This is a genomic window from Bradyrhizobium sp. KZN70725 (genome assembly GCF_055264925.1).
This window is the reverse complement of sequence record NZ_JBUYWT010000061.1, coordinates 1-43,733: the sequence shown is the minus strand read 5'-3', so window position 1 is coordinate 43,733 and position 43,733 is coordinate 1. Positions and strand designations below refer to the sequence as shown.

The window sequence follows — 43,733 nt, the reverse complement described above, 5'->3', positions numbered from 1 at the left end:
CGCTCTACTCTGCAGAGCCAGTCACGCTCTCCGGCGACATCTACGCGAGCCACCCAGACATAAGCGCCACTATCAGACTATGATCAAACTATTTTAGCGCCTATGGGCGAAGGCCGGGACCCATACGCCGCGGCGGATGTTGTGAACGGGACTCGTCGTACCAGCATCGCACCACAAATGACATCGGTGGTTATGGGTCCCGGCCTTCAACGCGACGACGCTGAATATGTGGCGCTCGGTTGAGTCATACATCCGCACCCTCGCGGCGCAGTTGCGTGACGTGGAATGACGGCCGGAGAGTGACGGATAGAACAACGCGCGACGCAGCGTCGCTTCCGTCGTGGCAAAACTGCTGCTAGCGTTTGGGCCGCAAGGGACGCAATGAGGCGGCTTTTAACAAGCAGGGAGGATATTTCAGATGTTTTCACACGTGATGGTTGGCACCAACGATCTCGACAAGGCCAAGGCATTTTATGATGCGCTGCTTGGCACGCTTGATGTCCGGCCGGCCCGGGTTGACGGTCACCGCATCATGTACCTCACCAAGGCCGGCATTTTCATGGTGTCCAAGCCGATCAACGGCGAACCGGCGACGCATGCCAATGGCGGCACGATCGGCTTTGCCTGCTCTTCGCCGAAGCAGGTCCATGCCTGGCACGCGGCCGGCGTCGCCAATGGCGGCAAGCCTTGCGAGGACCCGCCGGGCGTACGGGAAGGTTCTGGCGTGAAGCTCTATCTCGCCTATCTGCGCGACCTCGACGGCAACAAGATCTGCGCGATGCATCGGATGAGCTAACCGGCGTCCGCCGGACTCTTTTCACGCTGTACGCGGCGGCGTTCAAACAACGTTTGAAACGCCGTCGCGAAATTCCGCGATGCGGTAGAGGTGATCGGAAAATCGGTACTCGCGCTTCGCGTCGCACGCGTCTATTGTCCGCCGCGAAACGCGCCTTCGCGAGGGAGAAAAGACAGTGAAACATGCCTATGTGCCGCGCACCACGAACTACACGCTCAGTCCAGGCGACGAGCTCAATGACCTGCGCATGTCGGACAAGGTCCGCCCGCTCTACGACCATGTGAAGCAGTTCATCCGCGACACGGTCGACCCGATGTCGGTCGAGTTCTATCGCGCCGGCGAGAAGAAGACCAACCGCTGGAGCTTCACGGACGAGCAGCTCGCGATCCTGCAGAAGGCCAAGGACAAGGCCAAGGAAGTCGGCCTCTGGAACTTCTTCCTGCCCGATGCAGAAACCGGCGAAGGCCTCAACAACCTCGACTACGCCTACATCGCCGCCGAGCTCGGGAAGAGCCCGCTGGCCTCCGAGACCATGAACTGCTCGGCGCCCGACACCGGCAACATGGAGGTGCTGGAGCGCGTCGGCACCAAGGCGCAGAAGGAGAAGTGGCTGAAGCCGCTGCTCAATGGCGAGATCCGCTCGGCCTATGCGATGACCGAGCCGAACGTCGCCTCCTCCGACGCCAAGAACATCTCGACCACCGCAAAGCTCGTCGGCGACGAGTGGGTGATCAACGGCGAGAAGTATTACATCTCCGGCGCCGGCGATCCGCGCTGCAAGATCATGATCGTGATGGTGAAGACCAATCCCGACGCCGCGCCGAGCAAGCAACAGTCGCAGATCCTGGTGCCGATCGACACCCCCGGCGTCGAGATCCTCGGGCCCATGCACGTGTTCGGCCACGACCACGCGCCGCGCGGCCACATGCATCTGCGCTTCAACAATTGCAAGGTGCCGAAGGAAAACATGCTGCTCGGCGAAGGCCGCGGCTTCGAGATTTCGCAGGTCCGCCTCGGACCGGGCCGCATCCATCACTGCATGCGCACCATCGGCAAGGCCGAGAAGGCGCTCGACATGATGGTGCAGCGTGGCCTGACCCGCGAGGCCTTCGGCAAGAAGATCGCCCATCTCGGCGGCAACATGCAGATCATCGCCCAGGCGCGTTGCGAGATCGAAGCGATGCGGCTGATGGTGCTGAAGGCGGCCAAGGCGATGGACGTGCTCGGCAACAAGGAAGCCCGCGTCTGGGTCTCGATGGTCAAGGCCATGGTGCCCGAACGCGCCTGCAAGCTGATCGACCAGGCGATCCAGATGCACGGCGCCACCGGCATCTCGCAGTGGTCGCCGCTCGGCGAAATGTACCAGGACGTCCGCCATCTCCGCTTCGCCGACGGTCCGGACGAGGTGCACTGGATGGTGGTCGGCCGCCACGAACTGAGCATGCCGTAGTCGCTTCTTCTCCTTCTCCCCGCTCTTGCGGGGAGAAGGCCGGGATGAGGGGCTGCCTCCGCAAGCACGGTGAGAGATAGTCTCGCGGAGAATCCCCCTCACCCGGATCACATCTGACGATGCGATCCGACCTCTCCCCGCAGGCGGGGCGAGGTAAGGGAAGAGCGCTCCAAGGAACAAACAAGCAAGTCTGCAAGGCGGGTTCGCGCGAGCGTGTCCCGCCTTTTGCTTTGCGGTCCGCTCGCGGCGGGTTACCCTTCGCTAACCCGCCCTACGAACTTCCGGACATCCCATGGAATATTCCCCAAGCGACCTCACCCAGCGCGAACGCTACAAGGTGCTGACCTCCTTCGTGCTGCCGCGGCCGATCGCCTGGGTGACGAGCACGAGCGCGGACGGCGTGGTCAATGCGGCGCCGTTCTCGTTCTTCAATGTGTTCTGCGAGGATCCGCCGCTCTGCATGTTCGCGGTCAACCGCAGGCCCGACGGCCGCGAGAAGGACACGTTGGTCAACATCCAGCGTCTCGGCGAATTCGTGGTCAACCTGACCGACGAGCCCCTGGCGCAAGCGATGCATGAGACCTCCGGCGACTTCCCGCCCGAGATCGGCGAGCCCGATTATCTCGGCCTCAAGCTCGCGCCCTCAAGCAAGATCGCAGTCCCTCGCCTCGCCCAGGCGCCGTTCGCGATGGAGTGCAAGACCTGGAAGCTGATCGACGTCAATGGCGACCGCCAGCTGATCATGGGCGAAGGCATCCATTTCCACATCCGCGACGAATTGTGGGACCGCGAGGCGATGCGCGTCCACATGGAGCGCTACCACCCGATCGGCCGCATGTTCGCCGACCGCTACTGCCGCACCGACGACCGCGTGGTGTTTCCCGCGGCCGAGGGCACAAAGAAATAGAGGATCAGACAATGAGCGAAACATTCCGCGACAACGAAGCGCAGAGCCGGTTCGAGCTCGCCGTCGACGGCTCAACCGCTTTCGTGGTCTACCGAAAGACGCCGGACACGATCACGCTTGTGCACACCGAGGTGCCGCCGGAGCTTGGCGGCCGCGGGATCGGCTCCAAGCTCGCACGCGCCACGCTCGACGCCGTCCGCGCGCAGGGCATCAAGCTCGTCGTGAAATGCGAATTCATCCAGGGCTTCATGAAGAAGCATCCGGAGTATGACGATCTGTTGGGGTGATCGCAGGGCGGGTTGGCAAAGCTGTCATTTCGTCATGGCCGGGCTTGTCCCGGCCATGACGCGTTTCGTCACGACGCCACCGGCTCGCCGATCTTGTCCTGCGTCTTCGTTTCGAAATCGCTGGCGTCGTGGCGCTCATGGAGCTGGCTCGACGGCTCGCCCCAGGTGCGGTTGACCATGCGTCCGCGCTTCACCGCGGGCCGTGCCGCGATCGCATCGGTCCAGCGCTGCACGTTCTTGTAGTCCTGCACCGAGAGGAATTCGCCGCCGCCGTAAAGCAGACCCTTGGCGAGGCTGCCGTACCAGGGCCACACCGCCATGTCGGCGATGGTGTAGACATCGCCCGCGAGATACTCGTTGTCGGCGAGCCGGCGGTCGAGCACGTCGAGCTGGCGCTTCACCTCCATCGCGAAGCGGTCGATGGCGTATTCGATCTTGGTCGGCGCATAGGCGTAGAAATGGCCGAAGCCGCCGCCGAGATAGGGCGCGGCGCCCATCTGCCAGAACAGCCAGGAGAAGGTTTCGGCGCGGGTCTTGACGTCGGTCGGCAGGAACGCGCCGAACTTTTCCGCGAGGTACACCAGGATCGAGCCCGATTCGAACACCCTGATCGGCTCCTTTCCGCTGCGGTCCATCAGCGCCGGAATCTTCGAGTTCGGATTGACCGCGACGAAGCCGCTGCCGAACTGGTTGCCGTCGATCTTGATCAGCCAGGCGTCGTATTCCGCGCCCTTGTGACCCGCCGCCAGCAGCTCTTCCAGCATCACGGTGACCTTGACGCCGTTCGGCGTCGCCAGCGAGTAGAGTTGCAGCGGATGGCGGCCGACCGGCAGTTCCTTGTCGTGGGTGGGACCGGCGATCGGCCGGTTGATGCTGGCGAAGCGCCCACCGCTCTCCTTGTTCCAGGTCCAGACTTTCGGCGGCTCGTAGGCAGGAATGTCATTCACGTCGTTGGCTCCCGATTCATGTTCTTGCCAGGTGGCGCGGCGGCGCCGTGCCCATCCCCATGTCCGCACTAGATGGTGCGCGGGCTGCGCTTTGCCCACCCCGCGGATCGCATTTTCTATCCAGCGGAATGCGCTGCGAGGGATGCAGCCGGAGCAGCGCCTGCACGCAAGATCGCCGTGGCCGAAACCCGCTTGGCTTCGCGGACCGTGATGCGATAGCGTTGCAGCGGCTGACGCCAACAAGCACAAGAAGCAGCCGCCGGGAGAGAACCAGTCCATGAAATCACCGATCTGCGATATGCTGGGGATAGACTTCCCCCTGCTCGCTTTCAGCCATTGCCGCGACGTGGTGGCGGCGGTCAGCCGCGCCGGCGGCTTCGGCGTGCTCGGCGCGACCGCGCATTCGCCGGAGACGCTGGAGCAGGAGTTGAAGTGGATCGACGCGCATGTCGACGGCAAGCCTTATGGCATCGACGTGCTGATCCCGGAAAACATCTCGACCGCCGGCGAGAAGAACGTCACCTGGAAAAGCCTCGAGGCGCGGGTCTCGCAGGAGCATCGCGACTTCACCCGCAATCTCTTGAAGAAATACGACATCGAGCTGACCGGCCGCAACGTCGCCGACAACCAGCCGCAGCCGTTCGACGCCGAGACCGCGCTGCAACTGCTCGAAGTCTCGTTCCGGCATCCGATCCGGCTGATCGCGAATGCGCTCGGCGTGCCGCCGAAGGCGATGATCGAGATGGGGCGCAAGCACGGCGTGCCGGTGGCGGCGTTGGTCGGCTCCAAGGAGCACGCGCTGCGCCAGGTCGCGGCCGGTGTCGATATCCTGGTCGCGCAGGGCACCGAAGCCGGCGGCCATTGCGGCGAGGTCTCGACCATGGTGCTGGTGCCGGAGGTGATCAAGGCGGTCAAAAAGATCCGCGACGTGCCGGTGCTCGCCGCCGGCGGCATCATGACCGGCAGCCAGATGGCGGCCTGCATGGCGATGGGCGCGGCCGGCGCCTGGACCGGCTCGGTGTGGCTGGCCACGGTGGAATCGGAGACGTCGGAGATCTTCCGCGAGAAGATGATCGCGGCCTCCTCGCGCGACGCGGTGCGCTCCAAGGGCCGCACCGGCAAGCCGGCGCGGCAGCTCCGCTCGGTCTGGACCGATGCCTGGGACCGCTCGCCGGAAAGCCCCGGCGCGCTGCCGATGCCGCTGCAAAGCATCATCAGCCGCGACGCCTTCAACGCGATCGACCGCGCCGCAGCTGGTGGTAACGAGAAGGCCCGCGACCTCGTCAGCTATTTCGTCGGCCAAGGCGTCGGCCTGATCGACAGCGTCAAATCCGCCGGCGCCGTGGTGCAGGAGTTCAAGGAAGAGTTCGTCGAAGCTGTCGAGCACATGAACGCGCTGGTGGCGGAGTGACGATCCCTCCCCGCCGTCATTGCGAGGAGCGAAGCGACGAAGCAATCCACCTTTCCCCGTGTCGGAACATGGATTGCTTCGCTTCGCTCGCAATGACGCCCATAACAACCATCGAGCCCAAGACCGCAGAGTGAACCAACAAGAATGTCGAACAGCATCCCCGAAGACCGCATTCCCGTCATCGTCGGCGTCGGCGAAATTGTCGATCGTCCGAAGGACATCGCCGCCGGCCTCGAGCCGCTCACGCTGCTTGAGGAGGCGCTGAAGCGCGCCGAGGCGGACAGCGGCGCCAGGCTGCTGTCCGACGTGCAGTCGCTCGACGTCGTCAACTTCCTGAGCTGGCGCTACCGCGATCCCGAGAAGCAGCTCGCCGCACGGCTCGGCATTCAGCCTTCGCATCTCTATTACGGCCCGGTCGGCGGCGAGAGTCCGATCCGCTATCTGCACGAGGCTGCGCAACGCATTGCGCGCGGCGAATGCAGCGTCGCCGCGGTCTGTGGCGCGGAGGCGCAGTCGACGGCGACCAAGGCGCAGCGTGCCGGCGTGGAGCTGCCGTGGACGCCGTTCGCGCACGACGTGGAGGAGCCGAAGCGCGGCGCCGCGTTCCAGAAGCCGATGGCCGTGAGCCTCGGCGTGTTCAGGCCGATCACGGTCTATCCGCTCTATGAATCCGCAACATCGGCGCATTGGGGCCAGACGCCGCGCGACGCGCTGAAGGAATCGGGCGAGCTATGGTCGACCTATGCGCGCGTCGCGGCCGACAATCCGAACTCGTGGCTGAAGAAGACGTTCACCGGCGACGAGATCACCACGGCCACGCCCGACAACCGGATGATCGCCTGGCCGTATACAAAGCTGATGGTGGCGAACCCGACGGTGAACATGGGCGGCGCGCTGATCCTGACCAGCCTCGCGAAGGCGCGCGCGGCCGGCGTGCCGGAGGACAAGCTGATCTATCCGCTCGGCGGCGCCTCGGCGGAAGAGCCGCGCGACTATCTGATCCGCGATCAGTTCGTCGAAAGCCACGCGCAGACCGCGGTGCTGAAGGCGGTGATGGATCTCGTCGGCGGCGATGGCAAGAAGTTCGACGCGATCGAGCTCTATAGCTGCTTCCCCTGCGTACCCAAGATGGCACGCCGGACGCTCGGCCTCGGTGCCGACGTGCAGCCGACCGTGACGGGTGGTCTGACGTTCTTCGGCGCGCCGCTCAACACCTACATGACGCACTCGGCCTGCGCGATGGTGCGCAAGCTCCGAAGCGGCGGCACGCTCGGCCTGCTCTATGGCCAGGGCGGCTTCGTCACCAAGCATCATGGCCTCGTGCTGTCGCGCGCGGCGCCGAACGTCGCGCTCAAGCAGGACACGTCCGTGCAGGCGGAGGCCGACCGCAACAGGCGCAACGTGCCCGACTTCACCGCCGAGGCTGCGGGAAAGGGCAAGGTCGAGGCCTTCACCGTGATCTATCGCGCCAATGGCGAAGTCGAGCATGGCGTCACCATGCTGCGCACCGAGGACGGCCGGCGCACGCTCGGCCGCATCCCGGCGAGCGACACGGCGACGCTGGCCTATCTGCAGGACATGGACCGCACGCCGGTCGGTACCACGGGCAATATCGCCACCGCCGGCGATGGCATGCTGGAATGGCGAGTGGGCTGACCTACCGACGCTGTCATGGCCGGGCTTGTCGCGGCCATCCACGTCTTTGCCTCGTGAAAGAAAGTAATACGTGGATGCCCGGGCCAAGCCCGGGCATGACGAAGTAAAGGGGCGGCTTCTCCCCTACCCCTTCACGTCCTGCTTTTCGGATGCCGTGGTCGGCTTGCCCTTGGCGCCGGCACCGGTGACGCGGACATGGTCGCCGTCGGCGAGGCCGTCCGGCGGGGCGGTGATGATGCGATCGTCGGGCGCGAGGCCGGTGGCGATCTCGATCTCCTTGCCGAGGTCGCGGCCGATCTTCACGGTCTTGAACAGCACCTTGTCGTCAGGACCGACGGTTGCGACCCGCAGGCCACTGCTGTTGAAGATCAGCGCGCTGGCGGGAATGCTGAGCGGCGTGGATTCGCGCTGCAGATTGAGCTTCACGCTGGCATAGCTGCCCGGCATCAATTCGCCAGAGGAGTTGTCGAGCCCGAGTTGCATCCGCGTCGTGCCGGAGGCGACATCGACCGCCTGCGAGGAGGCTTCCACCGTCGCCTGGAAGGTGCGGTTCGGGTAATCCGGCAGCGCCAGCGTCGCCTTGGCGCCGATCTTGATCGCCGGGACGTAGTTCTGCGGCACGTTGACATAGACGCGCAGCTTGGTGATGTCCGAGATCGTGAACATCGCCGGGCCCGAGTTGCCGCCGGCGTTGATCAGCGCGCCGACGTCGGTGTCGCGCGAGGTCACCACGCCGTCGAACGGCGCCGTGATCTTCTTGTATCCGGCGAGCGCTTCCAGCCGCTCGACATTGGCCTGGCCGGCCTTGACCGCACCGTTCTTGTTGGAAAGGTCGGCGGTGCGCTCGTCGATCTCCTGGGCGGAGACGAAGTTCGAGGCCACCAGCGTCTTGCGCCGGTTCAACGTGGCCTCGGAGAGCTTGGCCGAGGCCTGGGCGCTGGCGAGATCGGCGCGCGCCTGCAGCAATTGCTGGTCGAGGTCGGGCGCCTCGATCTCGGCGATCACCTGGCCGGCCTTGACGCGGGCGCCGATGTCGGCGTCCCAGTTCTTGAGATAGCCGGACACCCGGGCATAGATCGGCGCGCGGGAATAGGCCTCGAGCCGGCCCGGCAGGTCGATCGTGGGGCTCAGCGCCTTGGCATTGGGCAGCGCCACCGCGACGGTCGGAATGGCCTGGTCGTCGGTCCATTCCTTCAGCCGCGTGTCCTGTTCCTCACGGGCGCGGATCCCGGTGCCGACGATCAGGCCCGCCCCGACCAGGGCCACCACGCCGAAGATGCCCAGCTTCCGGCGTGAGACCGGGGGGCGCTTTTCAGTGGGCGGCATGCGGAATCTCCGATGAGGCGGCGGCTTTGGCGCCTTGCTTCTTGTGTACCATACTGAATACCACGGGAACAAACATCAGCGTCGCGAAGGTGGCGAAGATCAGGCCGCCGATCACGGCCCGGCCCAACGGCGCGTTCTGCTCGCCGCCCTCGCCCAGCCCCAGCGCCATCGGCGCCATGCCGATGATCATGGCAAGCGCGGTCATCAGCACCGGGCGGAACCGGACGAAGCCGGCTTCCAGGGCGGCCGCGACGGGATCGCCGAGTTCCTCATAGCGCTCGCGGGCGAAGCTGATCACGAGCACGCTGTTGGCCGTCGCCACACCCATGCACATGATGGCGCCGGTGAGCGCCGGAACCGACAGCGTGGTCTCCGTCGTGAACAGCATCCAGACAATGCCGGCGAGCGCAGCGGGCAGCGCCGTGATGATCACGAACGGGTCCGACCAGGACTGGAAGTTCACGACGATCAGGAAGTAGATCAGCACGACGGCGCCGAGCAGGCCGAACAAGAGGCCGGTGAAGGCCGAGTTCATGGTCTGCACCTGGCCGAGCAGCACCACGGACGAGCCCTTCGGCACCTCCTTGGCGGTGTCGGCGATCAGCTTGCGCACGTCGGTCGCGACGCCGCCGAGATCGCGGCCTTGCGTCGTGGCGTAGATCTGCACCAGCGACTGGATGTCATATTGCGACACCACCGCACTCGAGGTCGCGCGCTTGATGTCGGCGATGCCGCCGAGGATCGGCGCCTGGGTGTTGCCGGTCGCGGTGATCGGCAGGGTCTGCAGCGCGCTCAGCGAGTCGATCTGGTATTGCGGCGTCTGCATCACGATCGAGTACGACACGCCGTTATCGGGATTGAGGTAATACGTCGGCGCCACCTGCGAGGAGCCGGCGAGGTTGACCACCAGCGAGTTGGTGACGTCGCGCTCGGTCAGGCCGACATATTGCGCGCGGGTGCGGTCGACATCGATGTTGAAGGTCGGGTTGTTCGGCGACTGCTGGATCCGCGCATCGGCGATGCCGGGGATGCGCTTGATCCCGGCCAGCAGCTTGTTGGCATAGGCGAAGTTGGCCTCGAGATTGGCGCCGCGGATCTGCAGGTCGATCGGCGCCGGCGCGCCGAAGTTCAGGATCTGGCTGACGATGTCGGCCGGCAGGAACGCGAAGTTGGTGCCCGGGAACAGCCGCGGCAATTGCTCACGCAGTGCGCGGACATGCTGTTCGGTCGGCTTGTGGCCTTCCTTGAGGCGTATCTGGATGTCGCCGTCCTGCGGACCGATCACGCCGGTGTTGTTGTAGGTCATGTTGATGCCGGAGATCGGCATGCCGATGTTGTCGGTCATGGTCTCGATCTCGCCGGGCACCAGCTTGCGGATCGCCTTCTGGATGTCGGCGAGCTGGTTGGCGGTCTCCTCGACGCGGGTGCCGACCTGGGTGCGGACATGCATCAGGATGTTGCCGGCGTCGACCGACGGGAAGAAGTTGCGCCCGAGGAACGGCACCAAGAGGAACGACGCGGCGACGACTGCGAGAAAGCAGCTCACGAACACCGTGCGATGACCGAGCGCCATCGCGAGCAGGCCACGATAGCCGCTGCGGATGCGCTCGAACCGCGCCTCGAAGCCGCGCTGGAACCAGACCAGGGGATTGCGCGACTTCGGCGGCGCGCCCTCATGATGCACATGCGCCTGCAGCAGATAGTTCGCCATGGTCGGCACCAGGGTGCGCGACAGGATGAACGACCAGATCATCGCGAACATCACCGCTTCGGCCATCGGCACGAACAGGAAGCGCGCCACGCCGGTGAGGAAGAACATCGGCACGAACACGATGCAGATACAGAGCAAGGAGACGAAGGCCGGCGTCACGATCTGGTTGGCGCCATCGAGGATCGACTGCTCGACGGGTTTGCCCTGCTCGAGGTGATAATTGATGTTCTCGATCGTCACCGTGGCGTCGTCGACCAGGATGCCGACCGCGAGCGCGAGGCCGCCGAGCGTCATGATGTTCAGCGTCTCGCCGATCAGGGACAGCATGATGATGGCGCCGAGCACTGACAGCGGGATCGACACCGCGATGATGACGGTCGAGCGCCAGCTGCCGAGGAACAAGAGGATCATGATGCTGGTGAGCAGCGCGGCGATCACGCCCTCGAACGCGACGCCGGTGATCGCGCCGCGGACGAACACCGACTGGTCGCCGATGAAGCCGATCTTCAGCGCGTCCGGCATCTGGTCCTTGACCTCGATCACCTTCTGCTTGATGCCGGAGATGATATCGAGCGTCGAGGTGGCGCCGGCCTTCAGCACCATCATCAAGACCGAGCGGTTGCCGTCGACATGGACGATGTTGGTTTGCGGCGGATTGCCGTCGCGGACCGACGCGACGTCACGCACATAGACCATCGCGCCGTTGACCTGCTTGATCGGCAGGTCGCCGAGCTCCTCGAGCCGCAGCGGCGAGTTGTTGAGGTTGATGGTGTATTCGAAATTGCCGATCTTCTGCGTGCCGACCGGCGTGATCAGGTTCTGCGCGGCGAGCGCATTGGCGACGTCCTGACCCGACAGGCCGCGCGCCTGCAGCGCGGTCGAATTGAGATCGATCTGGACCTGGCGCTGCTTGCCGCCGAACGGATACGGGATCGCCGCACCAGGCACCGTGACCAGCGGCGTGCGCAGCTGGTTGATGCCGATATCGGCGAGGTTCTGCTCGGTCAGTCCCTCGCCCGACAGCGCGACCTGGATGATCGGAACCGTCGAGGCGCTGTAGTTCAGGATCAGCGGCGGCGTCGCGCCCGGCGGCATCTGCTTGAGCAGGGTTTGCGAGATCGCGGTGACCTGCGCATTGGCGGTGCGGATGTCGACGTTGGGCTGGAAGAAGATCTTGATGATGCCGACGCCGTTATAGGAATTGGCGACGATGTGCTCGATGTCGTTGACGGTCGTGGTCAGCGCGCGCTGGAACGGCGTGGTGATGCGGCCGGACATCTGGTCCGGCGGCAGGCCGGTGTACTGCCAGACCACGCCGATCACGGGGATGCGGATGTCTGGGAAGATGTCGGTCGGCGTGCGCAACGCCGCCAGCGGTCCGATAATCAACAGCAGGATCGCGAGCACGACGAAAGTATATGGCCGGCTCAGCGCGATACGGACCAGTGCGATCATAAAACTAGCGTTCCCGAAATGAAGCCCGCCCAGGCAGAGGAATCGACATTGCAAAAGCCGTTCCGTAGCGGCCGATTTACCCGATGCCGGGCAAAACGCCAACCCGCGGAGCCGCGGCGGCTTTCACTTCCTCGGCATAGTGCGTGAGGCTGCGCGCTCCGAGCGACCATGCCGGGCGCAGTGCCGCCGATCGCGTGCGGATCATCGTCAAAAAGAGACGGCTCTGCTGAGAATGCGAGCCGGCCGAGGATGCTATTTCGGCCGACGCGAGGTTAACGCATCGCTGCTCTGCGAAAATGTAAAACGTGACGGGCCGGGTCAGCCCACCACGTCGGCATCGGTTAGGCGAAGGATGGCGGCCGCCCGAGCGCCGCCGCCGGATCAGGCGGCGCGGACGGCGTCGAGGAACTTGCTGACCTCGAGCTTGAGGCGGCTGCTGTCGCCCGAGAGCGATTGGGCCGCCGACAGCACCTGGCTCGACGCCGAGCCGGTCTCGTTGGCGCCATGCTGGACGTCGGTGATGTTGGCCGAGACCTGCTGGGTGCCCTGCGCCGCCTGCTGCACGTTGCGGGAGATTTCCTGCGTCGCCGCGCCCTGCTCTTCGACCGCGGCCGCAATGGTGGACGAGATTTCCGACAGCCGTTCGATGGTCGAGGAGATTTCCTTGATCGCGCCGACCGACTCCTGGGTCGCGGTCTGGATGCCGGCGATCTGCTGGCCGATCTCGCCGGTCGCCTTGGCGGTCTGCTCGGCCAGCGCCTTCACCTCGGACGCCACCACGGCGAAGCCGCGGCCGGCGTCGCCGGCGCGTGCCGCCTCGATGGTGGCGTTCAGCGCCAGCAAATTGGTTTGGCCGGCAATGGTGTTGATCAGCTCGACGACGTCGCCGATCCGCGCGGCGGCCTTCGACAGCTCGCTGACGCGATCGTTGGTGGTGCGCGCCTGGCCGACGGCATCGCCGGCCATCCGTGCCGACTCCTGCACCTGGCGGCTGATCTCGGTCACCGACGACGACAGCTCCTCGGTCGCCGACGCCACCGACTGGACATTGGTCGAGGCCTCCTCGGACGCCGCGGCAACCGAGGTGGTCAGCTCCTGCGAACGCCGGGCGGTCGACGACAGCGTGCCGGCGGAGGCTTCCAGCTGGGTCGAGGCCGACGACACGGTCTGCACGATCTCGCCGATCATCTGTTCGAAATTGCGGGTGATGGTGTCGACCCGGCGGCCGCGCTCGATCTTGGCTTCGGCGTCGGCAGCCGCGGCTTCATCGGCCGCCTTCTTGGCGACCAGGGCTTCCTTGAACACCTGCAGCGTATCGGCCATCGCGCCGATCTCGGTCTTCTCGCCCTGATGCGGGACGTTTGCGGTCAGGTCGCCGCGGCCCAGCGCCTGCATCGGGCTCACGATCGAGGCGATGCCGGCCGAGACGTCGCGGATCATCAGGAAGCTGACGCCGACGCCGACGATGATGGCGGCGCCAAGGATCATCGCAAGCAGCATGACGGCCGACGCGTAGCTGTTTGCCGCCTCCTGCGCCGCCTTGTCGGCGCCGGCATTGTTGAGCTCGATGTCCTTGCGCAGGATCTCGTCGGCCTCGAGGCCGATCTTGTTGACGGTCTTGGCGTTCAGCTCATGCGCATCGTGCGGGGCCTTGCCGACATCCCTGCGCGACAGCGCCATCACCTCCTCGGTTCCCTTCTTGTAACGGGTCCAGGCATCGACCCATTGATCGTAGAGCGCGCGCTCCGCGGGGGTCGCGATCAGCGGCTCGTAGATCGCGCGGACCTTGAGGTTGGCGTCGACCACCGAGGTCAGGGTCTTCTCCTGCGCGAGCTTGTCCTCCAGCGTCTCGGACAGCATGTGCTCGCGGATCACGTTGCGATAGGTGATGACGCCGGCGCGCAGATCGCCGAGCGCACGCACGCTCGGCAGCCAGCTCGTCGTGATGTCGACAGTGTTGGCGTTGATCGACCGTAAATTCACGACCGCGAGCAGGCCCATGCCCGTCATCGCGACAAGCAGGAACGCAACCACGGCAATAATCTTGGCGCGGATCGAGAATTTGGCGAACATCGTGGGGGTCTCTTGATATCGGGCTCGCGAAGCCCGATCGAATGGCTGGGGGCGTGGCGGGACGCCGCTGACATCAAAGCCAGCCCCCCTCCTTAAGTAGGGTTAATTTGGTTCCCCGTTGAACTACGGAGGCGCTCTTCGACACCGTGGCATGATGCGCGCCAGCCGCATCAAGGCATCAGCACGAGCGCATCCGAGAAAAACTCCGGCCCGCCGAAATTGCCTGATTTCAGGGCAAGCACCATCTCGCCTCTCCCGGCGCCGACCGCTCGCAGAACCGGCACGCCGGCGGCGATTTCCGCACCGACCAGGAATCCAGGAATGCGCAGGCGATCGACCACGGCGCCCGAAGTTTCACCACCGGCGACCACCAGCCTGTGCACGCCCGACTGCACCAGACCATCCGCGATGTCGGCCATCGCCTGCTCGATGGCATGCCCGGCTGCATCGCGACCATGACGGGATTGCACAGCTGCCACCTGATCCGGGGTCGAGCTGCTCGCAATCAGGATTGGCCCCGCCCCGAGCCGGTCTCTGGCCCAGGCGAGCGCACGCTGCGTTTCGTCCTTGCCGGCGACCACCTGCTCGGGATCGAGGTGCAGGACCGGCATCACTTTCTCGGCGTTTGCGATCTGGCGCAGGGTCGCCTGCGAGCAACTGCCGGCAAGGCACGCCGCCGGGCCGCCGACTGGCGTCGCCAGCATCGCATCCGCGCTGTCCGGTTTGGCCTTGCTCGCGGCGACCAGCGCCCGCGCCAGGCCAAGCCCGATGCCGGAAGCGCCGACTGAAAGACGGTGATCCAGGGCGACCTGCCCGATGGTCTCGAAGTCGCGGTCGAACACCGCATCGACGATGGTGGCGCCGATGCCGCTTTGCGTGAGCTCGGCGAGCTTTGCCCGGACGGCGTCCGCGCCGCGGCTCAGCGTCGCCAGATCGACCAGGCCGACCTTGGTCGTGCTTTGCCGCGCCAGCACACGAACCAGATTGGAATCATGCATCGGGTTGAGCGGGTGGTCCTTAAGCGGACTCTCGTTCAGCGGCACCGAGCCGACGAACAGATTGCCCTGGTAGACGGTGCGGCCGGTCTCCGGGAACGCCGGCGTCACCAGCACGATGGCATCCCTGGAATCGGCACGCAGCGCGTCCATTACGGGGCCGATATTGCCGGCATCGGTTGAATCGAAGGTCGAGCAGATCTTGAACAGGATATGTTTGGCGCCGCGGCCGCGCAGCCAGGCCTCCGCTGCGCGCGAACGCGTCACGGCGAGGCCGGCCTCGATCGAACGGCTCTTCAGCGACACCACGACGGCGTCGACCTCGGGCAGCGCGAGATCGTCCGCGGGCACGCCGATGGTCTGCACCGTGCGCAGGCCGGCGCGGGTCAGCGTGTTGGCGAGGTCGGAGGCGCCGGTATAGTCGTCGGCGATGCAACCGAGAGACAGTTTTCCGGCTCGCGTCACGGCTTCACTCCGGCATAGGGCTTGAACCAGGCGAGACCGTCGGTGGTCTTGCCGCGCGGATTGTACTCGCAGCCGACGAAGCCGCCGTAGCCGAGCCGGTCGAGCTCGCCGAACAGGAACGGATAGTTCAGCTCCTCGCCGTCGGGCTCGTTGCGCGAGGGGATCGACGCGATCTGGACGTGGCCGATGATCGGCATCATTTCACGCAGCCGCATGGTGACGTCGCCATGGATGATCTGGCAGTGGTAGATGTCGAACTGCAGCTTCAGGTTCGCGATACCAAGCTCGTTGATCAGATCGCGCGCGAAGATGAAGTCGTTGAGGAAGTAGCCGGGCACGTTGCGCGGATTGATCGGCTCGATCACGACGTCGAGGCCGTGCGGCGCGAAGAACTCTGCGGCATGGGCGGCCGATTTGCGAAACGCGGCGACCGCCCTGGCATCGCTGCGGTCGGCTATTCCCGCCATCAGATGCACCCGCTTGACGCCGGTCGCCTGCACATAGGGCAGCGCGGTCTTCAGGCTTTGCTGGAGGTCGGCGAAACGGTCCGGCAGCGCGGCAAACCCCTTCTCGCCGGCGTTCCAGTCGCCCGGCGGCAGGTTGAACAGCGCCTGCGTCAGCCCATTGCCATTCAGCCGCTTGCCGACCTCCTCGGCCGAATGGTCGTAAGGAAACAGGAACTCGACCGCGGTGAAGCCCGCCTTCGCGGCCGCCTCGAAGCGGTCGAGGAACGGGACCTCGTTGAACATCATGGTGAGGTTGGCGGCAAAACGGGGCATTGCAGGATCCTCTTATTTCTCGCCTGGAAGCTTGGTGCCGGTAACCTGCGCATACATCCGCGCCACCGACGCATCGTCGTCGCGGCCCATGCCGGCGGCCGCGGTCATCAGGAACATCTGCAAGGCCGCGGCCGAGACCGGCACCGGGAAGCGTGCATTGCGCGCCATGTCCTGGATGATGCCGAGGTCCTTCACAAAAATTTCGACGGCGCTGCGCGGCGCATAGTCGCCGTCGAGCACATGCGGCATGCGGTTCTCGAACATCCAGGAATTGCCCGCGGAGGCGGTGATCACCTCATAGACCTTGCGGATGTCGAGCCCCTGCTTGGCGGCGAAGGCGATCGCCTCGGAGGCGGCCGCGATATGCACGCCGGCCAGCAGCTGGTTGATCATCTTGAACGCGGCGCCCTGCCCCGCGGCATCGCCGAGCTCGTAGAGCTTTGCCGCCATCGCATCCAGCGCCGGCCGCGCCTTCGCAAATGCCGCGGCGCTGCCGGAGGCGAGAATCGTCAATTCGCCCTGCGCCGCGCGCTGCGCGCCGCCGGAGATCGGGGCATCGAGATAGTGCCGGCCGGTCGCCTCGAGCTGCTTTGCGAGGCGCCGCGCGATATCAGGGTCCATGGTCGCCGAGGAGATGAAGACCGCGTCCTTGGCCAAGGTCTCGGCGACGCCGTCCTTGCCGAACAGGATCCCTTCAGTCTGCGCCGCGTTGACGACGACGCTGACGACAATGTCGGCATCCCGGGCCGCCTCGGCCGGCGACTTGGCGCCCTTGCCGCCGTCGGCGACGAAGCGCGCCACCGCATCGGCCGTGACGTCGCAGCCGGTCACCTCGAAACCGGCCCGCCTGAGTGAGGTCGCCATGCCGTATCCCATCGAGCCCAGCCCGATGACGGCGACACGTGATGTTGCGGAACTGGACATTTGGCGATCCCTGAACATTTTTAGTTGTTTGAGCATGACCTTTTCGGAAAACCGGCTGCCACTTTGCGTCAGCGCGGCCTTCCGGGCCCGGTTCATGCTCGTTGCTGCTTGCCTATCACGGCTTGGCCGCGCTGCCAAAGCATGAGACAAAGCGGAAAACGGATAGCGCCAAAGATGGCGCGGCGAGCGAAACCGGATGAGCGAAACAAAGCTTCGTGAGGACATCTGCCGCTTCGGCCGCTCGCTGTTCGAGCGCGGCCTGACGCCGGGCTCCTCGGGCAATATCAGCGTCCGGCTCGCGGACGGCGGCTGGCTGGTGACGCCGACCAACGCCTCGCTCGGCTTCCTCGATCCGGCGAAAATGTCGCGGCTCGACGGCAACGGCCGGCTCGTCTCCGGCGACGCCCCGACCAAGGAAGTGCCGCTGCACACCGCGCTCTACCAGACGCGCGCCTCCGCCGGCGCCGTGGTGCACCTGCACTCGACTCATTCGGTCGCGCTCTCGATGCTGCCCGAGATCGACCCGCGCGCCGCGCTGCCGGCGATGACCGCCTATTACGTCATGAAGTGCGGCCAGACCGCGCTGGTGCCCTATTATCGCCCCGGCGATCCGGCCGTTGCCGACGCGATCCGGGGACTGGCCGGGAAATATTCATCGGTGCTGCTCGCCAATCATGGGCCCGTCGTGTCGGGCGATACGCTGGAAACGGCGGTGTTCGCGACCGAGGAGCTGGAGGAAACCGCAAAGCTCTATCTGCTGCTGCGCGGCCTGAACCCGCGCTATTTGTCGCCCGACCAGGTGGCGGATTTGACCAGGACGTTCGGGCTCGTGCTGCCGGATCACCCTCACTAGATCAAGCGGAGGATCGATATGCGGAAGACAGTCATGATGAGGTTCACAGGCTTGGCGTTAGCGATTCCGTTCGCCGTCGGCCTTGCGGCGTCGGACGGACGGACCGAAGAGACCTTGCAAGGCATGCTGGCAACCCAGCTGCGCGCGCAAGGCTATGCCTGCGACAAGCCGCTCAAGGCCGAGCGGGACGACAAGCTCTCGAAGCCCGACAACGAGGCCTGGACGCTGACCTGCAGCAACGCGACCTATCGCGTCAGCCGCGTGCCGGACCTCGCCGCCAAGGTCGAGAAGATCGACGAGAGCAAGTAGGCTGCGTGGGCTGGATCAGTAGCCCGCATGAGCGCAGCGATATGCGGGACGCCCCGGATGTCGCTGCGCTCATCCGGGCTACGGGCTGGATTGCGCGCACCGCATGCACTGGCGTCATCCCCGCGCAAAGGCAAAACCTTTGTCGCTGGAGCTACGAGCGTAGAGATTCCGTCGCTACAGCCCCAGATACGCCTTGCGCACGTCGGGATTGCCGCTGATCTCGGCGGCGGTGCCCTGCATCAGCACGCGGCCGGTCTGCAGGATGTAGGCGCGGTCGGCGATCTCGAGGCATTCGGCCATGCGCTGCTCGACGATCAGGACCGTCATGCCGGCGTCGCGGATGCGCTTCACGGCCTGGAAGATCTCGTCGACCAGTTTCGGCATGATGCCCTGCGACGGTTCGTCGAGCATCAGAAGCCGCGGCCGCGTCATCAGCGCGCGGCCGATCGCAAGCATCTGCTGCTCGCCGCCGGACAGCGTCTCGGCGCGCTGGTCGAGCCGTTCGCCAAGCCGCGGAAACAGCTTGAACACCAGATCGAGCGGCGCGTCGCGGTCGGACTGGCTGCGATAGAGATAGCTGCCGAGGCGCAGATTGTCGCGCACCGAGAGCCGCGGAAACAGCCGGCGGTTCTCCGGCACGTAAGCAATGCCGCTTGACGTGATGACGTGCTGCGGCTGGCCGTCGATGCGCTTGCCGTCGAAGGTGACGGTGCCAGCGCGCGGCCGCTCGGCGCCGGCGATCGATTTCAACAGCGTCGACTTGCCCGCTCCGTTGGCGCCGGCGACGCAGACGATCTCGCCCTTGGTGACGTCGATCGACACCGAGGAGATCGCGACCAGGCCCTGATAGGCGGTGGTGACTTCACGCACCGACAGCATGACGATCCCCGAGATAGGCAGAAATGACTTCCGGATTGCGGACGACCTCAGTCGGCTTGCCCTCGACCAGCACCTTGCCGAGATTCAGCACGATGGCGCGATCGACCAGCGGCATCACGATCTCCATCACATGCTCGACCATCAGCACGGTGATGCCGGCGGCGCGGACCTTGCGCACCAGCTCGACGCCGGTCTGCGCCTCGACCGGCGTCAGCCCGGTGAGGACTTCGTCAAGCAGCAGCAGCTTCGGCTCGGTGGCGAGCGCGCGGGCCACCTCGAGCCGGCGCTTCTCCGACGGGACGAGGTCGGCGGCAAGCTTGTCGGCGCGCGCCGCAAGTCCGCAGAACTCCAGCACCTCATAGGCCTTCTGCCGCGCAATGCGCATCTTGGTGTTGCGGATCAGCGCGCCGACGATGACGTTGTCGATCACGGTCATGGTCTCAAAACTCTTGACGACCTGGAAGGTGCGCCCGACGCCGCGCTGGCAGCGTTCCGCCGCCGGCAGCTTGGTCACGTCCTCGCCGTCGAAAATGATCGAGCCCTGGGTGGGCGGCAGCACGCCCGCGATCAGGTTGAACAGCGTCGACTTGCCAGCGCCGTTGGGGCCGATCAGGCCGACGATCTCGCCGCGCCCGACCGAAATCGAGACATCGCTGTTGGCGACGAGGCCGCCGAAGCGCTGCCATACTCCGCGCGTTTCCAGCAGCGCCGTCATCGTGCAGCTCCCTTGCGCAGGGAGAACACGCTGACCAGTCCGCGCGGCAGCGCCAGCGAGATCACGACGATCAGCGTGCCGTAGACGATGAGGTCGACGCCGCGCCCGGAGCCGCCGATGAACGAGCGCGTCAGCTCGGTGAGCGGGATCAGGATGACCGCGCCCAGCACCGGGCCCCACAAGGTGCCGATGCCGCCAAGCACCGCAGGCAGCGCCATCAGCAGCGAGAACTGGAAGCCCATCACACTTTCAGGATCGATGTAGGAGACGAACTGGGCGTAGAAGCTGCCGCCGACCGCAACGAGGAAGGCCGAGACCGCCGCCGCGCCCATCTTGGAATTGAACACGACCACGCCGAGGCTTTCGGCCGCATCGGGATTGTCCTTCACCGCGCGCCACCAGTAGCCCCATTTGGAATCCTCCAGCCACCAGGTGACGAACCAGGCGATGCAGGCCAGCGCCAGCGCGAAATAGAAGTAAGGCAGCTTCGAGCGGGTGAACTGGAATTTCAGCCAGCTGTCGCCGCGCACCGGGATGTCGATGCCGAGCGCGGCGCCGGCCCAATCCCAGTTCTGGATCAACAGCAGTGCGATCTCGGCGATCACGATGGTTGCGATCACGAAGTAATGCCCGCGCAGGCGGAAGCAGGGATAGCCGAGCGCCATCGCGATCAATGCGGAGATCGCCCCGCCCGCCAGCATGCCGAACCACGGCAGCACGCCGAACTTGGTGAACAGCAGCGCGGTGGTATAGGCGCCGAGCCCGAAATACAGCGCATGGCCGAGCGAGATCTGGCCGCAATAGCCGGACAGGATGTTCCAGCTCTGCGACAGCGCCGCATACATCAGCGTCAGCACCATGATGTTCTGGACGTAGACGTCCTTGACGAACAGCGGCACCAGCGCGGCGATCACCGCGAGGCAGGCCGCCACGATCAGGTCACGCCTGCGGCGTTGGGCGAACTGGGTGTCCATCACATCGATCCGAACAGGCCACGCGGGCGGATGAAGACGACCAGCAGGTAAACGGCATAGATGCCGACCGATTTCAGCGACGGCGGCAGGATCAGCGCGGTGGTCGCTTCCACCAGGCCGACGATGATGCCGCCGGCAAAGGCGCCGAATACGCTGCCGAAGCCGCCGAGCGCCACGGTGACGTAGGCGATCAGGGCGAACGACGCGCCCACGTCGGGGTAGACGTAGAAGAAGATCGCCATGATGGCGCCGGCGAGGCCGACCAGCGCCGCACCGAGGCCCCAGCCGAGCGCGAACACGCGGTTCTTGTCGATGCCGACCAGCGCCACCGCGCCGGCGTCTTCGCGCGTCGCCTCGAGCGCGCGGCCGAAATCGGTGCGATTGATGAAGAAGTAGAGCGCGACGAAGGCCGTGATCGACAGCATCGCGCCGATCAGCTGCGGCTCCGGCAGATAGATGCCGGCGATCGACACGGTCTTGCCGCCGACCCAGGAGTTGGTGACGCTGCGGTAGTCGGGCGTGAAGAAGAACTGGGCGAGGCCCCGCATCACGATCGCGAGGCCGAAGGTCGAGAAGATCTGCACCATGCCAGCATTGGCCTTGGCGCGCATCGCGAAGCGGACGATCAACAGATAGACCACCGCGCCGAACACGAACAGCGCCGCGGCGACCAGCGGCGCCGAGAGCAAGGGATCGATCGCGAAGAACGCGAACAGGAAGAAGGTCGCGTACATCGCGATCATCAGGAACTCGCCGTGCGCGAAATTCACGACGTCCATCAATCCGAAGATCAATGCGAGGCCTGCGGCGATCAGTCCGTAGAGCAGCCCCATCAACAGGCCGCTCGCCAAACTCTGGATAATGGTCTCGGCTGTCACCGTCGACGCTCCATGTTCCGACCATTGTCTTTAGCCCCCGTCATTGCGAGGAGCGAAGCGACGAAGCAATCCATGCTTCCTTTTCGCGGAGACGTGGATTGCTTCGCTTCGCTCGCAATGACGGAACATGCGAGACTCTGAATGATGTCTTCGGCTGTCACCGCCGTCTGCCCCCTCAATAGCGTTTTCGAGCGAAGTGGATACCGGTTCGCGCTGGGAAAACGCGTCGCAACAAGAATCCAGAGCTCCGTTCCGATACGATCGGAACGGACGCTCTGGCGCCGACCGATTAGCTGTTCATCGGCCAGATCGCCTCGGAGACGGCGGCCTGTTCCGGGAAGATCGTCACGAAGTTCTTCGCGGAGTACTGCAACAGCACCGGATCGGCGAAGTTGTTCTGCCCCATCTCGTCGAACTTGACGCGCCGCCACGGCATGATGGTCTGATCGCCCGGCATGTCGGTGGCGACCAGCGCCTCGCGGATCTTCTCGCCGTCGGTCGACTTGGCGCGGTTGATGGCGTCCGCCATCACGATCAGGCCCATGAACTGGCGCGACGAATAGTCGTTGAAGTCCTTGCCGGACTTCGCGCGGTACATCTCGTTGATCAGACCGACCATCGGACGCTTCTGCGCCAGGTCGAGCGAGAAGCTGCCGCGCGAGATCACGCCCTCGAGCTTGTCGCCGACCGCGTCATAGGTCGCCTTTTCCGAGAAGCCGGCGTCCTGCGCCATGATGTTCTTCGGCTTGTAGCCGAGCTCGGCCATGGTCTTCACCAGGAGGATCGCGTCGGTGGTGTAGCTCGACGGCATCAGCACGTCGGCATTCGCCGCCTTGAGCTGCTGCACCTCGGCGGTCAGCGACGGCGAGTTGGCGCGGTACTTGATGTCGGCCACGATCTTGTAGCCGCGCTCGCCGGCGAGCTTGGTCTGCGCGTTCGCCGAATCGGTGCCGAAGATGGTGTCCTCGTGGAACAGCGCCAGCGTCTCGATCTTCTGGCCCTTCTTCTTCATCGCATCGAAGAAGTCGAACATCGCGGTCGAGAACATCTCGTCATGCGGCGAGGCGCGGAAATAGTATTTCAGGCCGCGGCGATGCAGGCTCGGCGAGGAATTGTCGGCCGAGAGGAACGGAACGCCGTAGCGCTCGCAGATCTGGCTGACGGTGACGGCGACCGCGCTCTGATAGGTGCCGATCACGGCGCAGACCTTCTCCTGCGTGATCAGGCGCTCGGCTTCGGCGCGGCCCTTTTGCGGATCGGCCTGGTGGTCGGCGAACACGAGCTTGACCTTGGCGCCGCCGAGGCCGGACAGGCCCTCGCCCTTGGCGAGCTGCAATGCGAAGTCATAGTTCTTGTTGATGATGTCTGCCGCGGTCTCGAACGCGCGCTGCGCATCGACGCCGATCTGGGCGCTGGCGCCCGAGAGCGGATAGATCACGCCGATTGCCACTTCACTGGTCTGCGCGCGCGCGGCCATCGGACCGAGCGCGGCAGCAGCAGTGGCACCCAGCAACACGTTACGGCGAGAGATCGTCATCGAAATTTCCCCTTGGTCAGCTTGTTATTATCGATGTGATGCTTGTAGCGCGCAGTAAAGCCTCAATGAATTGCACGAATTGCCTATTCAGAGCACAGCGAGCTGCTTGTTCCTGAGATCGGTCACCAGCATCAGGCCCGGCGAATGCGTGATCGCGAACGGCAGCTTCGCACTTGCGATCACCGATTGCGGCGTGACGCCACAGGCCCAGAACACCGGGATCTCGTCATCGGCGACCGGTACCGCATCGCCGTAATCGGGCTTGGCGATATCCTTGATGCCGATCGCATGCGGATGGCCGAGATGGACCGGCGCGCCATGCACCGACGGGAAGCGCGAGGTGATCTGCACCGCGCGGATCGCATCCGCCGGCTTGAACGGGCGCATCGACACCACCATGGGTCCCGCGAACGGTCCCGACGGGCTGCAGGCGATATTGGTGCGGTACATTGGCACACGCAGATTGCGTTCAATGTGACGGATCGGCAGGCCCTCATCCAGCAGCGCCTCCTCGAACGAGTAGGAGCAGCCGAGCACGAAGGTGACGAGATCGTCGCGCCAGTATTTGGTGATGTCGGTCGGCTCGTCCGCCACCTCGCCGTCGCGCCAGACCCGGTAGCGCGGCACGTCGGTGCGGATGTCGAGGTCGAGACCAAGGGCCGGAATGCGGGGATCGCCGACGTCAGACATGCCTATGATCGGGCACGGCTTCGGATTGAGCTGGCAGAAGCGGTGGAAGGCGCCGGCGAGCTTTTCCGGCAGGATCGCGAGATTGCCCTGGACGAAACCGTTGGCGAGACCGGCTGTGGTGGCCGAGGCCACGCCGTCACGGCAGGCGCGGCGCGCTTCGCCGCTCGCCAGCACTGGCTCCCCCTGAGATCGCTGCACTGCCGCAAAAACAGTCATGGGATTCTCCTGCCCATAATCTCGACAAGGACAAACCAACACCAAGCGTGATATAATGTCTAATCGTCCTTTCTAATCAAAATCGATAAAATAGATTTATCGATCGGGAAAATGCTTCCAATGACGGACTTCCGCTCGATCGAGACATTTCTCTGGGTCGTCAAGCTCGGCAGCTTCCGCGGCGCCGCCCAGCGGCTCAACACCACCCAGCCGGCGATCTCCCAGCGCATTGCCCAGCTCGAGCGCGAAATGGGCGTCAAGCTGCTCAACCGCGACCACCGGGTGGCCTCGCCCACCCCGAGCGGGCGGCTGATGATGATCTATGCCGAGAAGCTGATCGGCCTGCGTTCGGAGATGATGGCCGAGGTCGGCGACCGTTCGGCGATGCGCGGCGCGCTGCGGCTCGGTGTCGCGGAGACTATCGTGCACACCTGGCTGCCGCGCCTCGTCAAAAGCGTCAACGAGGTCTACCCGAACCTGTCGCTGGAGATCGAGGTCGACATCACGCCCAATCTGACGCAGCGGCTGCTGGCGCAGGAGATCGAGCTCGCCTTCGTGCTTGGGCCGGTCTCGGCGTCCGGCGCGCACAACCACGTGCTGTGCGATTACCCGATCGGTTTCCTGGCGAGCCCGGCGCTCGGCCTCGGCGACGGCCCGGTGGCGCGGCAGGACCTGGCGCGGTTTCCGATCATCACCTTTCCGCGCAAGACCCAGCCCTACGAGACCGTACGCGCGCTGTTCAACGCCCCCGATCTGCCGCCGATCCGGCTGCACGCCTCGACCTCGCTCGCGACCGTGATCCACATGGCCAATGAAGGGCTTGGCATCGCGGTGATCCCGGCGGCGATCGTCGAGAACGAGCTTGCCGACGGGCGCTTGCTGCTGCTCGATACCGACCTCAAGCTGCCGCCCCTCACCTTCACCGCGAGCTGGCTCGCCTCGCCCGATGCGGTCGCCATCGAGCGCGTCGCCAATCTCGCCAGGCAGATCGCGCAGACGAGCGTGGCGGTTGACGGCGCGAGAGTGGCGCGTCATTGAACGATTGCCGGAGATGAACTGTCATTCCGGGGCGATGCGCGAGCATCGAACCCGGAATCTCGAGATTCCGGGTCTGGTCCTTCGGACCATCCCGGAATGACCGAATACAAATGGAATGTCAGCATGAGCCGAGCCGCCACCAACCTGCAGATCGATTCCGCCCGCCTCTGGGGCACCATCCACGAAACCGCGCAGTTCGGTGCAACGCCCAAGGGCGGTGTGCGGCGGCTGACCTTGAGCGCCGAAGACAAGCAGGTGCGCGACTGGTTCCGCAAGGCATGCGCGGACGCCGGCCTCGAGGTGCAGGTCGACGCACTCGGCTCGATGTTCGGGTTGAGGAAAGGACGGGACATGTCGAAGCCGCCGATCGGCGTCGGCTCACATCTCGACACCCAGCCGACCGGCGGCAAATATGACGGCGTGCTCGGCACGCTGGCGGCGCTCGAAATGGTGCGCACGCTGAACGATGCCGGGATCGAGACCGAGCTTCCGATCTGCATCTGCAACTGGACCAATGAGGAAGGCTCGCGCTTTGCGCCGGCGATGATGGCCTCGGCCGCCTATGTCGGCGATTTCACCACCGACGACATCCTGTCGCGCAAGGACGCCGAGGGCGTCACGGTGGCGCAGGCGCTGGACACGATCGGTTATCGCGGCGACGCCCCCGTCGGCCGCCAGAAGTTCACCAGCTTCGTCGAGCTGCATATCGAGCAGGGTCCGATCCTGGAGGCCGAGAACAAGACCATCGGCGTGGTCGATTCCGGCCAGGGCGTGTTGTGGTACGACGGCAAGATCACCGGCTTCGAGAGCCACGCCGGCTCGACCCCGATGCCGCTGCGCCGCGATGCGCTGGCGACGCTGTCCGAGATCGTTCTGGCGATGGAGAGCATCGCGAAGAAGCACGGCCCGAAGGCGGTCGGCACCATCGGCGAGGCCGTGATCGCCGCGCCCTCGCGCAACGTCATCCCCGGCGAGATCACCTTCACGGTGGATTGCCGCAGCGCCGACGCTGGGATCATGGATGCGCTGGATCGCGACCTGCGTGCCGCTGTGAGCGAGATCGCAGCAAAGCGCAAGGTCGAGGTGCAGCTTGATCTCGTCTGGCGCAAGGCGCCGACGCACTTCGATCCGAAGCTGGTCGACGCGGTCGAGAACGCCGCCAAGCAGCTTGGCTATTCGCACCGCCGCATCACCTCGGGCGCCGGCCACGACGCCTGCAACCTCAACACGGTGATGCCGGCGGCGATGGTGTTCGTGCCCTGCAAGGACGGCATCAGCCATAATGAGCTGGAAGATGCCAAGCAGACAGATTGCGCCGCCGGCGCCAACGTCCTGATGCATACGGTGCTGGCGCTCGCCGGCGTCGCGTCCTGATCATCATTTCTCCTCATCGGATGGAGGCTTTCGTGCGCGCAGTGTTTGTCGACGCCAATGAATCGCTCGCTGTCATCACGGAACGACTGGAAAAGCCCGGCGGTCCCAGGATGCGGATCAACCGCAACCCGGACATCAAGTCCGAGGACTATCCGGCGGTGCTCGACGGCGCCGAGATCGCGGTGGTCGACCACACCGCGCTGCCGACCGATGTAGCGAAGAAGTGCGCCGGCCTGAAGCACGTCGTGTTCCTCGGCACCGGCGCGCGCAGCTACATGAACCCGGAAGAGCTTGCCGAGCTCGGCATTTCCGTGCACCTGATCAAGGGCTATGGCGACACCGCGGTCGCGGAATCGGCGATCGCGCTGATGTGGTCGTCGGCGCGCGTGATCGCGCAGATGGACCGCGAGATGCGCGCCGGCAACTGGCTGCGCGAGGACGGCATGCAGCTCACCGGCAAGACACTCGGCCTGGTCGGCTTCGGCGGCATCGCCGCCGAGGTCGCCCGCATCGCACTCGGCAGCGGCATGAAGGTGATCGCCTGGAACCGGTCGGCCAAGAGCCATCCGGGTGTCGAATTCGTCGATCTCGACACCGTGCTGGCGAGCAGCGACGTGGTTTCGATCCACCTGCTGCTGAATGACGAGACCCGCGGCCTGATCACGCGCGACAAGATCGCGAAGATGAAAAAGGGTGTGGTGCTGATCAACACCGCGCGCGGCGCGATCGTCGACGAGCAGGCGATGATCGATGCGCTCAATTCGGGCCACATCCGCCACGCCGGCCTCGACGTCTACAACATCGAGCCGCTGCCGAAGGATCACCCGCTGACCAGGATCCCGAACGTGACGCTGTCGGCGCACTCCGCCTTCCGCACGCGCGAGGCGAGCGAGAATTTGATCCACGCGGCGTGGGAGCACTGCCGAAGGATCGTGAAGGGGTAATTTCACCGTCGTCCCGGCCAAGCCAACGGGTCGGCGCAAAGCGCCGCCCGATGACAGGCTCCGCGCGAGCCGGGACCCATAACCATCACTGCCCATTGTCACGAAGGCTGGGGCACAGCGAGCCCCAACAACGAGACCCTGTGGTTATGGGTCCCTGCTTTCGCATGGACGACAGTGGCCGTAGGGTGGCTAACCCGCCCTACGCAGATTGCGAAGCAATCAATAACGACGTCGTCCTGGACAAGCGAGCGTAGCGAGCGCGATCCAGGACCCATTACCACCGGCCTGCGTCATCGCGCAGGGCGGTGGTCAGACCCAGCAACACAACAAGCACTCGGGGTAATGGGTCCTGGCTTTCGCCAGGACGACCCCGTGCTTGACGGCGCAGCCTAATCCACCATCTCCGCGACGGCCTTGCCGCATGCCGTGGTGTCGGCATTGCCGCCGAGATCGCGCGTGCGCAGCGTGCGTTCGCCGAGCGTGCGCTCGATCGCGCCGACGATCGCAGCCGCCGCCTGCTTCTCGCCGAGATGCTCCAGCATCATCGCGCCCGACCAGATCATGCCGATCGGGTTGGCAATACCCTGCCCGGCAATGTCGGGCGCCGAGCCGTGCACCGGCTCGAACACCGAAGGGAAGTCGCCTTCCGGATTGATGTTGCCCGACGGCGCGATGCCGATCGTGCCGGTGCAGGCCGGGCCGAGATCGGAGAGGATGTCCCCGAACAAATTGGAGCCGACCACGACGTCGAACCAGTCCGGATGCAGCACGAAGTTCGCGGTCAGGATATCGATGTGGTACTTGTCCCACTTCACGCCGGGATATTTCTTGGCCATCGCCTCCACGCGCTCGTCCCAATAGGGCATGGTGATGGAGATGCCGTTCGACTTGGTCGCCGAGGTCAGATGCTTCTTCGGCCGCGACTGCGCCAGATCGAACGCAAATTTCAGGATGCGGTCGACGCCGGTGCGGGTCATCACGGTTTGCTGGGTGACGAATTCGCGGTCGGTGTCCGGGAACATGCGGCCGCCGACGGACGAGTATTCGCCCTCGGTGTTCTCGCGCACCACCCAGAAATCGATGTCGCCGGGCTTGCGGTTCGCCAGCGGCGACGGCACGCCGGGCATCAGCCGCACCGGGCGCAAATTGACGTACTGGTCGAACTCGCGGCGGAATTTTATGAGCGATCCCCACAACGAGATATGGTCGGGTATTTTCGCCGGCCAGCCGACCGCGCCGAAATAGATCGCATCATGCTTGCCGATCTGGTTCTTCCAGTCGGCCGGCATCATCTCGCCGTGCTTCTCGTAATAGTCGTAGGAAGCGAAGTCGAAATGGTCGAACTTCACGTCGACGCCGTGCTTCTTGGCCGCCGCCTCGATGACGCGCAGGCCCTCCGGCATCACTTCCTTGCCGATGCCGTCGCCGGGAATGACCGCAATCCGATACTGCTTCTTTGCGCTGCTCATCGAGAACACCCTTGTGATTTGCCCGGCCGGCAATGCCGCCTATTCTGATGGTCCTGCAATGGACCAAACTTTGCGCGAGCGCAACGCCGCAGTACAGTGTTGAAGGCGGCGCGACCCTGCCCCACCAAATTCGCCGACACCCACTCCCCATACCAAGCGAGACATCCCATGGATCTGCATCTGCGCGGCAAGCGTGTCCTGATCACCGGCGCCTCCAAGGGCATTGGCGCGGCCGCCGCCGAAGCCTTTGCCGAGGAAGGCGCCAACCTCCTGCTCGCCGCCCGCAACGGCGACCAGCTCAAGGCGCTCGCCGAGCGGCTGCGCTCCGCGCACCAGATATCTGCCGCGACCAGCGTGGTGGATCTGCGCAAGTCCGAGGATCTCGCGCGCCTCGCCGGGGAGGCCGCCGACATCGATATCCTTGTCAACAATGCTGGCGATATCCCCGGCGGCTCGATCGACAAGATCGACGAGGCGACCTGGCGGCATGCGTGGGAGCTCAAGGTGTTCGGTTACGTCAATCTGACGCGCGCGATCTACGCCCAGATGAAGGCGCGCGGCGGAGGCGTGATCGTCAATGACATCGGCGCGGCCGGCGAGAAGTTCGACGCCAATTACATCTGCGGCAGTGCCGGCAATGCCGCGCTGATGGCGTTCACCCGCGCGCTCGGCGGCAAGAGCCTCGCCGACAGTATCCGCGTCGTCGGCATCAATCCCGGCCCGGTCGGGACCGACCGCCACGTCACGCTGCTCAAGACCCGCGCCAAGAACCAGTTCGGCGACGAGAACCGCTACAAGGAATTCCAGAAGGGCCTGCCGCTCGGCCGGCCCGCACATGCACGCGAGATCGGCGACCTGATGGCGTTCCTCGCCTCCGACCGCGCGGGCTATACGTCGGGCGTGATCTACACGGTGGATGGCGGGCTGACGTCGGGATGGGGTTAGAAATCGCCCCTCCGCTTGTACCGCCGTCATCCTGAGGAGCCGCGCGTAGCGCGGCGTCTCGAAGGATGGGCCACTGGCTGCGCCATCCTTCGAGGCTCGCCGAAGAGGCTCGCACCTCAGGACGACGCCGTCCGCTCGAACAGCTGCCGGATCAGCGTCGTGATGCGGCCCTGCGGCGCCAGCATCTGGTTCATGATAGAGAAATGATCGGCGCCGGCGATCTCCTCATAGGTCACCGGCAGGCCGTAGCGGGCGCGATGGCCGGCGAAATCGGCGGTCTGCTTGCGCAGCAGCGGCAATTCGGCGCTGCCGACCACCAGCGACAGCGGCTTTGCCGTGCCGCCCTCCGCCACCATCGGCGAGTTGCGCCGCGACGCCGCTTCGTCGAGCTTGAGCTTCTCGTTGAGGTAGGAATGCCTGATCGGCTCGAGGTCGTAGATGCCCGAGATCGCCATGCCGGCCCGGACATGGGCATTCGACAGCGCCATCGATGTCAGATGTCCGCCGGCCGACCAGCCCGACACCACGATGCCCTCGGCAGCGCCCCCGAGCGCGGGCAACTGCCCGGCCAGAAAGTCGATGCCGGCATGGATCTCGGCGACGATGTCATCGAGCGTCGCATCCGGCGCGAGCGTATAGCCGATCAGCGCGACATTGATGCCATGGGCCATCGGCCCCTCGGCGAAGATCGTGAACACTTCCTTGGCACGGGTCTGCCAATAGCCGCCGTGGATGAACAAGAGCGTCGGTGCGCCGTCGCGGACTTTCAGGAAGTCGATCCGGTTGCGCTCGCGCGAGCCGTATCTGAGGTCGAGACGGCCGGCGTGCTTTTGCCGCAGTGCCGCCGAGCGTTGCTCCCAGCCGGCGGCGATCTCGGCGCTGCCCTTGACGGCAACGCCGTTGTTCAAGCCGAGGTCACGCTCCTGCTGGCTCATCGCGCGCCAGTCCAGCGCGGAAAACAACGCTGCCATCCCTGCCCCTTCGGTTCTCGTCGCATTGCCACGACGGCAGGAAATGTTCTACAGCACAAGCAAACAGAAGGCATAGGAGCAACGGCGCATGGCTGATCAGGGCTTGGTGAAGGAAACGGCGTGTGCCGTCGTCGAGAAGCTGAAGGCCGGCGACGTCACGCCGCTCGATCTGCTCGACGTGCTGGAGACGCGCATCGCCGAGGTGGACGGCAAGGTCAACGCACTGCCGACGCTGTGCTTCGACCGCGCCCGCACCCACGCCAAGGCCCTGATGCAGAAACCGGTCAGCGAGCGCGGCCTGCTCGCGGGCCTTCCGGTTCCGATCAAGGACCTCACCGCCGTCTCCGGCGTGCTGACCACGCTGGGCTCGCCGATCTTCAAGGACAACGTCCCGGCGAAGTCCGACATCCTGGTCGAGCGTCTCGAAGAGAATGGCGGCGTGATCTACGCCAAGTCGAACACGCCGGAATTCGGCGCCGGCGCCAACACCTTCAACGAGGTGTTCGGCCCGACCCGCAATCCCTGGGACACATCGCGCTCGGCCGCCGGCTCCTCCGGCGGCGCCGCGGCGGCACTTGCGAGCGGCACCGCGTGGCTGGCGCACGGCTCCGACATGGGCGGCAGCCTGCGCAACCCGGCGAGCTTCTGCGGCATCGTCGGCCTCCGGCCGTCGATCGGCCGCGTCGCGCAGACGCCGAAATTCGGCGTCGACCGCACGCTCGGCCAGCAGGGACCGATGGCGCGCAATGTCGAGGACCTCGCGCTGCTGCTCGACGCGATGAGCGGCGAGCATGCCGCCGATCCGCTGTCGCTGCCCGCACTGCCGACGTCGTTCCTGTCGGCGGCGCGGTCAGGCAGCAGGCCGAAGCGCATCGCCTATTCGCCCGATCTCGGCATCACGCCGGTCGATCCCGAGGTCAAGGCGGTGACCCGCAAGGCGGCGGAGCGGTTCGCGGCAGCCGGTGCGATCGTCGAGGAGGCGCATCCCGATTTCAGCGAAGCCCATGAATGCTTCCACGTGCTGCGCGCGTTCGATTTCGCAATCAGCAAGGCCGAACTGCTGCGCACCAAACGCGATCTGCTGAAGCCCGAGGTGATCTGGAACATCGAGGAAGGGTTGAAGCTCACGGTCGAGAAGCTCGAACGCGCCGAGGCGCAGCGCGTCGCGATGACGGCGCGTACGCTCGAATTCTTCGACAAGTACGACCTGCTGCTGGCGCCCGCGACCATCGTGGCGCCGTTCCCGGTCGAGAACCGCTATGTCGCCGAGTGCGACGGCAAGAAGTTCGACAACTACGTCGAATGGCTCGGCATCGTCTACGCGATCACGCTGGCCTGCTGCCCGGCGCTGTCGCTGCCCTGCGGCTTCACCGCCTCGGGCCTGCCGGTCGGCCTGCAGATGGTCGCAAAGCCGCGCGCCGAGGCGCAGCTGCTGGCCGGCGCGAAAGTGCTGGAGGACATTCTGGGCGTGCGCGGCACCACGCCGATCGATCCGCGGCCGCCGCGATCCTGACCCTTATGGTGGAGAGGCGGGCGATACCCTCCACTTCGTCATTGCGAGCGAAGCGAAGCAATCTGTCACCGAGCGCGCAGAACGATGGATTGCTTCGTCGTTTCAGCGCAAAATTGCTCTGCAATTTTGTCGCGAGCTCCTCGCAATCCAGGGGCTATCTATCTCTATGGGACGAAGGGATAGGCTGCAGACGATCTGCCCTACGCCTTATCCTCCGTCGCCTGCAGCGCCACGGTGAGTGCCGCCTTGGTCTGCTCGACGATTTCGTCCAGCAACTCCTCGCGGCTGATCTGCGCGGACTCGCCGGTCAGCAGTCCCTGCTCGGCGAGCATCACGATGCCGTGCAGCCCGGCCCAGATCTTCAGCGCCTGCCGCTCGCGCAGCAGGCCGACCGCGGGCGCCTCGAACGACTCGATCAGCAGTGCCAGCGTTTCCATCGCCGCGGTGTGCAGTTCGCTGCCCTTGGGCGCGCAGGCCATGGTGCGCGACGCGAACATCAGCCGGTAGATGCCGTGGCGCTCGAGCCCGAAGGCGAGCGCGGCCTGGGCAAAGCGCGACAGCTTCGAGCCCTTGCTCGACTGCTCGATCGCCTCGCGCATGATCACGTTGAACTGCCGGAATGCTTCCGCGGTCACCGCCTCCAGCAGCGCCTCGCGGTCGGCGAAATGCCGGTACGGCGCCGGCTGCGAGACGCCGAGCTGCTTGGCCAGCGCCTTGATGCTGATCGCCTCGGGACCACCGAGCTCGACCTCGCGTAACGCGGCCTGGATCAGGGCTTCGCGGAGGTCGCCATGGTGGTAGGTTTTGAACGGCTTACGAACGATTTGTCCCATTGCGGCAATGATCGCTGAATTTTCGCTTGACGCGCAAGCGCGACGATAATGTAATATACTATAACTTGGCGATCCGGTTAAGAGGGCCGGCCGCCCAAGCAAGCCAAGAGCTTGCCTAAACAAGAACTTGCCTAAACAAGGCTTGCATAAACCGGAATGAGGAACCCGGCGCAACCCACAATGCGCCAGAGCCGAGGGAGGTGCTTGCATGTCCAAGCTCAGAATCCGCGTCGACCAGGACAAGTGCCAGGGTCACGCCCGCTGCAAATCACTCGCCCCCGAACTGTTCGAGCTCGACGACTACGGCAACGCCCATGAGGTCGGCGACGGGACGGTCCCGGCCGGGCTCGAGGACAAGGCCTGGCTCGCGCAGACCAATTGCCCGGAAATCGCGATCGAAGTCACCGAGGAATGACGGCCAGCCGGGGACGGCCGTGCGCCGCCCGTTGAGCCAACCAGCGTTTGATCGAACGAGAAGGAAACGAGCTGATGTCCGATTCCCCGTCCGCAAGCTATCTGCCCGAACATCCCCCGGTCTCCGACTGGGTCCATGATTTCGACCATACCGATCCGGTCTGGACCGACGACCCGTTCCCGATCTGGGAGACGCTGCGCGCGGCTTCGCCCGTCGTGCATACCGAGCGCTTCCTCGGCTGCTACATGCCGACCACCTATCAGGCGGTGAAGGAGATCGCCTACGACACCGAGCACTTCTCCTCGCGCCGCGTCATCGTGCGCGACATCCGCCCCGAGATCACCGCTCGCGCGCCGCCGATCACCTCCGATCCGCCGGAGCACAAGCCCGCCAAGCAGGTGCTGCTGCCGCCGTTCACGCCGAACGCGATGAAGCGGCTGGAGCCGCGGGTGCGCGCGATCTGCAACGAGCTGATCGACGAATTCATCGCCGATGGCCATTGCGACGCCGCCGCGCGCTACACCAAGCACATCCCGGTGCGCGCCATCGCCCATATGCTGGGAATTCCCGAGAAGGACGGCGACCTGTTCATCAAATGGATCCACCAGATCCTCGAGCTCGGCATCAAGAACGAAGACGAGCTGATGAACGGCGTGCGCGAGATGACCGGCTACTTCGTGGCCCATCTCGAGCAGCGCAAGCTCGAGCCGGGCGACGATCTGATCTCGCAGCTGCTGCGGGCCAAGGGCCCCGGCGGCCAGCCGCTCACCGACGAGCATGTGCTCGGCTCGCTGCGGCTGCTCTTGATCGCCGGCATCGACACCACCTGGAGCGCGATCGGCTCCTCGCTCTGGCACCTCGCCAAGACGCCGGCCGATCGCGAGCGCCTGATTGCGGAGCCGGCGCTGATCCCGACCGCGATCGAGGAATTCCTGCGCGCCTATTCGCCGGTGACGATGGCGCGCGAGGTGATGAAGGAGACCACGATCTCCGGCTGCCCTGTGAAGGCAGGCAACATGGTGCTGCTGTCCTTCCCCGCCGCCAATCGCGATCCCGCCATGTTCCCCGATGCCGACAAGGTGGTGATCGACCGCAAGGAGAACCGCCACGCCGCCTTCGGCCTCGGCATCCACCGCTGCGTCGGTTCCAACCTTGCGCGGATGGAGATGCAGGTCGCGATCGAGGAATGGCTGAAGCGAATCCCTGATTTCCGGCTCGATCCGGCCGGCAAGGTCACCTGGTCGGAAGGCACGGTGCGCGGCCCGCGTCAACTGCCCGTTCTGTTCGGCAGCAACGCCTGAGGAACCCGACAGCGGTTACATCGCGTCACCCAATGAGGTAGCTTGCCCCGGAATCGAACCGACGAGTCCGGGAGCAATGCCATGACCCAACAAACCGCTCAGCCCGCGAGCGATCATCTCGACATCCACGATGTCGAGCGGCGGGTGAAGGCGATCTTCATCGGCTCGGTCGGCAATCTCGTCGAGTGGTACGATTTTTACGCCTACACGGCGTTTGCGCTGTATTTCGCGCCGGCGTTCTTCCCGCACAGCGACCCGGTGGTGCAGCAGCTCAATGCGGCCGTGCTGTTTGCCGCGACCTTCCTCATGCGCCCGCTCGGCGGCTGGCTGTTCGGCTTCATCGCCGACCGCTATGGCCGGCGGCTGTCATTAACCCTCTCGGTGGTCTGCATGTGCTTCGGCTCGCTGATCATCGCGGTGACGCCGACCTATGCCTCGATCGGCATCGCCGCCCCGGCGATCCTGGCGCTGGCCCGCGTGATCGAGGGCCTGAGCCTCGGCGGCGAATATGGCGCCAGCGCCACCTATCTCAGCGAGGTCGCCGATCCCAAGCACCGCGGCTTCTATTCCAGTTTCCAGTACGTCACGCTGATCGGCGGCCAGCTCACCGCGATCATCGTGCTGCTGTTGCTGCAAAAGGTGTTCCTGACGCCCGACGAGCTGAAGGCCTGGGGCTGGCGGATTCCGTTCGTGATCGGCGCCATGCTCGCGATCGTCGCGGCGGTGATGCGCCGCAGCCTGCATGAGACCGAGGCCTTCGAGGAGGCCAAGAAGGTTTCCAAACCGACCGGCTCGATCGTCGGCTTGTTGAACTATCCGCGCGAATTGCTGCTGGTGGTCGGCCTCACCGCCGGCGGCACCGCGGCGTTCTATACCTTCACCACCTACATGCAGACCTTCGTGAAGCTGTCGGTCGGCCTCACCGAGGACCAGACCACCTTCGTGATCTTCGGCTCGCTGATCTTCGCGACCATCCTGCAACCGATCTATGGCGGGCTCTCCGATAAGATCGGCCGCAAGCCGCTGCTGATCTTCTTCGGCATCGCCGGCACGCTCGGCACGATCCCGATCCTGACCGCGCTGAAGGATACCAAGTCGCCGTTCATGGCCTTCCTTCTGATCTGCGGCGCCTGGATCTTCGTCGCCGGCTACACCTCGATCAACGCGATCGTGAAGGCCGAGCTGTTTCCAACCAACGTCCGCGCGCTCGGCGTCGGCCTGCCCTACGCCATCACGGTGTCGATCTTCGGCGGCACCGCGCCGGCGGTCGCGCTCTATTTCAAGAGCATCGGGCATGAGGACTGGTTCTACTACTATCTCAGCGGCATGATTTTCCTGTCGCTGCTGATCTACTCGACGATGCGCGATACCAAGCGCGACTCCGCGATGCATCGCCACGAATGATCGCACGACGCCATGACCGACGATAACGAACCGCCCGAGAGCAAGCTGACGCGCAGCAAGCAGCGCTGGGCACGCGAAGGCAAATTCCTCACCGGCAAGGTCACCCGCCCGGAGGAGCAGCGCCTGCCGCCGGGCCAGCATCTGACGGCGGATTGGCCGGTGCTCGATCTCGGGCTGATGCCGAACATCTCCCAGGAGCGCTGGCGGCTCGACGTCTACGGCGCGGTCGAGCAGACCATCTACTGGACCTGGCAGCAGTTCATGGCGCAGCCGCAAACGCAATTCGTCTCCGACATTCACTGCGTCACGACCTGGTCGCGCTACGACAACCAGTGGGAAGGGCTCGCCACAAGCGACCTGCTCGCCGCCTGCCAGCCGCGCGAGGACGCGCGCTTCGTCGCGCTGCATTCCTATGACGGCTATACGACCAACCTGCCGCTCGAAGACTTTGCCGCCGAGGACGCGCTGCTCGCCCATAGCTGGTCGGGCAAGCCGCTGGAGCAGGAGCATGGCGGCCCGGTGCGGCTCGTGGTGCCCCACCTCTATTTCTGGAAGAGCGCGAAGTGGCTGCAGCGCATCGAATTCCTCACCGAGGACGCGCCCGGCTTCTGGGAGGTGCGCGGTTATCACAATCGCGGTGATCCCTGGGCCGAACAGCGCTATTCTGGCGACTGACACACCAACAAGATGATGGAGCCTGCCCGTGCCGCACGAACGCTTTCAATTCACCGGTGTTGGCGGCCATCAGCTGGCCGCCGCGCTTGACACGCCCGACGGGCCGATCAAGGCCTATGCGCTGTTCGCGCACTGCTTCACCTGCGGCAAGGACGTGCTGGCCGCAAAGCGCATCGCGGTCGCGCTCGCGGCCAAGGGCATCGCCACGCTGCGCTTCGACTTCACCGGCCTCGGCTCCAGCGAGGGCGAGTTCGCCAACTCGACCTTCTCGTCGAACGTCGCCGATCTCGTCCGCGCCGCCGACCATCTGCGCGAGATGCGCACAGCACCCGCGATCCTGATCGGCCACAGCCTGGGCGGCGCCGCGATCCTCGCCGCCGCGGGTCAAATCCCCGAGGCCAAGGCGGTCGCGACCATCGCCGCGCCGTCAGATCCCGTCCATGTCACGCATTTCTTCAGAGACCGGATCGAGGACATTCGCACGCAGGGCGAAGGCGAAGTCTCGCTCGCGGGCCGCCCGTTCCGCATCAAGCGCGAATTCCTCGACGACGTCGCCGAGCAGAAGTTGATGGCGCAGGTGAAGCAGCTGCACAAGGCGCTGCTGATCATGCATTCGCCGACCGACGACACCGTCGGCATCGACAACGCCACGCATATCTTCAGCGCCGCCAGGCACCCCAAGAGCTTCGTCTCGCTGGCCGAGGCCGACCATCTCTTGAGCGGCAAACAGGATGCCGCCTACGTCGCCGACGTGATCGGCGCCTGGGCCGAACGCTATATCGATATCGCGCCGCAACCGGCGGCAGATACCGGCAGTGCGCCGCGCAATGTCGTGGTGCAGGAGACCCGCGCCGGCAAGTTTCAGCAGATTGTCACGGCAGGCCCGCATCGCATGCTGGCCGACGAGCCGGTCGCGGTCGGCGGCCAGGATTCCGGCCCCGGGCCGTACGACTTCGTGCTGGCCGGGCTAGGCGCCTGCACCTCGATGACGATGCGGATGTATGCCGACCGCAAATCGCTGCCGCTCGATCGCGTTACCGTGACGCTCACGCACAGCAAGATCTATGCGAAGGATTGCGAGGAGTGCGAGACGCGCGAGGGCATGCTCGACCAGATCGACCGCGTCATCAGGATCGAGGGCGACCTCGACGCCGACCAGCGCAAGCGGCTGATGGAGATCGCCGACAAGTGCCCGGTGCACAAGACGCTGACGTCGGAGGTGCGGATCGTCACCAAGGCCGCGGAGTAAGCCTGCGACACAGCGAGACGGGTCGTGCCGTAGCAGCATCTGGGCGGCGTCCCTCTCCCGCACGAGGGCCGTCGCAGGGGCGTGCTAAAAAATATCGAAAACAACCCCATGCAAAGGTGCCGGCGGCCGCCGGCGCTCGACAAGGCAACTTGACACGTCGGGCAACTCAGGGATATCTTCCATTATTCCGAAATCGTGCGAGCGTCCCTTTGCCCGCGCGCCGCGCGCTTGCCGGTCAGGCAGTTCGCCATGATCCGCACCGCGGCGCCGATCTCGTTCTCGCGCCAGGCGGCGAAGCCGAGCAACAGGCCGTGGTCGCGCGGCCGCTCCAGCGCGAGGCTCGACAGTGCGCGCACCTCGACGCCGGCGACCACCAGGCGCGTCACAGCATCCCGGTCCGCACGGCCATCCTTGAAACGGGCAATCAGCTGCATGCCGCCCGGCGGCACCTCGGCGGTGAGCACCTCGCCGAGCTGCCGCGCCAGCGCCGCCGCGAGGTGATCGCGGCGCGCGCGATAGATCCGCCGCATCCGCCTGACATGCGCCAGGAAATACCCGTCGGCCATGAAGCCGGCCAGCGCCTCCTGGACATGCACGGAGGCGATCAGCCCGAGATGGCGCTGCGCGATCTCCATCGTCCGCGCCAGTGATGGCGGCACCACCAGATAGCCGATGCGGATATCGGCGGTCATCGCCTTGGCGAAGGTGCCAAGATAGAGCACGCGTCCCTCGCGATCGAGCCCCTGCAGCGCCGGCATCGGGCGACTGTCATAGTGAAACTCGCCGTCGTAATCGTCCTCGACGATCCAGGTCTTGCCGGGCTCGGCAGAAGCCAACAGCTCGGTGCGGCGCGCGACCGGCATCACGCGCCCTGTGGGGTGCTGATGCGAGGGCGTGGTGAAGATCAGCTTCGGCGCGCGCGTCGCGCGCGTCCGCATCATGCCCCATTGATCGAGGCTGACACCGACGACGTTTGCACCGGCGGCACGAAACGCCGCCGCCGCACCGGGATAGCCGGGATCCTCGGTCCACACCGCATCGCCGGCGACGATGGTGGTCGCGGCGATCAGCGTCAGCGCCGCCTGCGCCGTCGGCAGCACCAGGATCTGATCGGCCTCGGCGCGCACGCCGCGGCTGACTTCGAGATAATCGCGCAAGGCCTCGCGCAGGCTCGGCCGGTTGACCACGGTCTGGTCATTGAAGCGGCGGCGCAATGCGCTGCGACGCAGGCAGCGCGCCCAGATCTCGTGCGGAAACTCCCGTGCATCCGCAAGCCCGGGACGCAGCGGCCGGAAATCGGCCTGGTAGGACAGCGGCCAATCCGTATCGGAGAGCTGCAACGCCCAAGGCGACAGCAGCGGCTTGCGGGCGGCATCACGGCGTGGCGCGGGCAGAGCCTTGGCGAAGCGCGCCTCGATATCGTCGGTCACAACCGGCCGCCGCCGCGCCGCGACCCGCAGATACCCTTCGGCGACGAGCTGCTCATAGGCATGCGTCACGGTGTTGCGCGCCACGTCGAGCTCGGCCGCAAGGCTGCGGCTCGATGGCAGCATGGCGCCGCTCCTGATCCGGCCGCTCGCCATCAGCGCGCGAAGCTGCTGGGTCAACTGCGCGGCCAGCCCGGCATCGTCCGATCGCTTCAGCGCGAGCAATTCGGCGAGGATCAATCTGGCTCCACTATTCTACCAAATCTGGCTCTTTCGAGAGAGCCAGCATGATCCTATTCACAAGCGGTATTGCCTGCAAGGATCCTGCCGTGAACCAGTCACTCTCCCCCGCCAAGGCCGCCGCCCTGTTCATCGTCGTGGTGCTGGCCTGGGGCATCAACTGGTCGGTCACGAAATCGCTGGTCGAGGCGGTGCCGCCGCTGTGGACCGCATCGATCCGCAGCTGGGTCGCCCTGATCGCGCTGCTGGTGATCCTGCGCGCCAGCGGCAATTTGATCATTCCGCGGATCGCCGATGTCCCGGTCGTGCTCAGCGTGGCGCTGCTGCACATGACGTTTTTCTCGACGCTGGTCGCCGCCGGCCTGCGCTATCTCCCGGCCAGCAAGGGCGTCGTGCTCGGCTACACCACGCCGCTCTGGGTCGCGCTTGCCGCGGCCGCCGCGCGCACCGAACGGCTCGGGACGCTCAAGCTTGTCGGCGTCGCGCTGGGACTCGCCGGGCTCGGCGTGATCCTCAACCCGGCGTCGCTGGACTGGAGCAATCTGCATGTCCTCGCCGGCGCCGGCATGATCATCATCGCCGCGATCTGCTGGGCCGCGAACATCATCTATATCCGCTCGCACCGCTGGATCGCGACGCCGCTGCAATTGCTGCTGTGGCAGGTGCTGGTCGCGACGCTGGTGCTGACGATGTCGGCGCTCGTCACCGAAGGCGTGCCCGAGGTGAAATGGTCGCCACACCTCCTGCTGCTGTTCCTCTATTCCGGCTTCATCGGTACGGCGTTGGCCTATTGGGCGATGTCCATGGTCAACAAGAGCCTGCCGGCACTGACCACCTCGCTCGGCACCACGGCGACGCCGATCGTCGGTATCGTGACCGCAGCCCTCTTGCTCGGCGAGCCGATCGATCTCTCGCTGGCGATTGCCGCGGCCCTGATCGTCGGTGGGATCGCGCTGAGCTCGCTCGCGGATGCGCCGTCGCGTGCGTAATTAGGACCTGTGCTCATAGATTCGTCACGTCCGCTTCGGTCTCGGAAGCTGACGTCGAAACCGACGCGCTGCATGTCGGCCTTGGGCCACAAGCGGTCCTCAACAGGACGAATGTCGCGCAGCCGGCTTCCCTTTGTAAGCCATTTCACACAGTAGCGAAGCGCCGCCCATTATGATTACTTGAGGGACTGCCCCCAAAACGGGAGGTCGAGATGCCAACGTCATCTCACCTTTTGCGATGGTCGACCGAGATGCTGCCGGAGCGCGTGCGGTTCTCCACGTTCCGTGAGGAGTTTGCGCGGCTGAACCTCGCGTTGGACGTGATAGACCACAGCGGTGGCCGCCCACGTATCGACGTCACCTGCTTGTCGCTCGGTGCGGTTGGCGTTTGTAGCCTTGTCACGACGCCGGTGGAGTTTATTCGTCACAAACACCACCTCAAGGATAGCCGTGAGCAATTCGGACTGAACCTCGTCGAGGCTGGACCGGTCCAATTTGCAAATGCTGGCCAAGAGTATGGCTATGACGTCGGCTCCGCTTGTTTGGTCGATCGGGGAAGGACGCTGCGAGTATTTGGGCCGCGTGGGGGGAGCGTCAAATTCGTAACCGTGCAGGCTGCCGCCCTTAGGTCTCTGGTGGCCAACCCGGAAGACCTATCAGGTCGGCCAGTGCGTTCCGGACCGGCGCTGAGACTTCTCAACCGCTACCTGCGGTCGCTCGCATCCTTCAAAGAACCTCCGTCATCAGAGCTAGCCGCCACCGTCGGCGTACATCTCCTCGATCTTGTCGCCGCGACGCTCGGGCCGACCGACCAAGCAACAGACATCATTACGGAGCGCGGTGTGAAGGCAGCAAGGCTGCAGGCGATCCTAGCGGAAGTCGCGAGACGCTACAGCGATCCCAATTTCGATTTGAACAAGGTCGCTGGGGCGATCGGCATGTCGCGGCGATACGTGCAAAAATTGCTCGAGGAGGGGACCGGAAAGTCTTTCACCGAGCATCTTGCAGGACGCCGGCTCGAGCGTGCCTTCGCGATGTTGACTGACCCGCACCATCTGCATTTGGCCATCATCGACATCGCGTATGCAGTCGGCTTTGGTGACGTTTCTAATTTCAATCGCACGTTCCGCCGGCACTTCGGCGAGACGCCCTCAGGTGTGCGCGCCGCATCGACCATGCGGGAGCAGAAGTGATCCTGCGGCTCCTTACCAGTGCGCCGACGATGCCGCAGAATGCGAGTATTTGCGGGCTTCGCGAACACCCTTTCTTTAACATCATCGCCAAGAGGCGCATACCGACGTCGCAGGGAATGAGCGCTAGACATGCAGACCGTCAGCTTAGGGCTAGCAGGCAACATCGAAATGAATTAGGCCGCCAACTGAGGCGGCCTGGTCATGTGACCAAAGTTGGTGGTCACTTCTCAACTTCCACGATGTATCGCCGTATCGTTTTCGCGGTTTTCGCGCCCTCAGGTGCAAGGTCCTTCCAGACCTTGGACTGGAAAAATGCTATGGCGGCATCTGCGCTATCCCACTCGGTCATGGCCACACTGATTGGAGCAGGCCCGCCCTCCGCGTGGAAAACTCTGCCTTTCAAAGTCCCCATTGAGCGGCCACCGGCCTCGGCCAGTGCCCTTCTCGCTGCCTCGATATAAGCGGGCGAAACAGTTGCACCAGCAATTGGTTCGATCTCACCGATACTGTAGGCCTTCAGCTTGGTTTGAGCGTGCAAACCTTGGAACGCGAACCCGCCGATTGCGATGCCGCTGAGCAGTGACAATGCCATCAAGTATTGAGTTCTCATGATTTCCTCCAGCTTGCCGATAACCGGCCGGGCGAGAGTAGGGTGAGAGGCAGCCGCACTCAACTTCGATAAAAGCGCGAGGGACTTCCGGTTACCCTCGAAGAGCCAACCTCTCGGGAGTCATGCAGACCATCAGCTTAGGGCCATCCCGGACTCATGCGTGCGATGACCATCCTACTCGATCACCTCGTCGGCATTGGCAGGCAACGCACGAGAATGATGAGCCGGAGCACGCTGCGGTGGTGAGATTGAATGCAAAGACATCTCAACGTATTGGCTCGATCCATTGGGCGCGCGACGGCCCCGGCTCAAAGGGATCACCGAAGTACTGGGTTTCACGAACGACCTTCCCGCCTCTGAATTCCATGATGCTCACCGTGTAAGATGGCAAGCCGTCGTATGTAAGGACAAATTCAGTAACCCAAAGGTCGGCAGCGCCGAGTATGCGTCGCACCGTAAAGCGCTTCTTGTTCGGCTGCGCAAAACGAGACGCTTGAATATTGCGTCGACCGCGGATTCTCTCCCCGGATTGAGGGTACTCAAGCACGGCATCATCACGGTAAATCTCATGCTCCGCCTCGAAGTCATTTGCATCTGAGGCTGCCCAGTGATGATCCAAAGCCGCTCGAATGGTTTGATCTTCATTCATTCTCTTCCCTCGCGTCGCAATGCTGCATATTATCTCCAAAACGGAGCATCGGCACGAACGGAATGTCTGCTGAGGGGCCATAAGCCGCCGATAACTACCGAACCGGGCAACTTCCGCTTTATGACGGGAAGCCGACGGTTATGAGTACACGCCTAGGACCGATCGACATTCATTGCATCCAGATCATTGCGGCAGCGAGATGGATGAAGCCGGTAAAGTTGTCAGATCGCCTGTCATAACGGGTTGCCAAGCGTCGGAAGT

At 64.8% G+C, this 43,733-nt stretch carries 39 protein-coding genes; 20 read left to right on the top strand and 19 right to left on the bottom strand.

Annotated elements, in window-relative coordinates; all coding sequences use genetic code 11:
- Positions 1 to 418 precede the first annotated feature (418 nt).
- From ACZBJS_RS35590 to ACZBJS_RS35575, 4 genes are all read left to right on the top strand, one after another.
- Positions 419 to 796: a VOC family protein gene (locus ACZBJS_RS35590; RefSeq protein WP_463439851.1), complete on the top strand. Its 378-nt coding sequence runs from the start codon at positions 419 to 421 to the stop codon at positions 794 to 796.
- 175 nt (positions 797 to 971) lie between these two features.
- The gene (locus ACZBJS_RS35585) at positions 972 to 2,246 is read left to right on the top strand and encodes an acyl-CoA dehydrogenase family protein (protein WP_057015742.1); all 1,275 of its coding nucleotides are present in this window, start codon (positions 972 to 974) and stop codon (positions 2,244 to 2,246) included.
- 292 nt (positions 2,247 to 2,538) lie between these two features.
- Positions 2,539 to 3,153: a flavin reductase family protein gene (locus ACZBJS_RS35580; protein WP_316397845.1), complete on the top strand. Its 615-nt coding sequence runs from the start codon at positions 2,539 to 2,541 to the stop codon at positions 3,151 to 3,153.
- Between the two features lie 11 nt (positions 3,154 to 3,164).
- Positions 3,165 to 3,440: a GNAT family N-acetyltransferase gene (locus ACZBJS_RS35575; RefSeq protein WP_050386047.1), complete on the top strand. Its 276-nt coding sequence runs from the start codon at positions 3,165 to 3,167 to the stop codon at positions 3,438 to 3,440.
- A 68-nt stretch (positions 3,441 to 3,508) separates the two neighbouring features.
- Here the strand turns inward: ACZBJS_RS35575 and yghU are convergent, their stop codons facing one another.
- The gene (gene yghU, locus ACZBJS_RS35570) at positions 3,509 to 4,387 is read right to left on the bottom strand and encodes a glutathione-dependent disulfide-bond oxidoreductase (RefSeq protein ID WP_076827192.1); all 879 of its coding nucleotides are present in this window, start codon (positions 4,385 to 4,387) and stop codon (positions 3,509 to 3,511) included.
- 277 nt (positions 4,388 to 4,664) lie between these two features.
- Here yghU and ACZBJS_RS35565 point away from each other — a divergent pair, with 277 nt between their 5' ends.
- On the top strand, positions 4,665 to 5,798 hold the full coding sequence (locus ACZBJS_RS35565; RefSeq protein ID WP_057015745.1) for a nitronate monooxygenase: 1,134 nt from the start codon (positions 4,665 to 4,667) through the stop codon (positions 5,796 to 5,798).
- Positions 5,799 to 5,942: 144 nt separating this feature from the next.
- Positions 5,943 to 7,454: an acetyl-CoA acetyltransferase gene (locus ACZBJS_RS35560; protein ID WP_253587423.1), complete on the top strand. Its 1,512-nt coding sequence runs from the start codon at positions 5,943 to 5,945 to the stop codon at positions 7,452 to 7,454.
- A 123-nt stretch (positions 7,455 to 7,577) separates the two neighbouring features.
- On the opposite strand, the gene ACZBJS_RS35555 is transcribed toward ACZBJS_RS35560, so the two are convergent.
- The 6 genes from ACZBJS_RS35555 to ltnD all read right to left on the bottom strand — a co-directional run bounded on the left by ACZBJS_RS35555 (position 7,578) and on the right by ltnD (position 17,218).
- A complete protein-coding gene (locus tag ACZBJS_RS35555) occupies positions 7,578 to 8,780 on the bottom strand; it encodes an efflux RND transporter periplasmic adaptor subunit (protein ID WP_057017653.1) in 1,203 nt (400 codons plus the stop codon).
- The gene (locus ACZBJS_RS35550; protein ID WP_463439850.1) at positions 8,767 to 11,946 is read right to left on the bottom strand and encodes an efflux RND transporter permease subunit; all 3,180 of its coding nucleotides are present in this window, start codon (positions 11,944 to 11,946) and stop codon (positions 8,767 to 8,769) included. Before ACZBJS_RS35550 ends, ACZBJS_RS35555 begins: the two co-directional genes overlap by 14 nt.
- A 381-nt stretch (positions 11,947 to 12,327) precedes the next feature.
- Positions 12,328 to 14,019, bottom strand: coding sequence for a methyl-accepting chemotaxis protein (locus ACZBJS_RS35545; protein ID WP_057017651.1), 1,692 nt, complete (start codon positions 14,017 to 14,019; stop codon positions 12,328 to 12,330).
- A gap of 170 nt (positions 14,020 to 14,189) precedes the next feature.
- On the bottom strand, positions 14,190 to 15,479 hold the full coding sequence (gene otnK, locus ACZBJS_RS35540; protein ID WP_463439849.1) for a 3-oxo-tetronate kinase: 1,290 nt from the start codon (positions 15,477 to 15,479) through the stop codon (positions 14,190 to 14,192).
- The gene (gene otnI, locus ACZBJS_RS35535; protein ID WP_463439848.1) at positions 15,476 to 16,258 is read right to left on the bottom strand and encodes a 2-oxo-tetronate isomerase; all 783 of its coding nucleotides are present in this window, start codon (positions 16,256 to 16,258) and stop codon (positions 15,476 to 15,478) included. The genes otnK and otnI overlap by 4 nt, the downstream gene beginning before the upstream one ends.
- Before the next feature lie 12 nt (positions 16,259 to 16,270).
- Positions 16,271 to 17,218: an L-threonate dehydrogenase gene (gene ltnD / locus ACZBJS_RS35530; protein WP_076827236.1), complete on the bottom strand. Its 948-nt coding sequence runs from the start codon at positions 17,216 to 17,218 to the stop codon at positions 16,271 to 16,273.
- A gap of 160 nt (positions 17,219 to 17,378) precedes the next feature.
- Between ltnD and otnC the strand changes: the two genes are divergently transcribed.
- Together otnC and ACZBJS_RS35520 are read left to right on the top strand one after the other, a co-directional pair.
- The gene (gene otnC, locus ACZBJS_RS35525; RefSeq protein ID WP_057017647.1) at positions 17,379 to 18,035 is read left to right on the top strand and encodes a 3-oxo-tetronate 4-phosphate decarboxylase; all 657 of its coding nucleotides are present in this window, start codon (positions 17,379 to 17,381) and stop codon (positions 18,033 to 18,035) included.
- Between the two features lie 33 nt (positions 18,036 to 18,068).
- Positions 18,069 to 18,344, top strand: coding sequence for a hypothetical protein (locus ACZBJS_RS35520; protein WP_057017646.1), 276 nt, complete (start codon positions 18,069 to 18,071; stop codon positions 18,342 to 18,344).
- 174 nt (positions 18,345 to 18,518) lie between these two features.
- Here ACZBJS_RS35520 and ACZBJS_RS35515 read toward each other — a convergent pair whose 3' ends face one another.
- From ACZBJS_RS35515 to ACZBJS_RS35490, 6 genes are all read right to left on the bottom strand, one after another.
- Entirely contained in the window at positions 18,519 to 19,223 is a 705-nt protein-coding gene (locus tag ACZBJS_RS35515) for an ABC transporter ATP-binding protein (protein ID WP_018270525.1), read from the bottom strand.
- Positions 19,207 to 19,938, bottom strand: a complete 732-nt coding sequence (locus tag ACZBJS_RS35510; protein WP_016842862.1) for an ABC transporter ATP-binding protein — start codon at positions 19,936 to 19,938, stop codon at positions 19,207 to 19,209. Before ACZBJS_RS35510 ends, ACZBJS_RS35515 begins: the two co-directional genes overlap by 17 nt.
- On the bottom strand, positions 19,935 to 20,912 hold the full coding sequence (locus ACZBJS_RS35505; RefSeq protein WP_016842863.1) for a branched-chain amino acid ABC transporter permease: 978 nt from the start codon (positions 20,910 to 20,912) through the stop codon (positions 19,935 to 19,937). The genes ACZBJS_RS35510 and ACZBJS_RS35505 overlap by 4 nt, the downstream gene beginning before the upstream one ends.
- On the bottom strand, positions 20,912 to 21,790 hold the full coding sequence (locus tag ACZBJS_RS35500; RefSeq protein WP_463439847.1) for a branched-chain amino acid ABC transporter permease: 879 nt from the start codon (positions 21,788 to 21,790) through the stop codon (positions 20,912 to 20,914). Before ACZBJS_RS35500 ends, ACZBJS_RS35505 begins: the two co-directional genes overlap by 1 nt.
- A gap of 289 nt (positions 21,791 to 22,079) precedes the next feature.
- Complete coding sequence (locus ACZBJS_RS35495; RefSeq protein ID WP_463439846.1) at positions 22,080 to 23,327, bottom strand: ABC transporter substrate-binding protein; 1,248 nt, start codon at positions 23,325 to 23,327, stop codon at positions 22,080 to 22,082.
- Positions 23,328 to 23,414: 87 nt separating this feature from the next.
- A complete protein-coding gene (locus ACZBJS_RS35490; protein WP_463439845.1) occupies positions 23,415 to 24,233 on the bottom strand; it encodes a putative hydro-lyase in 819 nt (272 codons plus the stop codon).
- A 120-nt stretch (positions 24,234 to 24,353) separates the two neighbouring features.
- On the opposite strand from ACZBJS_RS35490, the gene ACZBJS_RS35485 reads away from it, so the two are divergent.
- From ACZBJS_RS35485 to ACZBJS_RS35475, 3 genes are all read left to right on the top strand, one after another.
- A complete protein-coding gene (locus ACZBJS_RS35485; protein WP_057017643.1) occupies positions 24,354 to 25,271 on the top strand; it encodes a LysR family transcriptional regulator in 918 nt (305 codons plus the stop codon).
- 123 nt (positions 25,272 to 25,394) lie between these two features.
- Positions 25,395 to 26,645, top strand: coding sequence for a Zn-dependent hydrolase (locus tag ACZBJS_RS35480; RefSeq protein WP_057017665.1), 1,251 nt, complete (start codon positions 25,395 to 25,397; stop codon positions 26,643 to 26,645).
- A 32-nt stretch (positions 26,646 to 26,677) separates the two neighbouring features.
- A complete protein-coding gene (locus tag ACZBJS_RS35475) occupies positions 26,678 to 27,589 on the top strand; it encodes an NAD(P)-dependent oxidoreductase (RefSeq protein ID WP_463439844.1) in 912 nt (303 codons plus the stop codon).
- Between the two features lie 389 nt (positions 27,590 to 27,978).
- Here the strand turns inward: ACZBJS_RS35475 and ACZBJS_RS35470 are convergent, their stop codons facing one another.
- The gene (locus tag ACZBJS_RS35470) at positions 27,979 to 29,058 is read right to left on the bottom strand and encodes a tartrate dehydrogenase (RefSeq protein WP_057017663.1); all 1,080 of its coding nucleotides are present in this window, start codon (positions 29,056 to 29,058) and stop codon (positions 27,979 to 27,981) included.
- 168 nt (positions 29,059 to 29,226) lie between these two features.
- On the opposite strand from ACZBJS_RS35470, the gene ACZBJS_RS35465 reads away from it, so the two are divergent.
- A complete protein-coding gene (locus tag ACZBJS_RS35465; RefSeq protein ID WP_463439843.1) occupies positions 29,227 to 30,003 on the top strand; it encodes an SDR family oxidoreductase in 777 nt (258 codons plus the stop codon).
- A gap of 116 nt (positions 30,004 to 30,119) precedes the next feature.
- On the opposite strand, the gene ACZBJS_RS35460 is transcribed toward ACZBJS_RS35465, so the two are convergent.
- Positions 30,120 to 30,974 carry an alpha/beta hydrolase gene (locus tag ACZBJS_RS35460; protein WP_463439842.1) on the bottom strand — a complete coding sequence of 285 codons (855 nt, stop codon included), beginning with the start codon at positions 30,972 to 30,974 and terminating at the stop codon, positions 30,120 to 30,122.
- Between the two features lie 88 nt (positions 30,975 to 31,062).
- On the opposite strand from ACZBJS_RS35460, the gene ACZBJS_RS35455 reads away from it, so the two are divergent.
- Positions 31,063 to 32,487, top strand: a complete 1,425-nt coding sequence (locus tag ACZBJS_RS35455; RefSeq protein ID WP_141340862.1) for an amidase — start codon at positions 31,063 to 31,065, stop codon at positions 32,485 to 32,487.
- A gap of 200 nt (positions 32,488 to 32,687) precedes the next feature.
- Here the strand turns inward: ACZBJS_RS35455 and ACZBJS_RS35450 are convergent, their stop codons facing one another.
- Positions 32,688 to 33,320: a TetR/AcrR family transcriptional regulator gene (locus ACZBJS_RS35450; RefSeq protein WP_076827173.1), complete on the bottom strand. Its 633-nt coding sequence runs from the start codon at positions 33,318 to 33,320 to the stop codon at positions 32,688 to 32,690.
- A 208-nt stretch (positions 33,321 to 33,528) separates the two neighbouring features.
- Here ACZBJS_RS35450 and ACZBJS_RS35445 point away from each other — a divergent pair, with 208 nt between their 5' ends.
- The 5 genes from ACZBJS_RS35445 (at position 33,529) to ACZBJS_RS35425 (ending at position 38,364) form a co-directional block, all read left to right on the top strand.
- The gene (locus ACZBJS_RS35445; RefSeq protein WP_463439841.1) at positions 33,529 to 33,735 is read left to right on the top strand and encodes a ferredoxin; all 207 of its coding nucleotides are present in this window, start codon (positions 33,529 to 33,531) and stop codon (positions 33,733 to 33,735) included.
- 74 nt (positions 33,736 to 33,809) lie between these two features.
- On the top strand, positions 33,810 to 35,036 hold the full coding sequence (locus ACZBJS_RS35440) for a cytochrome P450 (RefSeq protein WP_463439840.1): 1,227 nt from the start codon (positions 33,810 to 33,812) through the stop codon (positions 35,034 to 35,036).
- Between the two features lie 81 nt (positions 35,037 to 35,117).
- Positions 35,118 to 36,440, top strand: a complete 1,323-nt coding sequence (locus ACZBJS_RS35435) for an MFS transporter (protein ID WP_456784294.1) — start codon at positions 35,118 to 35,120, stop codon at positions 36,438 to 36,440.
- A gap of 12 nt (positions 36,441 to 36,452) precedes the next feature.
- On the top strand, positions 36,453 to 37,115 hold the full coding sequence (locus ACZBJS_RS35430) for a sulfite oxidase-like oxidoreductase (protein ID WP_253609641.1): 663 nt from the start codon (positions 36,453 to 36,455) through the stop codon (positions 37,113 to 37,115).
- 28 nt (positions 37,116 to 37,143) lie between these two features.
- Positions 37,144 to 38,364, top strand: coding sequence for a bifunctional alpha/beta hydrolase/OsmC family protein (locus ACZBJS_RS35425; protein ID WP_463439839.1), 1,221 nt, complete (start codon positions 37,144 to 37,146; stop codon positions 38,362 to 38,364).
- Between the two features lie 182 nt (positions 38,365 to 38,546).
- Here the strand turns inward: ACZBJS_RS35425 and pdxR are convergent, their stop codons facing one another.
- Complete coding sequence (gene pdxR, locus ACZBJS_RS35420) at positions 38,547 to 40,031, bottom strand: MocR-like pyridoxine biosynthesis transcription factor PdxR (protein ID WP_082653809.1); 1,485 nt, start codon at positions 40,029 to 40,031, stop codon at positions 38,547 to 38,549.
- A 47-nt stretch (positions 40,032 to 40,078) separates the two neighbouring features.
- Here pdxR and ACZBJS_RS35415 point away from each other — a divergent pair, with 47 nt between their 5' ends.
- A complete protein-coding gene (locus tag ACZBJS_RS35415; protein WP_076827162.1) occupies positions 40,079 to 41,020 on the top strand; it encodes a DMT family transporter in 942 nt (313 codons plus the stop codon).
- 212 nt (positions 41,021 to 41,232) lie between these two features.
- A complete protein-coding gene (locus ACZBJS_RS35410) occupies positions 41,233 to 42,213 on the top strand; it encodes a helix-turn-helix transcriptional regulator (RefSeq protein ID WP_463439838.1) in 981 nt (326 codons plus the stop codon).
- A 220-nt stretch (positions 42,214 to 42,433) separates the two neighbouring features.
- On the opposite strand, the gene ACZBJS_RS35405 is transcribed toward ACZBJS_RS35410, so the two are convergent.
- Both ACZBJS_RS35405 and ACZBJS_RS35400 read right to left on the bottom strand, forming a co-directional pair.
- Positions 42,434 to 42,823, bottom strand: a complete 390-nt coding sequence (locus ACZBJS_RS35405) for a DUF1330 domain-containing protein (protein WP_229190439.1) — start codon at positions 42,821 to 42,823, stop codon at positions 42,434 to 42,436.
- 265 nt (positions 42,824 to 43,088) lie between these two features.
- Positions 43,089 to 43,472 carry a nuclear transport factor 2 family protein gene (locus ACZBJS_RS35400; RefSeq protein WP_057017631.1) on the bottom strand — a complete coding sequence of 128 codons (384 nt, stop codon included), beginning with the start codon at positions 43,470 to 43,472 and terminating at the stop codon, positions 43,089 to 43,091.
- Positions 43,473 to 43,733: the final 261 nt, after the last annotated feature.

Bases quoted from the DNA above. Each gene is read 5' to 3' on its own strand.
- ACZBJS_RS35590 (WP_463439851.1), top strand. From the start codon at position 419: ATGTTTTCACACGTGATGGTTGGCACCAACGATCTCGACAAGGCCAAG.
- ACZBJS_RS35580 (WP_316397845.1), top strand. From the start codon at position 2,539: ATGGAATATTCCCCAAGCGACCTCACCCAGCGCGAACGCTACAAGGTG.
- ACZBJS_RS35575 (WP_050386047.1), top strand. From the start codon at position 3,165: ATGAGCGAAACATTCCGCGACAACGAAGCGCAGAGCCGGTTCGAGCTC.
- ACZBJS_RS35565 (WP_057015745.1), top strand. From the start codon at position 4,665: ATGAAATCACCGATCTGCGATATGCTGGGGATAGACTTCCCCCTGCTC.
- ACZBJS_RS35560 (WP_253587423.1), top strand. From the start codon at position 5,943: ATGTCGAACAGCATCCCCGAAGACCGCATTCCCGTCATCGTCGGCGTC.
- ACZBJS_RS35555 (WP_057017653.1), bottom strand. From the start codon at position 8,780: ATGCCGCCCACTGAAAAGCGCCCCCCGGTCTCACGCCGGAAGCTGGGC.
- ACZBJS_RS35550 (WP_463439850.1), bottom strand. From the start codon at position 11,946: ATGATCGCACTGGTCCGTATCGCGCTGAGCCGGCCATATACTTTCGTC.
- ACZBJS_RS35545 (WP_057017651.1), bottom strand. From the start codon at position 14,019: ATGTTCGCCAAATTCTCGATCCGCGCCAAGATTATTGCCGTGGTTGCG.
- otnI (WP_463439848.1), bottom strand. From the start codon at position 16,258: ATGCCCCGTTTTGCCGCCAACCTCACCATGATGTTCAACGAGGTCCCG.
- ltnD (WP_076827236.1), bottom strand. From the start codon at position 17,218: ATGCTCAAACAACTAAAAATGTTCAGGGATCGCCAAATGTCCAGTTCC.
- otnC (WP_057017647.1), top strand. From the start codon at position 17,379: ATGAGCGAAACAAAGCTTCGTGAGGACATCTGCCGCTTCGGCCGCTCG.
- ACZBJS_RS35520 (WP_057017646.1), top strand. From the start codon at position 18,069: ATGATGAGGTTCACAGGCTTGGCGTTAGCGATTCCGTTCGCCGTCGGC.
- ACZBJS_RS35515 (WP_018270525.1), bottom strand. From the start codon at position 19,223: ATGCTGTCGGTGCGTGAAGTCACCACCGCCTATCAGGGCCTGGTCGCG.
- ACZBJS_RS35510 (WP_016842862.1), bottom strand. From the start codon at position 19,938: ATGACGGCGCTGCTGGAAACGCGCGGAGTATGGCAGCGCTTCGGCGGC.
- ACZBJS_RS35505 (WP_016842863.1), bottom strand. From the start codon at position 20,912: ATGGACACCCAGTTCGCCCAACGCCGCAGGCGTGACCTGATCGTGGCG.
- ACZBJS_RS35495 (WP_463439846.1), bottom strand. From the start codon at position 23,327: ATGACGATCTCTCGCCGTAACGTGTTGCTGGGTGCCACTGCTGCTGCC.
- ACZBJS_RS35490 (WP_463439845.1), bottom strand. From the start codon at position 24,233: ATGACTGTTTTTGCGGCAGTGCAGCGATCTCAGGGGGAGCCAGTGCTG.
- ACZBJS_RS35485 (WP_057017643.1), top strand. From the start codon at position 24,354: ATGACGGACTTCCGCTCGATCGAGACATTTCTCTGGGTCGTCAAGCTC.
- ACZBJS_RS35480 (WP_057017665.1), top strand. From the start codon at position 25,395: ATGAGCCGAGCCGCCACCAACCTGCAGATCGATTCCGCCCGCCTCTGG.
- ACZBJS_RS35470 (WP_057017663.1), bottom strand. From the start codon at position 29,058: ATGAGCAGCGCAAAGAAGCAGTATCGGATTGCGGTCATTCCCGGCGAC.
- ACZBJS_RS35465 (WP_463439843.1), top strand. From the start codon at position 29,227: ATGGATCTGCATCTGCGCGGCAAGCGTGTCCTGATCACCGGCGCCTCC.
- ACZBJS_RS35460 (WP_463439842.1), bottom strand. From the start codon at position 30,974: ATGGCAGCGTTGTTTTCCGCGCTGGACTGGCGCGCGATGAGCCAGCAG.
- ACZBJS_RS35455 (WP_141340862.1), top strand. From the start codon at position 31,063: ATGGCTGATCAGGGCTTGGTGAAGGAAACGGCGTGTGCCGTCGTCGAG.
- ACZBJS_RS35450 (WP_076827173.1), bottom strand. From the start codon at position 33,320: ATGGGACAAATCGTTCGTAAGCCGTTCAAAACCTACCACCATGGCGAC.
- ACZBJS_RS35445 (WP_463439841.1), top strand. From the start codon at position 33,529: ATGTCCAAGCTCAGAATCCGCGTCGACCAGGACAAGTGCCAGGGTCAC.
- ACZBJS_RS35440 (WP_463439840.1), top strand. From the start codon at position 33,810: ATGTCCGATTCCCCGTCCGCAAGCTATCTGCCCGAACATCCCCCGGTC.
- ACZBJS_RS35435 (WP_456784294.1), top strand. From the start codon at position 35,118: ATGACCCAACAAACCGCTCAGCCCGCGAGCGATCATCTCGACATCCAC.
- ACZBJS_RS35430 (WP_253609641.1), top strand. From the start codon at position 36,453: ATGACCGACGATAACGAACCGCCCGAGAGCAAGCTGACGCGCAGCAAG.
- ACZBJS_RS35415 (WP_076827162.1), top strand. From the start codon at position 40,079: ATGATCCTATTCACAAGCGGTATTGCCTGCAAGGATCCTGCCGTGAAC.
- ACZBJS_RS35410 (WP_463439838.1), top strand. From the start codon at position 41,233: ATGCCAACGTCATCTCACCTTTTGCGATGGTCGACCGAGATGCTGCCG.
- ACZBJS_RS35405 (WP_229190439.1), bottom strand. From the start codon at position 42,823: ATGAGAACTCAATACTTGATGGCATTGTCACTGCTCAGCGGCATCGCA.
- ACZBJS_RS35400 (WP_057017631.1), bottom strand. From the start codon at position 43,472: ATGAATGAAGATCAAACCATTCGAGCGGCTTTGGATCATCACTGGGCA.